Here is a 57,671-nt window from a genome sequence, read left to right as displayed (position 1 = left end):
AGGCACCTATCCCAATCGTCTAATATATCAGCCAGAAAATTTACGTCAAAAAGTTATTGATACTTTTGGATTTGAGCGTTTCCAAATAACTCTGGATAAGCATTTAAATCATCATTTTAAATCCACAATCAACAACTAAATTTATATATGTGTGGAATTGGCGGCATTCTGACAACTAATCAGTATCATAATAGTTTAGAAAAGATAATTCAGAGAATACAAACTCATCTCAAGCATCGTGGGCCAGATGATAATGGTATTTATGTCTCTAATGACAGACAAGCTGCTTTCGCCCATACTCGTTTAGCAATTCTCGACCTTAGCCCTGCTGGACATCAACCGATGTCTACTGCCGATCAACGATATTGGATAACCTTCAACGGTGAAATTTATAACTTTCAAGAACTACGGCAGAATTTGATTGCTCAAGGTGAACAGTTTCATTCTCAAACAGATACAGAAGTTATTCTGAAACTTTATCAAAGAATGGGTTCTGATTGTGTCCAACATTTACGCGGAATGTTCGCCTTTGCTATTTGGGATGACTGGGAAAAAACTTGTTTTTTAGCTCGCGATCCTTTAGGAATTAAACCTCTTTACTATTGGCGCTCTGGTTCAACTTTAGTCTTTGCTTCAGAACTCAGAGCAGTTTTAGCATCTGGGTTACCTACTGTTCAAATGAGCATACAAGGGTTATATGGTTATCTTGTTAGTGGCTCAGTTCCAGAACCATATACCCTCATTGAAGATGTTCATTGTTTAGATGCTGGTAACTGGCTATATTGGCAAGGTCAAAAAATTACCAAAAAGCAGTACTGGCAAATCAACTTTACACCCCAAATAATTTCGGCTACAGATGCTCAAGAAATAGTTCGTGCTGCTTTAGTTGATTCTATTCAACATCATTTTATTAGTGATGTGCCTGTAGGTATTTTTCTCAGTGGTGGTATTGATTCAACAACAGTTCTAGCACTAGCAACCCAGACCCAAGATCAACAATTATCTACATACTCAATAGCTTTTGAAGAAGGTCAATGGAATGAAGGAGGTATTTCTCAAGAAGTTGCAAAATTCTTTGGTGCTAAACATACAGAATATAAAATTACAGCATCATCTGCTAAAACTTTATTGCCTAATTTCTTAGCAGCTATTGATCAACCTAGTGTTGATGGATTTAATACTTTTTGTATATCTAAAATTGCCCATGAAAATGGGATGAAAGTAGTACTATCTGGACTGGGTGGAGATGAAGTTTTTGGTGGATATCATTCATTCCAAAAAATTCCACGCATGGTGAACTGGGGTAAGCAAATAAGATTATTACCTCTTGTTGGAGCTAGCATAGGTATGAGTTTAGCAAATTGGGGCAGTTCACCCAAAATGAAACGATTAGGTGATTTTCTAGAGCAAGAACCGACATTATCAGATGCTTATCGCACGTTTCGAGGCATTTTTTCCAATAAAGAAGCTTGTGCAATTATTCAACAATATGTAGGTGACAAGATTTTTGTGAAAGATAGCCCCTCCACGATCAGTTTTCCAGCAAAAGTGTCTACACCAGAAGATGAAGTCAGCTTGCTAGAATTAAGTTGCTATATGCGGAATCAATTACTCCGAGACAGTGATGTTATGAGTATGAGATGGGGATTAGAATTGCGGGTACCTTTAGTAGATACAGCTTTGCTAGAGGCAGTAGCACCTATACCTAGTAATATCCGTTTAGCTTATGGTAAACAACTCTTAGTTCAAGCTGTACCAGAATTACCTGACTGGGTGACTAAGCGTCGTAAACAAGGATTTTCTTTTCCCTTTGAACAATGGATGTTAGGTGAATTTGGTGAATATTTCGCTAACTTAAATATTCTCAAAAATATCCCTCTTGAACCTTGGTATCGTCGCTGGAGTTTAGTAATACTTAAGTTGTGGTGGGAAAAGTTTCAGCATGAAGTCAATTAAAGTATATTAAGCATTCTGATCCTAGATTTTTTTGTAACCTGATACTAATATTTATTTTTCAAAAAAACTAATAATGTCAACAAATGCAACATTGGTTGATCAGATTTCTGTTTGCCAAGTAGTAGCTAGTATTAATGAAAATGTTGGTGGGCCTGCTTATTCAGTTACTAATTTAGCTCAAGTATTATATCAATATAATATTAATTCCCATTTATTCACGCTTGATTATCAATGTCACGGTAAACAAATTGTAACTACTGAAGTTCAAGTTCATAGTCAAAAAGCTTCTAAAGTCGCAAAATATTTTAGAGGGTTTCAACCTCAAGCTAGCAATTACTTATTCAATTTAGCCGCAAAAGATTTAGATATAATTCATAATCATGGTTTATGGATGTTTCCTAATCTTTATGCAAGACAAGCAGCAGTTATTAACAAGATTAATTTAGTTATTTCTCCTAGAGGAATGCTAGAATCTTGGTCATTAAATAATAGCTGGTATAAAAAATGGTTAGCATGGATTTTATACGAAAAAGAAAATTTAAACTGTGCTACAGCTTTCCATGCCACTTCTGCGGAAGAGGTAAATTCTATTCGTAAATTAGGATATCGACAACCCATTGCTCTCATTCCTAATGGGATTAACATTCCTAGTTTAGAAGAGCAATATAGCCGACAAATATTAATTGATATATTCCCGAAATTAGCTGATAAAAAATGGTTACTTTTTTTATCAAGGGTACACCCTAAAAAAGGTTTAAATCATTTAATAGATGTTTGGCAATCTCTTGTTAATCAATTTCCTGATTGGCATCTAATTATTGCTGGGCCAGACTTAATTGGCTACCAAGAAAAGTTAGAATTACAAGTAGAACAGTTAAATTTGAAAAAAAAAGTCACCTTTACTGGGATGCTATCAGGACAACATAAATTCTCTGCACTCAGTAATGCTGACGTATTCGTTTTACCAACGCATTCAGAAAATTTTGGGATTGCAGTCGCAGAGTCTTTAGCTTATGGTGTGCCTGTTATTACTACTAAAGGTGCCCCTTGGGAGGATTTACAGCACTACGGATGTGGTTGGTGGATCGAAGATAATCAGCAAGCACTAAAGCAAGCTTTAGTTGATGCAATGCAGATGTCTGAACAACAACGGCAAGTGATGGGTTTGAAAGGGCGAGATTTAGTACAAGCTAAATACTCTTGGAATTCAATTGCTCAAGAAATGGCAAATGTATACCAATGGATTCTTGATGGTGGTCAACCCCCCACTTGCGTTCAACTTTACAATTCTTAGGAATACAAAACTGTGATTATTAATATTGCAACAGGCCCGTGGTTACCTGTTCCGGCAGTGCAAGGAGGCGCTATTCCTCGCCTGTGGCAAGGTCTAGCAGAAGAATTTGCTGCTAGAGGCCATCAAGTAAGTATTCTCTGCCGTTCTTATCCAAGTCAGCCTCACACGGAGGTAATTAATGGTGTGCAATACATTCGACATGGAGGATTTCCACAAAGCACTAATATTACCCTAGACTTACTTAAAGACTTCTTTTATAGCTTGTTGACATTTCCTAGATTACCTCATGCTGATATTTTAGTTATCAACGACTTTTGGCTACCTATATTTGCATGTTTACGTCCTAAAGCAGGTAAGGTTGTAATTAATGCTAACCGCTTTCCTAAAGGACAGTATTGGTTATATGCAGGAACCAGTTTTTTTGCAGTTGCATCACAAGCTATTCAGGAAGCTATTGCTAAAGAATATCCTGCGGCTATATCTCGGATGGAAATTATCCCTAATCCTATTGATACTCGCATATTTTCACCAAGTACTCAGCCAAAATTAGCTCGAAAAGAAAAGCTCATTTTATATGTAGGTAGAATTCATCCAGAGAAGGGAGTACATCTTCTATTAGATGCGTTTTCAATTTTATCACAGAAAATTTCCACAGTGAAATTAAGAATTATTGGCCCTATAAAAGAAAATCAAGGTGGTGGTGGTGATACATATTTACGCAAACTTGATGCACAATCTGTCGGCTTAAGTGTAGAATTTTTAGAACCTATTTTTAATATATATAAGTTAGCAGAAGCTTATCGAGAAGCTGATATTTTTTGCTATCCTTCATTGGCAGAAAAAGGCGAATCTTTTGGAGTTGCGCCACTAGAAGCAATGGCATCGGGTCTGGTTCCCGTCGTATCAGACTTAGCTTGCTTTAAGGACTTTATTGAAGATGGTAAAACTGGTTACTTTTTTAATCATCGGACTGTTGATGCCGCTAAAAATCTATCAGATAAATTATTTTCAGCAATAATTGATTCTGATAATAATAACACTATGAGTATACAAGCTACTCAAAAAGCTCAAGAATTTAATTATGAGCAAGTTACCCAAAGATATCTTGCTGATTTTGAAAAAATATTACTATTCAAAAATAGCAGCTTCTAATATGCAAAATAAAACTATACAAGATTTTTATGGTGCTGAACGTAGGCAACCATTTGAAGCTTTAAGTAGATATTTTCCTTCAATTATGGGTTCTGTTATGGTTGTTAAAGTTCGTAAATAGTAGATATGCTAAATGAAGTAACACCTCTTATTCTTACTTATAATGAAGCTCCTAATATTTCTCGTACGCTTCAAAGCTTGACTTGGGCAAAGACTATTGTTGTTATCGATAGTTACAGCACAGATGCTACTTTGGAAATTTTATCTTCTCACCATCAAGTAAAAGTTTTTCAAAGAAAGTTTGATTCTTTTGCTGCTCAGTGTAATTTTGGAATAGAAAAAGTTACATCTGAATGGATACTATCATTAGATGCTGATTATATAATAAGTGATGAGTTAATTAATGAAATTCATTCATTATCAGCAGAGCCTAATATAGATAGTTATAAAGTCAGATTCAAGTATTGTATCTTTGGTAAGCCCTTGCATGGTACATTACTGCCACCAAGAGCAGTTTTATATAAAAAAGCAAAAGCAATTTATCAAGATGACGGTCACGCTCATCGTGTCAGCATAGAGGGAAATTCTTCACTACTTTCGGGCTACATATATCATGACGATCGCAAACCTCTAAGTCGTTGGCTATGGGCGCAGGATCGCTACATGGTAATAGAGGCGAAGAAGTTGCTACAGACACCAAGTAGCGAACTCAGTTTGGGCGATCGCATTCGTAAACAGAAGATACTCGCCCCCATCATCATATTTTTCTACTGCCTGATTATCAAAGGTGGGATTCTGGATGGCTGGCGAGGTTTTTACTATGCGTTTCAGCGTGTGTTAGCAGAATTACTATTGGCTATTAATATTATTGAAGCTGAAAAAGGAAAAATTAATGATTCTGCACCTAGTCATACATCGGTAATAGATAGGGCTGATGGTGGTACTAGTCAATATCAATCTCTGAGTAATAGCGATCGCCTCTACCTTATCTCAACTAAGCAATCTATGCATCTAGATAACTATACTCTGGGCAGTTATACCCCAGGCGCACCCTACTGGAAGCAAGTTTTGTGGCATTTCCTGGGGTCACCTATAGTTGAAAGCAATTGGCTACCATTTTCCAATCTGAAGGTTTGGGTACTTCGCAGTTTTGGCGCTAGGATTGGACAAAAAGTCCGCTTTAAATCAGGAGTGCGGGTAAAGTTTCCTTGGCGTTTAACCATTGGTGATTTCGTTTGGATTGGAGAAGATACTTGGATTGATAACCTTGCATCTGTGGTGATTGAAAATCATGTATGTTTATCGCAAGGTGTTTATCTCTGCACTGGCAATCATGATTGGTACCATCCAGATTTTAAACTAATTCCTGAACAAATCTATATTCAAGAAAGTAGTTGGATTGCAGCTAAGTCGGTAATTGGCCCAGGAGTGACAGTAGGAAAGGGAGCAGTTCTAGCATTAGGAGGAGTGACAGGACGCTCTTTAGAAGCAATGACAATTTATGCAGGTAACCCAGCGCAACCTGTCAAGAGCAGAGTTCAGGAAAAAGTAGAAGATGTACTTCAGATCTCCCCAGCAGATGAATTCATTCATACCCGTCACATTCTTGATGAGGATTTGCTTGGGGAATGGGAACTAGAGACTAGTGAAGAATAAATGTGGAAGCGATCGCCCTGCAATTCACGATGGCTGAAACCCTGTTTATTGAATCAATTGCCAAAAGCTTTTGATCTACGTGAGAGTATATGCCAGTTGCGTAAGTTCTGAATAATTAAGCTGTTAATCACCTAGATAAAATATTTTTGCGTTAGGGCTGTCTGCCTAGGGTCAAGAGGAGCAAGTCACATGTGGAGGTTCCCGACGCTCGTTCGCGTAGCGTCTCCCCTTCTCCCAAAGGGAGAGGCTGCGCCAAGGGAGATGACTCGCTACTGCTTCGCTATCGGTTGAGTGAACTGACGTTCAAAAGTCCGAGCTATCCTTTGACCCTGGACTCTTGAGAGTTGACAACCTGAGTGAGAAATATACAAGTTTATTCGCCTAATAGCTTATTCAATTAGTTAAATATTATACAGCTTGATTAAGTGACTATGAAGCACGCTTATACTGATACAAACTATTTGAATGTAAAAATGCGGACTCAAGCAAAACTAACTGCTACGGCTAAATTTTTCACTCATACTCAATCTAGTTGTATTGTATTCATGAGTTCTTGTTATGAACCTTGGGGCGGCAGCGAAGAGCTTTGGTCAGCAACAGCAAAGTATTTACAGCGACAAGGAAATCAGACATACGTTTTTAAGATCAATGTTGACAAGACTCATTCCCGAGTTGCTGAATTAGAACAAGCTGGAATTGTAATTATTGACACCCTTGTTTTACAACGCAATTCTCGTCGGATTGTGAATCGAATTCTTGGGCGTTTAGGTCGCGTGCAGATTGTGAAGCAAGTTCGTCAACGTTTAGGTCATTTGCATCTGTTCCTCAATCCCTGCTTACCAGGACAGTGGCGCTCTACTAATACCTCTCGACTCTCCCCATTAGCAAGGCAATTGGGGCAATTGCAACCTACTTTGGTAGTCATTTCTCAGGGAGAGAATTTTGATGGCTTGGCATTTGCTGAACTTTGCCAGCAGATGAAACTACCTTACGTGATTCTCTCTGAAAAAGCAGGGGAAGATCGCTGGCCTGGTGATCACTTACGTCCCCTAATGCGAAAGGCTTTTCAGGAAGCGAAGAAATGCTTTTTTGTGTCTCAGCACAACCTATGTTTGACCCAAATGCAAGTAAGTCAAAAGTTATCTCATGCTGAGGTAATCAGAAATCCATATCTAACACCCGTAGCAAGTGCTTTGCCTTGGAAGCATCCAGAGGATGGTTGCTTTAAACTCGCATGTGTTGCTCGTCTGTGGTTGTTTGATAAAGGGCAAGACATCTTATTACAGGTGTTGGCGCAAAAAAAGTGGAGACAGCGCAACCTACATATTACATTCTTTGGGGAGGGAGCTAATCGAGAAGGGTTGATAGAGATGGCAGATTTCCTAGGGGTGAAAAACGTGAGCTTCCCTGGCTTTGTGGAAAATATTGTGGAAGTTTGGCGGAATTTTCATGGCTTAATTCTACCCTCCCGCGCTGAAGGATTACCCATAGCATTGGTCGAAGCTATGATGTGTGGCAGATTAGGGATTGTAACTAATGTTGGGGGTGTCTCAGAAGTAGTTACCAATAATATTACAGGGTTTGTGGCTCAAGAACCCTCCTGCCAAGCAATTGATGAAGTGCTAGAGCGGGCATGGCAACGTCGATATGAATGGGAGCAAATTGGTCACAAAGCTGCTCAATCGATTCGAGAAATTATTCCACCTGATCCAGATGGCGTATTTGCACATAAACTCTTGCAACTTTGTCAGACATCTGAAAATGTCAGCGAAATCGATGCCGTCAGCCTCTCAAAATTTTCCTCTATGTCATTATGACTGCACCTGATCCCTTAAATCGTCAGAGATCGTTATCAACAGATGACCATGTTCCCCTAACTCCCCTGAAAATTCTTAGCAGTGGCAGCCAGTTACAATACCGTCAGCGATTTCTCAGAGAAGCACTTTGTGATCTGCTTTCTTCCACCGAAATCGCAAAGCGAATATTTCTTCAGGGCATTGCTCAACGCTATCGCTATTCTTCGCTTGGTCTCTTCTGGGCATTTATGCCCTCAGTGATGATTGCAGTCTTGCTAACTGTTGGGCAGCGGGCACAAATTCCTGGTTTAACTAGGGGTGCAATTCCACCTCAAGTTTATGGCATCTTTGGTTTGATCATGATGCAAACTTTTCTGGAAGCGATGCAGAGCCAGCGAATGTTCCTAAGCCGCTATAGCCATTTGCTGATTAGGCAAAAAATTCCAGTTGAAGGGCTAATTTTATCAGGTTTAGCTGAGGCTAACTTTGCTTTTATCGTCCGCTTGCCAGTGATCATCGCTATGTTTCTGTTTTTCAATATCTCACCTGCGGCTACAGTTCTACTGTCATTCTTGGGCTTTTTCACCATCATTGCTTTAGGTGCTGGATTAGGGCTATTTCTTGCTCCCTGGAATGTACTCAGTCGAGATCTGGAAAGTCTGATGTATTTCTTTCCTTGGTTGCTCTTCGGTGTCACCCCTGTTTTTGTAGCAGTGCAACCAAAAAGTTGGGCTTATCACCTCTATTGGTTGAATCCGCTTACCCATGTGTTAGAAGCAACCCGTTGGTTGGCTTATGGGGTGGGAGAAATTAGTGCGTTTGCCCTACTGTTATTCCCACTAGGAATACTGTGGTTAGTCAGTGGTTGGTTGTTTTGTCGGCTTTGTTTGCCCTATATTATTGAGCGATCGCTTATTTAGCTGATGGCACACATTCTTTTAGAAGCAGAGCATTTATCTAAACGCTTCTGTCGCCGTCCAGAGCTAGCATTGCGTTACACTGCCCAGGATATTTTGCGGGAGTTTCGCCGTTCTCCCTGGGGAGATGATCGTTTGCGTCCTGGTGAATTTTGGGCAACACGGGATGTAAATCTACAGTTGTATGCTGGCGAGGTTCTGGGGTTAGTTGGGCACAATGGTGCAGGTAAGAGTACATTACTGAATTTGCTCACCGGGATTCTGCGCCCAACATTGGGACAAGTCCGTTGGTACACCGATCAAATTGTCCTGATGGATGGTGATTCAGGACTGAATCCAATTCAGACAGGACGAGAGAATATCTACAACAAATTATCCCTACATGGAGTCAGCAATAGCCTAATTGACAAAGGTCTTGATGAGATTATCCATTACTCTGGTATCGGTAACTTTATTGATGCGCCAGTAGGTACTTATAGTACAGGTATGAGGTTACGACTGGCATTTTCGATTTACACACAATTACAACCAGATGTTTTTATTATCGATGAAGCCTTAGGAGGGGGAGATATTCGCTTTCGCCAAAAGTTTGAAAATTATTTGCGAGACTACATCACAAAAGGCGGGGCAATTTTACTGATTTCTCACGACTTGTTCATCATGCAGTCACTTTGTCACCGTTGCGTTCTCTTGAATGAAGGACAGGTAGTAAGTACAGGCCCAACAATGGAAATTCTTCACGCTTATTACGAACTAATGCAAGTGCGAGAAGAAGACTACCAGCAAGCGATAAATCTGCCTTTACCAACTCAGTCAGAAGTAGAAATACAGGAAATGCCTGTGTTAGGAAAGCAATTTGGTGCGGTTGAGATTCAGCAGTTTGAAATCTATGGATTAGATGGAGGGGAAATTCGACCAGGATGCAAAGTTCGGTTTCGCCTAGTCTGTCATTCTCAGATTACATATCCTCGGATTGTTTTGGGCTTCTCCCTAGGACAGGCTGATTTGTCTCCTTTAGCAGTGGTGTTGGGAGGCTACGGCGATCGCTCTTACAGTTTGCAAGTCGGGGAAAATGAATTTTGTGGCACTATCGATAATTTACCTCTGATGCCTGGTCGCTATCAACTGATTGCTTCGGTGCTTGAGTGCGAGACACAAGCCTTATTAGGACTTAAAGGTTATGAAGATGCTCCATTTATCTTTGAGGTCAAGAGCTATATTGACCCAGCCCTGCAACTTGCTCAAGGTCAAAAAGCGATCTTCTATCTCCCTATCAACTGGGAATAATACACAATTCAATCACCCAAAAAAAGAATTGTAATTATGACTAATCAAGCAGTGAATCGATTTCAGCAAGTGCTTAAAATTGTCCGAGCTAATGACTGGTGGGCATACAAAATAGCACCTGTTCTGGGAACCGCCTACGGTACTGCTGCAATTTTAGACACACCTTTGATAACGCTCTGGCATTCTCTGATATTTGTCCTGATTGCTCTGGTTATAGGTGCAAGCTACACTAGCGTAATTAATAATGTGTGTGATCGAGAAGAAGATCGGATCAGTAGTAAATCCAACTATATGATTGGGCGATCAAACCTTTTTATCGCACTAGTTCTCATAGCTTCTATTGTGCCGGGAATCATAGTATCAATACTACTTATCTCAAATCATCTGGCTCTCGGCATTTATTTAACTAACTGGTTAATCTTTACTGTTTATTCCTTACCCCCCATGCGCCTAAAACAGCACGGATTTTTAGGAACTCTGGCGGATGCAATGGGTGCAAATGTCTTACCGCAAATGTTTGCTGTATTTGTGGTGGTTTATGATGCTAATAAGACTTTACCAGCTATCTGGTTACTTTTTATTGTTATTTGGTCGTTGACTTCTGGATTGAGAGGCATTTTCTGGCATCAAATCCTTGATTTCGATAATGATGTTCGTGCTGATGTATACACATTTGCACTACAAACTTCTCCTCAAACGTTAGAAAATTTGGGAAAATGGATCATTTTCCCAGCAGAAATTGTGGCACTTGTTGGAATATTTGTGCTTTATAATAATATTTTAGTTTGGGCTTTTTTAGGATTATATTTAGTCACAGAATGGCTTCGCTACTATTTCTGGCAAATAGCTCCTGTTGTTGTTGCTCCTCAAGACAACCACCGAATTCTATTATTTGAATACTATGACGTGTTTTATCCCTTAGGGTTTCTATGTATAGCTATTGGCAATCATTCAGTAAATTTAATTATTATAGGTGTTCATCTGCTACTCTATTTTCAGCGTATATGGTGGTGGTTCAGAGACATTTGGGGTTTGTTAAGATGGGAAATTCCTAACAAAATCAAACAGTATTTTCTAGAGAAAAAAGTTGATTTTAATTAGTATGAACTAATATTATTTATTTTCGCGTGTCACAAAAATTCTGTAGGATAAAAGTAACATGAAGACTGAACAAGTGCTAGAAACTTATGATGAAGCTTATGCAAAAGCATATGACGAGACATTTTTAATAGATATTCATTCACAAATCAAAACAGCTTGTGAACTTAAAATATTAATGAATATCTTAAGTGAAAAAGGTAAAGCAGTACAATGGTTAGATGTTGCTTGTGGTACAGGTTATGTTCTCAGCCAGTTTCCAGAAGTAGAGCGAACAGGTTTTGATCTTTCACCAGCAATGCTCAAAATTGCCAGAAGTAAAAATCCAGATATTAAACTGATTGAAGGCGACTTTAGAAATAAATCACTGATTGACAAAGGGCAATGGGATGTTATTTCTTCAATGTGGTGGGCATATAGCTTTGTAGAATCGATATCAGAAATCGAGCAGCTAATTGAAAATATCTCAGATTGGCTTACTGATGATGGTGTTTGTTTTATGCCAATCTGCGAGCCTGCAAAAAATCTTTACAACGGGGAAATCAAAATTCCTTATGTTGCAGTTGAAAATGCTCCTGTATATGGTGGAAAAATTTTAGTTACGGCAGTCCTTTGGTCATGGATTGAAGCTAGTGGCAAACGTCACGATAATATGCTAGTTCCTCAAATAGAATACATGGTTGATATCTTTGCAACCTATTTTGAATTTGTAGAGGTTCTTGAATATGCAGATGGTTATTATAGGGCAATTTTGGCAAGAAAGAAAAAATATAAATTTGATTGATGTATAAAAAATTCTCACTTCTGGATTGTCTTAGTACGTAGTGGAGCTAGCCTCAATCCTAATATTCGGTAATCGACATTTATGCATTTAGATAACTATACTCTTGGTCGTTATACTTCCGAACTAGCATACTGGAAACAACTTTTGTGGCAAACATTATTGTGCCCCTGTGGTTTATTTACCTGAGGCTGTAAATCCTGGCTTCGTTGCTATGGAGTTTGGGGATGGAATTCCTTAGCTCATAGCTAAGATGTACTTTCGTAAACTAATCTGCATATTTCAGCCCACTTGAGTGGACTTATGCTATTAGCTCGGAACTTCCGTTAAGGGCGGGATAATTATGATAGTGCGATCGCTAAAACATACAATTAATTTTGCAATTTAACTATTCTTATATAAACTTAATTATTGTATTAACAATTTAATTAACCAAACTCAACAACTGTTATCTTTTCTGTCACAAGTCGCTATTTGTTTGTAAAGGATAATTGATAACTGTTGTCAAAATTATGTCTAGAGAGGGAAACTAAGAATACAACACAGCAATTATTCTTATGCATACTCTTTCTAACTCTCACTTTAAGCAGTCCTTTTGGCGGCCTGCTGTCTTATTGACTCTGGGCTTTTGGCTAAGTGCTAGCTTACTTTTAGATTGGGTAATTATGCCTAGCCTTTATATTTCTGGCATGATGACCCAGGCAAGTTTTTCTACAGTTGGCTATGCGATTTTTTGGAATTTTAATCGCGTGGAATTATTGTCAGCGGCTGTAGTATTAACTGGTGTACTAACTTTGAGCAAAACCCAAGCTAACTGGCGGCGTAATGGTATTGTTTTGTCTGTCATCCTGTTAGCTGTAGCTTTGCTAGATACCTATTTTTTGACTCCACAGATGAGTGCGATCGCAATTCATCTTAATGCGTTTGATGCTGAGACTACTATTCCCACATCCATGAATTTTCTTCACGGCAGTTATTGGGTATTGGAATTAGTGAAGTTAATCGCAGGCGGTGCGCTATTAAACTGTTGCTGGAAACAAGAGCCTTAAATAGGCAGGGTTTAGGGATCTGATATCACAGGTGTAAGTTATTCACTGTTCAATAGGTTAAGTTATCTCCCTAAAAACCACTTGATTTATTTTGTACAGTGCAAAGATTTTTGAATATTAATGAAGTGATTTTTTTTCTTTTGGTAGACGGGCACAATTCCGCTCTACCATTTTTTTGACATATTGACATATTGACATATAAGTTTATCGTTGCAAGTAAGCTTATACTTCTATTTCCTCTTTGAAGATGGAAAATATCGGATTCTATCCATCCATAAGTCAGTTATGGATGGATAAAATTTAAGTATTTTTGAGATTTTGGTATTAAAAATGTGGCTCTTGAGAAATTGGTATGCTAAAACTACATTATGAAAAGCTAGAACCGCTGACTCTATAAAAAAGTATCAGTTATTGACTCAAATTTTAGATCTTTGTAAGATTTAAAAGCTTTTTTATAATTTGATATTATATTTGGATTCTGAATTAAGAGTTTGACCTAACACATACTGAAAACCACAAGTTTTTCGGCTTGAGAGACATAGGTAGTCAGAATGTAGTTTTGTATTGGCAAGCTTTTGATTTTGAAAATAACTCACGGCAACATTATTAGTCAAATAACTATTTTTGACGCGATAGATATACCAAGTAATTAATATTCCTAGAGCGATCGCAGCAATGTTATGGCTGCAATTACGGAAAAATATCGGTAAATTTATAGTTTTACCGCTTAATTTTTTGTAAGTAATTTTGTTTAAATTCTTATGGAATGAGCATAGAGCAATGAAAATAGTTTTAGTCACAGGATCAGCCGGGTTAATTGGCTCCGAGTCAGTCAGATTTTTTTGCGATCGCGGCTTTACAGTTGTTGGAATTGACAACAACATGCGGCAAGTTTTTTTTGGCAAAGATGCATCAACAGAATGGAATCGCGATTGCCTTTTACAAGATTATGGCGACCGATATATTCACCATAATATTGACATTCGCAATCATGAGGCAATCTCTCAAATATTTCACACCTATGGTCAAGATATAAGTTTGATTATTCATACTGCGGCTCAACCTTCCCATGATTGGGCAGCTAATGATCCTTACACCGATTTTACAGTCAATGCCAATGGTACTTTGGTGTTACTAGAAAATACTCGTCAACACTGTCCAGAAGCCGTCTTTATCTTTTGCTCTACCAATAAAGTGTATGGAGATAGTCCTAATTTATTACCACTAGTTGAGAAAGACCTGCGCTGGGAAATTGAACAGACCCATCCCTACTACCAGGGTATTAATGAAAAAATGAGTATTGATAACTGCAAACATTCGCTGTTTGGAGCTTCTAAGGTAGCAGCAGATGTTTTAGTGCAAGAATACGGCCGTTATTTCAATATGAAAACAGCTTGTTTTCGTGGGGGATGTTTGACTGGCCCCAGCCACTCTGGGACTAAACTGCATGGCTTTTTATCCTATTTGATGAAATGTACAATCACTGGACAGCCCTACCAAGTGTATGGCTATAAAGGTAAGCAGGTTCGTGATAATATCCACAGTTACGATTTAGTCAATGCTTTCTACCATTTTTATCAGGCTCCACGTGTAGCTGAAGTTTATAACATCGGAGGTAGTCGCTTCAGTAATTGCTCGATGTTAGAAGCAATTGGCCATTGTGAAGCCATAACTGATAAAAAGCTGACTTGGAACTATGTGGAATCGAATCGGATTGGAGATCATATCTGGTGGATTAGTGATGTCCAAAAATTCAAAAGCCAATATCCGAATTGGGAACTAACTTATACAATAACTGACATTCTTCAAGAGATTTTCAATGAAAATATTGCTCGCTGGCCATCAATAAAAAATTTGATTTTTAGATAATTAAAGTCATTTTTATTTATTGTAAGTCTATCTGGATATACCCTTGCTATGGTATTTTCTTGGAGGAAAAATTTTTGTCAAATCATCGCGCCCGTGAATCATTAATGTTTATTTTTATAGCAAGATAGAGAATTATTCAATATGTTGAAAAAGTTATTCCAAGCAAAAATCTCCAAGTTTATTATGGGTGGCGGCATAGCAGCAACCATCAATTTATTCTTGATATTTGCTTTAATAGAGTGGCTAGGATTTAACACATCTACTTTACGCAATGTTGCTAATGCCGTGTCAATTGAACTGTCGCTGTTAGCAAGTTTTTTAATCTACAGGATATGGGTTTGGCCGGGAGGTGCTTGGACTTTTAGAGAAGTACTATGGCGACAAATACCCCTTTATCATGTATCGGCTGGTGCTGCTGTAATTGTAAGAATATTCATTTTATTTCCTTTATTAGATTGGTTGAAGGTAGATTATAAAATTAACACTTTAGTAGGTGTATTGTTGAGTGCAGCACTCAATTATATAATTAGCGATCGCTTGGTCTTTAAAACATCTGTTAAATCTTCTCAGCGAGCAACAAAATTTTCTTCAGAAATTTATTATCCAGAAGGATTGGCTCCTGCATTGGAAAATCGCTCTCCTTTACCAAGACCCCTACAATCAGAAAATTCGAGAAAAATTAAGGTTTTCTCGATTGTAATTCCTGCTCATAATGAAGAAGGTTGTATCGTCACAACTATTCAATCTATCAGCCAAATTTTGGAAGCAGAAAAAATTGTTTACGAAATTCTGGTTGTCAATGATAACAGCCGCGATCGCACTGAAGAATTACTGCAACAACTCAATGCTGAAAACAGCAAAGTGCGTTATATCAATAATTATTATCCTAACGGTTTCGGGTTTGCTGTGCGTTGCGGCTTAGAAAACTTTCAAGGGGATGCGGTAGCTATTGTCATGGCAGACAGTTCCGATTCTCCAGAAAATATCATTGATTATTATTACAACCTGCAAGAAGGATATGATTGTGTATTTGGCTCTAGATTTATTAGGGGTGGCAAAGTAATTGACTACCCCACTCATAAATTAATTGTTAATCGTTTAGCTAATTTATTTATTCAAATTTTATTTGGCTTATCATTTAATGACACAACAAATGCTTTTAAAATTTACCGCCGTGAAGTAGTTGAAGGGGTTTCTCCTCTCTTATCTCATCACTTTAATTTAACAGTTGAGATACCTCTTAAGGCAATTATTAGAGGATATTCTTATAAAGTTATTCCTATTAAATGGAGTAATCGTAAAGCCGGAATCTCAAAACTCAAAATTAAGGAAATGGGAAGTAGATATTTATTTATTGTACTCAGTATTTTGCTAGAGAAGTATCTTTCCCGTGGAGATTACATTCGCCAGCAGACTGAAACATTAATCCCCCAAAAAAATAATCCCTAATTTATGTATAAACCACTGGATATTTTTCAGAAAAAACTTGAACAACAACCATTATTAATATTTTTAGCTTTCACGGTAATTGTTTCTCTATCAGTAAGTGTTTTTTTCTTCTCGCCACGATTCATTCTTTGGGATTTAAATCAAATAGGCACTTTTGAAACCGATCGTGCTAATTCTTTTCTTCATCAAATTGAAAATCCTTGGGCTGCGGATGTTGAAAGCGCACTAAGATGGCGATTGTTAATTCCAGTTTTTTGTCATTTTTTCAATATTAGGGGTTGGTTTGCTCTATCTTTGTCTTGGCTAGGAGTTATCGTTTTATTAGCGCAAACAGCTTGGATAATTTTACGCACTACCAACAATCGGTGGTTCAGCTTTACTGGTTGTATTTTGGTTTCAACCACTTCTGCGGTAGTAGTGTCTACTGGGTGGTTGGGTATGAATGATGCGTGGTATTTAAGCGGACTGATGACAGTTGCGTTTGCTCAAAATCCTCTTTTGCTCATTGTTGCTATCTTATCTGGTTCGTGGCTGGATGAAAAATTTTTGCTCGCTTTACCCTTGGCTTTGGTTACTCGCTGGCATCAAACATTTCAGGAAAAAAGTCAGCAATCTCTCCTTAAATTGATGTTATTTACTGGGATTGCTTTAGTCCCATACATCAGTATTCGGATGTTTACTACCTTGATTCAAGGTGATGCGGTTTCTAGTACATTCTTAAAAACTACCTTTGGTGGTTTTTTTACCTGGCTGCCTTGGTTCCCAATGGGCTGGTGGATGGCATTTCGTTTGGGATGGATTTTGCTCATCATTGCATTTATTTTATTGTTCCGAACAGGTGGTATCCGTTACTTTTTAGCTGTTTTCTGCTTATTTTGGACTTCAGCTATATTAATCACGATCTTAGCCGCGGATATGAGCCGTTCTGCTGCTATGGTTTTGCCTTTAATGGTTTGGGGTTGGATAGCAGTTCCAAAAGATATAATTTGGGGGCAAACACAGATGAGAAACTTGATTGTTCTTGGCAATCTGCTTATTCCTGCTCTACATATTACTTACACTAAAGCTTCTCTAATCAGCCCTTTACCTTTAGAGATTTTTAGATTAATCAGACCATAAAATAAAAATTTTAATTTGACAGTCAAGTAAATGACTAGAAATATTTTGATAACTGGTGGTGCAGGATTTGTAGGCAGTGCATTGGGTATAGGACTTGCTCAACGCTATCCTGACTGGAAAATAACTGCGTTAGACAACTTAAAAAGACGTGGTTCAGAATTAAATTTACCTCGACTTAAACAAGCCAGAATTGAATTTATTCATGGTGATGTGAGAAGTTCAGAGGATTTAGATCCTTTAAGTCTTAAGCCAGATTTGATTTTAGAATGTTCGGCTGAACCCTCAGTATTAGCTGGATATACATCTCCTGGGTATGTACTGCAAACGAACTTAGTCGGAACAATTAATTGCTTGGAATTAGCTCGTCAAACGCAAGCAGATTTTATTTTTCTGTCTACTAGTCGGATATATCCGATTGATTACCTCAATTCCTTGAAATTTACAGAAGAAAAAACCCGCTTTCAACTACTAGAACAACAGCCTTTGCCAGGTGTATCTAGCCACGGTATTTCTGAGGATTTTCCTTTAGATAAAGCACGCTCTCTTTATGGAACGACAAAGCTAGCTTCAGAATTACTGATTGCGGAATATGGTGAGGCTTATGGGCTAAGAACTTTAATTAATAGGTGTGGAGTTTTAACTGGGCCTTGGCAAATGGGTAAAGTCGATCAAGGAGTTTTTGCCTTGTGGATGGCATTTCACTACTTTCAAAAACCTTTAAAATACATCGGTTATGGAGGAACAGGTAAACAAGTCAGAGACTTTTTACATGTGTCAGATTTACTAGACTTGATTGACTTACAGATTCACAATTTAGAGAAATTAAAAGGACAAACTTTTAATGTGGGTGGTGGAGTCAATAATACACTTTCACTATATGAAACAACTCAGATTTGCCAAGAAATTACTGGCAATAAAGTTCCAATTACCTCCATTCCAGAAACCCGAATAGGTGATGTTCCTATCTTTATTACAGACTCACATAAAGTGATGAATGCTACTGGTTGGCAACCTAAAAAAGATGCCAAAATGACTCTCACGGAAATTTATGAGTGGATTGCTAAATTTGAGCAACAAGTCAGTGATATTTTTAATTAAACCTTGCGAAAGAAAAAATATTTTGAATTCCTCTACACTCATGCTTTCAATTGCATTGATGTATGTTCAAATTTAAAATGCCTCTTTTCCTTCACTAAGAATTATGCAAGGTGGTATTAGTTCTTAGTCATATGTCATTACTATAAACAAAGGACAAATGACTAAGGACAAGTGACAAATAATGATCAAAATCCTTCATCTTTCCGATATCCACATGGGGAGTGGTTTCTCCCACGGACGCATTAATCCAGCGACAGGATTAAATACGCGGCTGGAGGATTTTGTCAATACATTATCTATTTGTATTGACCGAGCATTAACAGATAATGTTGATCTAGTGATTTTTGGCGGTGATGCTTTTCCTGATGCTACGCCACCCCCGTATGTGCAAGAAGCTTTTGCTAGTCAATTCCGCCGTTTGGTGGATGGTAATATTCCGACAGTGCTGTTAGTGGGAAACCATGACCAGCATTCCCAAGGGCTTGGCGGGGCAAGTTTGTGTATTTACCGCACGTTGGGAGTGCGGGGGTTTGTGGTGGGAGATACGGTGACAACTCATCGCATCCAAACCCGCAGTGGTAAAGTCCAAGTTATTACCCTCCCTTGGCTGACGCGTTCGACGTTGATGACTCGCCAAGAGACTGAAAGTTTATCACTTGCAGAAGTTAATCAGCTGTTAACTGAACGTCTGCAACTGGTTTTAGAATCGGAAATTCGCCGTCTCGATCCACAAGTGCCTACTGTGCTTTTAGCACATTTAATGGCTGATAATGCTTCTTTGGGAGCCGAAAGGTTTTTGGCTGTAGGTAAAGGCTTTACTTTACCGCTATCTTTATTGACGCGTCCATGTTTCGATTATGTGGCTTTGGGACATGTCCACCGTCACCAAAATTTAAATAAATCTAATGACCCGCCAGTAATCTATCCAGGAAGCATTGAGCGGGTAGATTTTAGTGAAGAAAAAGAAGATAAAGGTTATGTGCTCATAGAATTAGAGAAAGGTCAGGCAAATTGGGAATTTTGTCCCTTATCTGTGAGGACTTTCCGCACAATTGAAGTGGATATCTCGAAAGCAGACGATCCACAAGCAGCTATCTTAAAAGCGATCGCAAAACATGATATCCAAGATGCTGTCATCCGCTTAATCTATAAACTGCGTTCCGAACAGCTAGATTTAATTGATAACTCCTCGCTCCATGATGCGTTAAGTTCGGCTCATACCTACACAATTCATCCAGAATTACTCAGTCAGTTAGCTAGACCCCGCATCCCCGAACTGACTGCCAGTAGTAGCATCGATCCAATGGAAGCATTAAAAACTTACTTGAGTAATCGCGAAGACCTCAAAGATATAGCAGCCTCAATGGTAGAAGCTGCACAGAAGTTACTCGCGGATGATGTAGAAGTATGGTTGGAAGGGGCTGGGAGGGATTAGGGACAAATCAATTCAAAATTCAAAATTCAAAATTCAAAATTCAATAACTACTGGGGACTGGGGATTGGAGATGAGGGAGATGAGGGAGATGAGGCAGCAGGGGAGAATAGCCATTACTCATTACTCATTACCAATGCCCAATGCCCCATGCCCCATGCCCCATGCCCATGATCATCCTTTAGATACTGACTCATTGGTTGCGAAAGTTAGTTAAATTTAAGAAGCGCCAAGACTTGAGCAATAGAGTTAATGACTACAATCGAGTACCAAAATTTAACTAATCTAGAGGATTTACACAAGGTTTCTCAGCCAGAGTTGGGACTAGTTTGCATTACTGTTGGTCAGCAAGTGCGCTTTCGGACAATCACGCGCACTCGCTATTTAAAGCTAGATTTAGAACAGAAAGCTAGCGTTTTGCGAGAATTGTATTTGCATAACTTGCAACGCTTAAATGATGCGCTATCTTTTTGTCAGCAGCACCAGATTCGGCTATATCGGATATCCTCGGCTTTGTTTCCCCTCAGTGATATGGAAGATGAGATTGGGGCAAATATCCTAGAGGAAATGAGTGCTGATTTAGCGAAAATTGGTGAGAAATCCCAGTCTTTAGGGATCAGAATGGTGTTGCATCCCGATCAATTTGTGGTGCTGAGTTCTGATTCTCCTGAAGTATTACAAACCAGCATCAAAATTTTAGAACGACACGCCCGCACTTTTGACTTGTTGGGTCTACCGCGATCGCCTTGGTCTTTAATGAATATTCATGGCGGTAAATCTCAACGGACTGCACAACTAGTAAAGGTAATTGCGGATTTACCGGAAGCGATTAAAAGCCGCTTGACTTTTGAAAATGACGAATACGCCTATAGTGGTAGTGAAATTTTAGCAGTCTGTCAGCAAGCTGGTGTGCCGATGGTGTTTGATGCCCATCACCATATTTGCCATGAAAATTTAGATAGCTACGACGATGCGAGTGTAGCTGAGATGTTTTACGCTGCTAGGGAAACTTGGAAACATCCCGATTGGCAATTAGTGCATATTTCTAATGGTGACACGGCTTTCCGCGATCGCAAACACAGTGATATGATTACCGCCATGCCGAGCGTTTATTATCAAGCACCGTGGATTGAAGTGGAAGCCAAACGCAAAGAAGAAGCGATCGCACATTTGCGCTCGTGGTGGTTAATAGAGAATAATCTCAAATAAGTAGTTTGTTGGGCATTTTCTGGAAGTAGGGAACCTCAGAATTAGTTGCGGTGAAGGGGAAAGGGAAAAGGGCAAAGGATGAATTAATACCTTTCACCTTTTACCCTTACCCTTTCCCCAACTGTCTAGAAACACCTCTGCTAGTAAATGCCCTAACTTTGGCGCGAGATAATAAATTAAAATATGGCGATCGCAATCGATTTTGGTACTAGTAACACAGTCATTGCTCGTTGGAACCCTGTTACCCAACAGCCAGAAACCCTCAATCTCCCTGGTTTATCAATTCAACAAAGTCTGAATCCGCCACTGATTCCCAGTTTGGTTTATGTTGAAGACGCAACACAAGGTAAAGTTTTAGTAGGGCAACAAGTGCGCGATCGCGGTTTCGATCTCAAGGGCGAGGCGCGATTTTTCCGCAGCTTCAAGCGGGGAATTGGTGCGGATATTCAAGGTTTCTTACCCGAACTTGATGGGCAAATTGTCACCTTTGAGCAAGTAGGTAAATGGTTTCTGACTCAGGTGATTGCACAGTTAGCACCGCAAGAAGGTGGTTTAGATTCTCTGGTGTTAACTGTACCTGTGGATAGTTTTGAAACTTATCGCCACTGGTTAGGACAAGTTTGTCAAGCGCTGCCTGTGGAACAAGTGCGGATGTTGGATGAACCGACAGCCGCCGCTTTGGGTTATGGCTTGGCTAATGAAGAGATTCTCTTGGTGATTGACTTTGGCGGCGGAACTTTAGATTTATCCCTGGTGCGCTTGGATCAAAGCGTGCAAGCAAATACTAAACCTGTGGGTTTTCTGCTGAAGTGGGGGAATAAATCCTTAGCGGAAAACTCCAAGCAGAAAGTTAAAACTGCGCGCGTGTTGGCGAAAGCTGGGCAAAATTTAGGCGGTACTGATATTGATACTTGGATAGTCGATCACTTTGCCAAAATTCAAGGATTGGCGGTAAGTCCCCTGACAACGCGCCTCGCAGAACGAGTCAAAATTCAACTCTCCACGCAGAACCAAGCCAGCGAAGTTTATTTTGACGATGAATCATTTGAAAGCTACGAACTTGAACTCAACCGCGAAACTTTAGAGAATATCCTCAAAGAACACGCATTTTTTGAGCGTCTGGATGATTCCATGACGAGTTTGCTACAGCAAGCAAGACGACAGGGGATAGAACTTGCAGATATTAATGCTGTGTTGTTAGTTGGTGGTACAGTACAACTACCAGCAGTGCAGACATGGGTAAAACAGTATTTTGACTCAGACAAAATCCGTTGCGAACGTCCCTTTGAAGCGATCGCCCAAGGTGCACTGCAAATTACTCAAGGGATAGAAATCAAAGACTTTCTCTACCATAGTTACGGTGTCCGCTATTGGGATCGGCGTAATCAGCGCCACAGTTGGCATCCGATTATTAAGGCTGGGCAAGCTTACCCGATGAATCAGCCAGTAGAATTAGTTTTAGGCGCATCCTTAGAAAATCAGCCCAGCATTGAGTTAATTATGGGTGAATTAGGCGCAGAGTCAGGCGGAACCGAAGTGTATTTCGATGGCGATCGCTTAATTACCCGTCGTTTAGATAGTGGCGCAACCACCGTCAAACCCCTCAACGATAAAGAAGGGGCTAGAACCATAGCCCAACTAACACCACCAGGATTTCCCGGAAGCGATCGCATCAAAATTCAATTTCAAGTTGACGATCAGCGCTTTTTACGGATCACAGTTGAGGATTTATTAACTAATGACACGGTATTAGAAAATCAACTCGTGGCACAGTTAAGTTAGATATTAGAATTTCTGTTTGGTTTTGGAAAGATATTGAGTGCGTTGTCGCGCAGCACAACGCACCCTCAATTTCAAGCATTACAGTTACATTATCTGGCATAATACACCATACCTCTACTAAACTTTGCACTTCAGTAGGATAGAAAATGCTAACGGGAAACGTAGTATTATTTGAGATTGCTGGAATAGTGTTTTGATTGAGACTCTCAATCCAAAATCCAAAATCTAAAATTGGTATGAGGTAATTGCTCATGTCCCGTTCTGCCCCCTATCAGCCTTTGTTATTAAAGATACTTCATGGTGTCAGTGGAATTTTAGCGATCGCCGCCATGATTACAGGCTTTTTAGTTTACAATAGCTTCGATGGCAGATTTGGGAAAATACTGATCCCTCGGATTGAGGGAATTATCGATATTCACGGCACATTTGCAGTTTTTTTCTTTGTTCTTTTCCCGGTGTTTGCCTTCTATAGTTTTCATGCTGGTAACAAAAGGCTATTGCAAAAAGATTCATTGCCAAATTTAGCTCAGGTTGGTAAACCAATTTGGTGGGTAAGTTTGCAAAGAATTGCTAATACGCTGATGCTAATTGCGGCGCTTTTAGCTGTGTTGTCTGGCAGAATGATGCAAGAAGGATGGTTGCCCACAGGAGAGTTAAATCATAGTTGGTACTACTTACATCTGATTGCTTGGGTAATTATAGTTTGTTGTTTAGCAATTCACGTTTTAATGTCTGCTAAAGTTGGTGGTGTGCCGTTGTTACTTTCCATATTTTCGGCTCAGATCCGCCCAGAAGATAATCCGAAAAAATGGTCTAAACGTTTGCAGAATTGGTTAAGTAATTTATCAGAACATCTGGGAGGAATTAAGCATTTAATAAAAAATAATTTACCTCTAGCAATCATAGAGATAATTGTCATATTGGGCATTTTAGCAGCGCTAATATTGCCTCTAATTTTATCTGCTGGAGAGTCAACATAATTTAGAATTAATCATGAGCAAGCACACATGAAAAAATGGAAGATAATTGGCTAAATCTGCAAAGAGAAGCTGAGAAAAGAGCAAAATATTTAAGTATCAATTTGCTTTCAGGGCGGAAATATCAAGTTCTACCTAACAATCCTATTGATATTAAAGTCGGGGTGCGAAATAGTAATCCAAAACCTGTTGAGGTAATACTACGTTTTGTTGGATTAGATGCATCTTGGCTCAAAGGAAGTAGAGAAAGAAAGTTGGTGGTACCTGCTAGCGCGCAAGCAGAAATAATTTTTCAATGTCAACCTCCACCTGTAAAAGACGCACCCAGTGAAGAATATCCCTTTACTATAGAAGCGATTACTCCGGAGGGCTACTCTCTTAGCGCTCAAGGTTATATAGAAGTTTTGCCCGTAGGTTTTGTCAAATTTGCTGTAACTCCACAAAAATTGCAAATTCCTCACACGGGAAAATGGTTACCTAATTGGAAATCTCATACTGGCAGTTTTGAACTAATCTTTAATAATCTCAGCAATTTACAGCAATCAGTATATATTCAAGTTCAAGGACAAAACACTCGCAGATTTAGCTTTCAACTATTGCCAGAAACTTTAGCTCTAACAATCCAGCAAATCACCACAGCGTTATTAGAAATTAAAGCGAAACGCCCTTGGATAGGATGGTCAAAAAGATTAAAATTTACAGTTAGAAGCCGCTTATTAAATCAGCGCTTGCAGGATATAGAACCTACTAGCCAGGATTTAGAGTTGCTGATTTTACCTATCATTCCTATATGGTTACAACTAGTTTCGCTGGCTGTAATATTAGGATTGTTATCTGCACTTTTATCATTAATATTAAATACAGAAACACCTGCACATACAGAAATGGTGAATGCAGTGCGTTTAAACAATAATGCTGACTTAGTTGTTAGTGGTGCTGAGGATGGCACAATTAAATTTTGGCGGGTTGATGGTGAGAGTTTACATCAACTCAATCAGCCAGAATCAGAAGATAATAGCGAACCTGTATTAGCGTTAGAATTCGCTTCTCCAGAAAATCAGTTAGTTGCGGCTGGATTAGATAACGGAGTAACTCAACTGTGGAATATCAAACAGCGTCAAAAAATCAATGAATTGTCAATTCAGGAAATAGTTGACAATAAAGATAGAGTTTTTACTTTAGCATTTACGAAGGATAATCATTATTTAATAGCTGGGCATGGCAGTGGTAATATAGTTATCTGGGTAAACAACTCTGCAAAAGACACATGGCAACTACAACCAGAAAGAGTTATTAGCTTAGGTGGCGATTATGAAGCTTGGTCAATGGCCTTAAGTGAGGATGAAAATACTCTGGCTATTACTGGGAATAAAAAGTTATTGACTTTACTGGATTTCAAGAAAATTAATCGTCAGCCGCAAAGTCGGACATCTTTAACTAAAGAATATTTAACTCAATTAGATATTATTAAAGCGGAATTTTCTATCCAAGCTACAAACAGCGTATTAAGAAATAATGACCGAATTTTGAACCTCAATTTTTTACCAGGTTCTTCGCAACTGTTAGCAACGGCTGATTCTGATGGCTTTGTAACTATATTAGATTATCAATGTCAAAGCCAAACTGCTGCAAATAAATCAGAACAGTCAATTAATCAAAACTGTATAATAGACCAATGGGCAGCAACAGCAAAAAGACCGATACGTGGTTTATTATTTCGTGAAGGTGGTACTCTTGCAGGGCCATTAGGCACTCGCCAACTGGTAATTAGCGATGACGAACGAGTCACAGTTTGGCAACTCACACCATCAGGAAAGCGAGAGAACACCACGCTTCCAGGTAAAGAAATTTTCACTAGTCACAACGCGATTAACAGCATTGATATTAATAGTCAGGGAACAAAAATTGTCAGTGGCGGAGAAGAATGTCACCAACAAGGCTATGACATGAAACATTGTTGGGGTTGGGTAACTTTGCGCCGCTTGCAAGGAAAATAGGAAATAAGGGCAATCTTTGTCAATCATGGGGGAAGTAAAAATGGCCAGCATACCCACTGAAATTAATATTGATGCCTATTTTCAGCGGATTGGCTATGAAGGCGATCGCACTCCCACATTTAAGACTTTACAGGCAATTCACTTACATCATACAAAAGCGATCGCCTTTGAAAACCTCAATTCGTTTCTCAAACAGCCTGTACTTCTGGATATAGCATCCCTACAGCAAAAGCTAATCCACGAAAATCGCGGTGGCTATTGTTTCGAGCAAAATTTATTACTGCGCTCAGTTTTAATATCTCTCGGCTTTCAGGTAAAGAATTTAGCAGCAAGAGTGATTTGGAACCTTCCAGAAGGGACTATCACACCTCGCAGTCATATGTTGCTTTTAGTAACTATTGATACTGAGCAATATATTGTAGATGTGGGATTTGGAGGGTTAACGCTCACTGTACCGCTGTCTTTTACACCAGATATTGAGCAGAGTACAACACATGAACCGTTTCGATTACTCATGGTTGACCAAACTTATACCATGCAAGCATACATCAATCAGGAGTGGACATCACTGTACCGTTTCGATTTGCAAGAGCAACACCTACCCGATTATCAGGTAAGTAATTGGTATGTTTCCACACACCCCAATTCCATCTTTGTTACAGGACTAATTGCAGCTAGGCCTGATGTAGATTGTCGTTATGCACTGCGAAACCACCAACTAACAATACATTATTTAGATGGTCGCAAAAAACAGCGTCTACTGACTACTGTAAAAGACTTGCGTACTGTTCTGGAAGATATATTTCTTTTACAGTTACCTGCGATCGCAGGTATTGACGATGCTTTACAACGACTAACAGAGCAACCCAATTGATGCCTGTTATTCACCTCGTAAATTAACAAAACGCTGATGCTGTCTTCATGTTGAATTTGTAGCAGAGGTACTAGTCCTTAGTTGAAACGTTGCTTTTAATTAAACGATGAAGCAGACGGCAAGGCCAAATGCAGGCCCCACAAAGACTGATTGAGGCAATGGCAGCAAAGATACGCCATTTCTCCTGAAGGGGATTAGTAGACTCTGATAGTTGCTGTTCCCTATCTTTGGTTAGTTCCGCCAAAGAATCAGATAGCTCGCCAGCAGTACTTACCCCTTCAATTACCGCTCCCATTAGATAAGCTACAAGGGCAATACTTAGCCAGTGATTTATCATATTGTCTGGGTGAACTTTTGTATTATTGATTGTCTTGTCCTAAAGATATCCTGCCTTCAGCAGTGTCTCGAATTAAAGGCAGTTTAGATTTTATGTAATTATCCAGGCTATTATCTGCCTGTTCATCAATTTCCTGTTTAGCTTTTAATTGTTGAAGCAGCAATTGTACTAGAGCCACATCATCAAACTGCAGTAAGGTGTTGACATTAGTAGACTCAATTACAGCCCAAAGTTGTCGCATCATTTTGGCAGTGATCATGAGTCTCTAACCTCTTAAGCTTTTCTTTATATTTACACAGTTTTCTTGTTTGTGCCTAATTTTTGTGGAAGAATTAATCAATCAACAAAATTACAACTAAATAAAGCAATTCAGTAGCTGGAAAATATTTACAGTCCTTGCGAATGAAGCGTACTCCTATGGGTTATCCGTACTCCTGTGGAGAAGCAAGCTACCCGTAGCGTTCCTTAGGGAAAAAGTACACTTTGCTCGTAATGAAATACTGTAATTAATTCTGTCCAAGTACTTATACCAGTCTGAAAAAACAATGCCACAAATACATGAGCTATGGACGCAAAGCTTTGCACCCATACACATGATTGATATGTAGCAAGATTTTTTCAATTGGTATTACCAGTCAGAGCCATATCCAAAACATAAAAGTTGGTTATAACTCTGGCTGCTTGGGTGAGTTAGAAGCGACGCTGCTGAAATGCTAATCAACTTTCACATCTAACAAACCCAAACAAGATGGTTAAAAATTTTTCTAGTAATTCACAATTTTTTACCGATAAATCTAGTCTGAGCAGCCGGATCGTAGAACCAAATTCTAAGTTTTACTCTATCTTCTCTAAACAAGAAGTTTTAGAGTTAATTCAGGCATTAGAGATTAGAAGAGAAATCCCTTTAAAGTATTCCTATAAAGGTAGAGGTGCAAAAATTTGGAATAATTATTATCAAAAATATATTACTCCTCAATGGTATCGCACCTCCAATGTAGAAATTGATTTATTAAATAAAAACTTTGAGTATGTTAATGGTAGTTATCAACATTGTACTCAAGTCAATATTATAGATGTTGGCGCAGGTAATTCTTACCCTGCCAAAAAATTAATTTCTCGGCTTGCTAAATTAAATAAAATTAATCAATATATTGCTTTGGATATTAGTAGTGAACTTTTAGAAGTATCAAAAGCCAACTTTACTAAATGGTTTCCTTTCATCAAATTTGACAGTGCCACAGTTGATATAGAAACTAGTGCCATTCCTCTAGAACTTTGCCAAAGCTCAACTTCTCAGGAAGATATAGCCAATATATTTTTACATCTAGGTGTGACTATCGGCAATCATCAAGATAGGATTAGGGCACTACAAAACTTCAGAAAGAGCATGAGTAAAAATGATTTACTTGTGTTCACTAACGAAATTGGCTCTAACTCGCAATGGGATGGTAAAGCTCGAGGAGGGTGTAAATATCATGTGGAAGAGCTATATGCATGGATTAAAAACAAGGTAGGAATTAAGGCAGAAGATTGCGAACTTGTCAGAAAATATGATGTAAAAACAGATAGTGTAACTGCCAATATAAAATTTAATCGCAATTACACTGTAACTTTTAACGAATTGGGCATAGATAAAAATTTTGCAGTTTTCAAAGATGAAGAAATTACAATTTGGCGACATCACAAGTATGAAATGCCTGAACTTATTCAAGAACTAGAAGAGGCTGGATTACAACTAGTTCACTCTAGCTGTAATAAATATTTTTCACATATTATGGTGATTTGTCAGGTTGCTAAGAATTAGAATCTGCATAAATACACGACTTACTCAACTGGCACAGTGATCCTCTGGCATAAGAGTTGCAACAGACGCGATTAATCGCGTCTGTACAAATGTCAAGGGACAAAAATTTAGGTTTTTTGGACTCTTGACATTTGAACGCCAGTTCACTCAACGGAGGGAACCTCCGCACGTGACTGGCTCCCCTAGACAAACCTAAACGAAAAAAAATATGACACTTGGTTAAAGGTTAAAGGTTTGTTATTCCCCTTTTCCCATTCCCTATTACCCTTTTTCCCCTTAACACCAAGTATTGGAGTGTGGATTACCCTACTTTAACTATCGGTACACACACCAAGCTTAATATTGCAAGTTTTGTAACGAAAAAGTTATCTTTATTTATATAAAGTTACTTTACTACCAACAGAGGTTTGAGATGACTATCTTAATTGCATTATTGGTTGTGGGTTGGGTAGCAGCTTCGGTTGTAGGCTCTCTAGCTTATTTCTTGGGAGAACAAAGCAAGCCTATCCACGAGCGTAACTGGCGTTCTGATGCCTTTGAAAGATTGTCAAAGTCGATCACAGGTAAAGAAATAGACTATAGTGAACGCACTCCTGCCTATGCAATGGATGCCTATGCTAGCCGCAATCTGCCTTTATAAAAATTAAGGTGGCTCGCCAGAATGTTAAAAAACACAAGCCCCAGTACCTATAAGCGGGGCTTTGCTTTACAAAAACTTCAATTAATTGACGTTATATGAAGAATATGTTAAATATATTAATATAAGCTTACAAAGCTAAGAAATCTAAATATTTGAACAACGACAACTAGGAAGAAAATCTGACATTTGGGTAATTTTAGGTTTTTCTTCATCAACCTCGGCACGTGCAGCCGAGGTTTTATTTTGGCTGTTGGGGATTGGGGATTAGGGATTGGGGATTGGGGATTGGGTAATGGGGAAAGGGGAAGGGGAAAAGGGAGATGAGAGAGAAATCTTTTAACTCAGCATTCAGCACTAAAAAAACTATCTGCCTGTTAGGTCAATGCTAGTAAAGGGCAATATAAACCCATAACCAGTAATTTGACTTGTATTGCTCTATGAGGAGTTTCTTTGATGATTCTGCAATTGATTCGTCAATTCAGCCATCTAAACGACATATTTTTATCAAAAACTCACGCAATGTGATGGAAGTGCTAGTGGTAGCAGAGGTTGAGACTCAAATTCAAGCTTTACCTGCTAAAACTGCTAGATATATCAACCCATCTGAGGTGACAGCTTATGCATTAAATCGTTTGCCTGCATTTTATGCCACTAGCAAGAGAGGTTGGCAAAGGCAATTACATCGCGGCAAAACAGAATTTCATCAGAAGATTTCCACGGCTGTACGTCAGGGAATTATCGCTGTACAACAAGATCCTCTACGTGCAGAGGATTTTCTGGATTTTCAAGAAGAAAATCCAGCACAGGCTACTTTACAAGCACTGCAAGTTTTGCTTCAAGAACCAGATTTATCTTGGGATAACTTAGCTGATGTAGTTGAAAAAACATTAATGAATACATTGCGAGGTAAGATTACCTGGCGTAAACCTGCTGGTTTAGATAATGAAATCTTTGATTGGGAAAAACATCCGCATAATCAAAGAGGATAATAAAAATCAAAGAATGCGGTAAATAGATGAGTAGGGGTGCAAAACTTTGCACCCTTAAATATCAGTAATATCTAGCTAAGAGGTTGTGAATTTGGATTACAGCAATTTTGATAATTAAGCTCTTCTACATTTAAATGGCATAATTTTGGCTGGCTAGATGTCCAATACCACAAACTGAAAAGACATCTTAAATATGCAAAATAGAAGTGGTTTCAATACTGCTCGTTTAAGGATTTTAAACTCTTAATTTGGTTTGGGTAAAAGGCTTCCCTGCGGGACGCTGTTCGCGAACGCCGTGAGCGTCAGCCAAACGGTTAAAGGTTTTTATTGCCCCTTTTGACCTTAACCGACAAGGATTGGCAGTGGTTTAGCTGATTAACCCAAAAATGTGCTTATTAAAGGCTAAAATCATCAGGGGAAATTTATGCACATTAATATATATTTATTGCTTGGTCATAAATATTGGAAAAAATTACATAATCGTGTAATTGTCATCATCCTTGGTATATTGTTAGGGCTATTGTTAACTCTATTACCTGTTGCTGCTCATAATTATTCACAGCCATTGATAGGGCAAAGATTATCAAATGTAGTACAACAAGAACAACAAGGTAGACAATATTACGAAGCTGGGCAGTTTGGGGAAGCCATCAAAATTTGGCAGCAAGTTTTACAAATCTACCAGGCGCAAAAAGATGAACTAAACCAAGCTAGAGTTCTCAATAACCTCTCATTGAGTTATCAACAATTAGGGCAGTGGTTGGAAGCTAAACAAGCAATTTCTAGTAGCCTGAAATTGTTAGATGTAAAAAGCGATCGCACTAAAGAAAATTTAAATGTCCTCGCTCAAGCTTTAAATACTCAAGGAAGTTTAGAGTTAGCAATTGGCAAGTCCGAAACGGCGCTAGCAACTTGGCAACAAGCAACTGCTACCTATACCAAGGCAGATAATGAGATAGGAGTAATTCGGAGTTTAATTAACCAATCTCAAGCTTTGAAGAATTTAGGCTTATATCGTCGCGCCTTATCAATCCTGACTCAAGTAAACGACATCCTCCAGAAGCAACCTGATTCTGCAATCAAAACGGCTGGATTACGTAGCTTGGGTTCTAGCCTACGTTTAGTCGGGAATTTGACACAAGCACAGCAGGTTTTACAACAAAGCCTAGCGATCGCAAAAAAATTACAGTCTCCTTTAGATATTAGTGCGGCGTTAATCGATTTGGGAAATGTTGCCCGGGCAAACCAAGATGCCGACTCAGCTTTGGGTTTCTATCAACAGGCGAGTGCGATCGCACCCTCGCCAATTCTCAAAATGCGATCGCAGTTGAATCAACTGAGCATTTTAATTGAGCAGAAAAAATGGACTTTGGCTCAAACTCTCTGGAGTCAAATTCAACCACAACTAGCTAATTTACCTCCCAGTCGTGCGTCGATTTATGCTCAACTGAACTTAGCCCAGAGTTTAATTCGCCTCCAACAGGCAGATCTTCCAGATGCTCCCACAATGGAAAGCATTGGTAAATTGCTGGCAAATAATCTGCAACAAGCAAAAACTTTGGGAGATAAACAAGCAGAAGCTTACGTATTAGGTAAACTGGGTAGACTTTACGAACAAACTCAGCAATGGCAAATTGCTCAAGAACTTACCCAACAAGCACTTGTACTCGCCCAAGCTATTAATACACCAGAAATTGCCTACCGTTGGCAATGGCAATTAGGGCGACTTTTGAAAAAACAAGGAGATGAAACTGGAGCGATCGCAGCCTACACTGAGGCTGTAAATACTCTCCACTCTTTACGAACCGATTTGGTGGCGATTGATCCAGATGTGCAATTTAGTTTTCGGGAAAGTGTAGAGCCAGTCTACCGAGAACTAGTCAGCTTACTTCTCAAACCAGGAAACTCTCAATCTAGTCAAAACACTCTCATTCCAGCTCGTCAATTGATTGAGTCTTTACACTCTCAACCTAGTCAAAAAGATATCATTCAAGCGCGTCAAGTGATTGAGTCTTTACAGTTGGCAGAACTCGATGACTTTCTGCGCGAAGCTTGTTTAGATAAAAAATACGCTCAAATCGATCAGTTAGATCCCCAAGCTGCAATCATCTATCCGATTATTTTGGCAGATAGATTAGAAGTGATTCTCAGCTTGCCAAAACAGCCACTACAAAACTATGCCACTGTTTTGCCGGAGGAGGAGCTGGAAACTATTGTAGAAAAATTCCGGAAAAAATTAGTTATTCGTTCTAAGCAAGACTTTCTACCATTATCTAAACAACTATATGATTGGTTGATTCGTCCAGTAGAAGCCGAACTAGTCAAAAGCGGCATTAAAACTTTAGTTTTTGTTCCAGATGGTGTTTTCCGAAATGTACCCTTAGCTGCTTTGCATGACGGGAAGCAATTTGTTATTGAAAAATATAGTGTTGCTTTAACACCAAGTTTACAATTACTACCTCCCAAGCGGTTGCAAAAGCGCAACTTTAAAGTACTGGGTGCTGGATTAACTGAGGCTAGACAAGGCTTTTCTCCCTTAGAGTATGTGGAAGAAGAATTAAAGAAAATCAAATCCGAAGTACCCAGCACAGTGCTGTTAAATGAGGAGTTCACTAGCAAAAATCTCAAAACCTATTTAAAATCCACTTTCTTTCCCATTGTTCATATTGCCACCCACGGTAAATTTAGCTCAAAGGCAATAGAAACCTTTATTTTGGCTTGGGATGAACAAATCAAAATTAATGAATTAGATAATTTACTCCAGATACCCGAACAGCAAAAGCAAGAATCTGTAGAACTGTTGGTTCTCAGTGCTTGCGAAACCGCAACAGGCGATAAGCGTGCAGCATTAGGTTTAGCAGGAATAGCAGTTAGAGCCGGAGCTAACAGCACTTTAGCAACATTATGGGCTGTTAACGATGAAGCCACAGCCAATTTAATGCGTTATTTCTACAAGTATCTGAGCAACACCCAAGAAGGGAAAGCCGAAGCCTTACGTCGTTCTCAGCTAGCCCTTTTAAAAGATCCGCAATATGAGCATCCAGTCTATTGGGCACCGTATATTTTAGTAGGTAACTGGCTTTAGGGTTGAGGGGGAAGGGGGAAGGGGAAAAGGGGGAAAGGGGAAAAAATAACAAACACCAATTACCAATTACCAATTACCAATTACCCATTACCATTCCCCATTCCCCATTCCCCAATGCCCCATGCCCCATGCCCAATGCCCTAAAATAATAAACAGCATTTAGTTTGGCATCTATCTGCCGTTTTTATACCAATGACTGAGCAACGTGATGCTGATTCATTGTCAGCAGATTCTCAGCAGTTAAGTGAAAGCAATAGCACAGAGTCGCAAAATCTACCTACGGCGCAACCTGCTGATGATTCGTGGAAAAACCGGATTACTGATGTTTGGCGCAAAGCAACACCGCGCCTAGATAAGCTATTACCTGTAGATGATTTAGCACAGAAAGTTGTGCAATGGTTTAGTGTTAGCGAAACCCAAATTGCTGAAATTTTGGAGACAGTTCGCGCTGAACTGCCAACTACGGAAGCTTTGTTAATTGGTAAACCCCAAGCTGGTAAAAGTTCGATAGTGCGGGGTTTGACAGGGGTTTCTGCGGAAATCGTTGGGCAAGGATTTCGCCCCCACACCCAACATACAGAGCGTTACGCCTATCCTTCCGATGATTTACCATTGCTAGTTTTCACGGATACGGTAGGGCTGGGAGATGTCACACAAGATACTCAAGCAATTATTCGCGAATTGATTGGCGATTTAGAACAATCCAGCCGCAGCGCCAGAGTTTTGATTCTGACGGTGAAAATTAACGATTTTGCTACGGATACATTACGTCAAATTGCCCAAGATTTGCGTCAGCAGTATCCAGATATTCCTTGTTTGTTAGCGGTTACCTGCTTACATGAGGTTTATCCGCCGGAAATCGCCGATCATCCAGATTACCCGCCAAACTATGAGGAAATTAATCGCGCCTTTGCAGCCATTCAAGAGGATTTTGCGAAAGTCTGTGACAGATCTGTCCTTATAGACTTTACTTTAGAAGAAGACGGTTACAACCCTGTATTCTATGGCTTAGAAGCTTTGCGAGATAACTTAGCCGAACTACTTCCCGAAGCCGAAGCCAAAGCAATTTATCAATTATTGGATCGAGAAGAGGCTGGTAAGCAACTAGGAAATCTTTACCGTGATACAGGACGACGTTACATTTTACCCTTTGCAATTATGGCAGCAACACTTGCAGCCGTACCACTACCATTTGCAACTATGCCCGTGCTGACTGCGTTACAAGTATCTATGGTAACTGCTTTAGGTAACTTATACGGGCAAACTTTAACCCCATCTCAAGCAGGGGGAGTTGTAAGTGCGATCGCAGGAGGTTTTCTCGCCCAAGCCATAGCCAGAGAACTGATCAAATTTATTCCCGGTTTCGGTAGCGTGATTGCTGCATCCTGGGCTGCTGCATACACTTGGTCACTTGGCGAAACAGCCTGTGTATACTTTGGTGACTTAATGGGTGGTAAAAAACCCGATCCAAAGAAGATTCAATCTGTAATGCAAGAAGCTTTCAAAGCAGCACAAGAAAGGTTTAAGGGTATTAAGCGTTAGGGTAGTTGAACAATTTCTCCCTTGAAAATCATTTGCCTAACTCATTTTTTTCTGTTTGGAATTACCAAACTGAGGAAATAAACTATAAATCCCACAAATCCTAACTCATTCCACAACCACTGCCTTAGTTGTTTACGATTACGAATGTGCTGGAAGTCCTTTAAATAATTCTCCAGACCTCGCACAGCAATCATTTGTTGTCGTGCAGATAGTAATCGCTGTTCTGAATTATTCATTTCTAATCGAGTATTTCGTATATCTTGAATAAATTTTTTAATTTCCTCCACACCACCAATTGTTTCTATTACTAGGTTTAATTCCTGAATTAAACTTTGAGTATATTGATTTTTTTGATCATATACATCTATGATATTTTTAACCTCAATCAATTTATTATCTATATTTTTATGAGATTCTTCGATTATTTGTTTTATTTTATTAACTTCTTGAAGTATATTCTGTGATTCTTGAAGATATTTTTTAACCTGTAATAATATATAGTTAGACTCTTCAGTAAAAGATTGAATTTCTTGTTTATTATTATTAATTTTATGAATTATTAGTTGTAAATCTCGTATAACATCTTCATTTATACCAAGTTCATGCAGATGATTTGGTATGTCTTGTAAAATTTGTAATTTCTCTTGTAGTTTTCTAGCTTCGTCTAAATGACTTAATGCACGATTTTCATGTTGATTTAAATCATCCTTCGCTTCTAATAGTTGTTCACGACTTAGATGAATTTCCTGAATAAGTTCTCGAACTTCATCAATTTCCTTAACTTTTTCGAGAATATTTTTGGCTTTATCTATAGATTTATTAATAACTATACATAAAGCTTCAAGTTCTTGGGAAACTTGTAAATCTGTCGGGAATTTATCATTCATAATTCACCTGTATTAGCAATCTTTTCTATAGCCGCATTGCAAAGTAGAGATATTAAATATCCTTCATCGCTTGATATTTCTTGCCTAAAAGGAAAATTTTCGGGGATATGCATTCCAATCTTTGTCAGGACTCTAGCAGCCTCATATACAAGTCCTTTTCTCTGAAGCTTATTGGCAATTCTTAATATTAAGTCTTCATATTCTTGGCTATTGATGCTTTGCAACTCAGATGCTACTTTAACTGCTTCCCAAGAACTATCTAAAGCCATTAAAAGTAAGCATTGCAGGGGAATGCGATCGCTATGACTATCAATTTGCTTAATTTGCCGTAATTCTTCCTCTAAACTTTCTTTAGAATGAGTCGCAAGGATTTTAATTGCTTGCTCCTCAATTTGTGTAACTGTGTCATTATCAATTCTTGCTAGCCTGAATGCAGCATAAGTATCCCAATAAATTTGTACAGGCTGATTATTTAAACCATCGTAAATGATGTTACATAATCCTGTGATATCTTTAAATAAGTGTTCTCCATTTGCCCACTCTGTAATCCAATCAAGAACATCTGCATTTGAAGTATTAAAAAATTGGCATTCTTGAAAATGCGATCTTTCAAATCTATTGATTTCATCAGTAGTTGCAATCACAAGTAATCGGTAACGCGGTCTGGTAAAAATCGTGTACCAATTATTTGCTTCTTCAAATGATGGTTGTCCCTGTCCTTTAAATACACAGAAAGCAACACAAGCATCAAACTCTCTACCTTTAGCTTGATGGAATTTTATATAGTCTAATCCTGGAAGATTACTGTATTGTTCGGGAATATCTTGATAAATTAGCTTGACTTGGCTAGAAAGAAGTCTCAATATAGAACGCTGTTCTAAAGCGCATGTATATCTTACTTTATCACTTAGGTCATTAAGAATTTTCAGCGCTTCTTCCTGTGATGTGCATTCTAGTATCCTCACAGGTTCACCTTGTTCAAAAGCATCTTCAGGTTGACTGACTTCAGGTAGTTTTTTACCTCCTGAACTTGCTCTCTGTGCAAATAGATGGAAACTATTAGCGAATTTTAGAATATATTTTGTATTGCGATAATTATATTTAAGGCTGTGTCTTCTATTCAGCTCTAAATGTCCCCAATTAAAATCTATGGGTGTAATTCTTTGATTCATATCACCCAATAGAAAAAGTATAGAAGCGTGATTATTACACTTTTGCCATCGCTCCAGCATTTTAACGATCGCTTTAATTTCATCTATCAGATAATCTTGAGCTTCATCAAATATGAACAGTGTCGTATTACTCTCCTTTAAAGGACGAGTATTTTCTGTAATTTCAGTTACTCCATCTATCCAGCTTATTCTATTTCCTAATCTATGCCTCCACCTAGGCAGATTAATTCTTTGCAGTTTTCCAATCCAATGCTCATTTTCTCGATAAATGGGATGGTCAAATTCAGGATGTTGATGTCTTTGGTCAATAAATGCTCTGAATAACATTAAATCGTGTATATGAAGAAATTCATGAGAAGAAATCACATGGATTCTTCGCGCTTCATCTTGTAAAGCTTGTAATTCTTCTGATGTTGTGGCTAATGTTTCATATATATCTGGTGCTGCTTGATATAACCATTCTGTAAAAGTTCCTACAAAAAAATTAGGTTTTCCAAGCTGTAATTTTTTTTTAATTTCACTAAATTCTTTAATTTCAGCACATAGATTTTCAGGCAGAATTAAAGCAATATTCCAATAATTTTGTGTATATAATTCACAAGCCATTAAAGCCGCACATACTGTTTTACCTGTACCTGGCGCACTTTGTACTAAAAGGCTATTAATATTACTATTACTATGGTTTGCTCCAAACTGTGGAGAGGAATTTCTTACTTCCTCAAAAATTGCTTTTTGTTCTTGAGTCAAAACAGGTGAATATAAATAACCACCATAAACAAATTGATGCCAAGAGTTAGTTTGAATAGGATTCCATATATATGTAGGAACATCTTCTACTGTTTTTTGTCCAAGTTCAAATACATCAGCTATATCTATTTCTGGGTTTCTATTTATATCCTCAATAATTTTTTTATAAATATCTTTACGTTGTCCTGCCATTAATATTAAAATCTGTCCTTTATTTTTCGTCCAAATCACTCTCACATCATGTTTTTTAGTTCTCCATAAATCTTTGTATCCCTCTAATTTTCGATGCTCACCCAGGTTACCTTCACTAATATTTTTAATTATTTCTGCTACCAGCTTAAAATATTCATGTGGTAATTTTTGAATTTCTCTGACAGCAGCGCGCACAATTCTAACGATATAAATAGGCATGAATATACCTCATATAAAATAATCTCATTAAGTTGATTATTTAAACAATGTCATTTAGATAATCATGAAGTTCAACTATTTAATTACATGAGCATTGTGCATAAAAATGTTTATCTATAGTTACTCTATTTGATTGGGAGAAATTAGTTACGTATGGAGCTAACTAGAAGCAGAAGAATAATTTTTTGAGTTGTACTGAGTGAGTATTTTGCACAAATCGAATGTGGCTGCTTTAAAAAAGAGTCAGCCGAAAATAATAGTATATTTATATACTATACAAATGTTGTCTTCCAGAAAATATTCAATACTGGAAGAGTTTGTAGCTATTTTTTATACTTTGCTTACAATATAATAGCCTAATAAAAAGCCAATTGCCTAGTAAGCAAATGATATTAGAATTAAGCCTTACTCACGCTAGGCTAAAACCCTATTTCTCGTGATTTTACTTAGTTTGAAAAATATTCTGTACCATTTTTTTATCTACACTGGCAGCAACTTGATCGAGTGCGGCTATCTCACCAGAATCTAACAGCCAACCTAAAGCACCAAGATTATCTTGTGCTTGTTGGAGATTCTTTGCGCCGGGAATGGGGATAGTTCCTTTGCTAATGCACCAGTTAATTGCTATTTGTGACATAGTTTTATTTCTTGATTCTGCCACCTCTTTTAAACAAGCTAAAAGTGGGTCAATTCCTGGTAGTAATTGTCTGAATAATAAACCACGAATCCCTTTAGGGAAGGGGCCTGTTTTGGAATATTTTCCTGTTAATAATCCTAATCCTAAAGGACTATAGGCAATTAATTTGATGCCCAAATCATCGCAAACTTGCTTCAGTTGCAGTTGGGTTACTGGATATGTGGAGAGTAGCGAGTATTGAACTTGCAGAGTTGCGATCGCAATTCCTCGTTCGGTAAATTTTTGATGCACGCGTTGCAGACGCTTTGGCCCGTAATTCGATAATCCTACAGCTTTGACTAATCCTTGCTCATAAAGGTCAGCTAGTCCATCTAAAAGCCTTTCTTCTTGCCAAGGTGCATAGTTGGCGGTAGGCCAATGCATTTGAACTAAGTCTACATTTCTTCCTAGCCTTTGGGCTGAAGCTTTGCCAGCTTGTACCATTGACTGACGCGTCCATCTCCAAGGATAAGCAGCCAGCTTGGTAGCAATGCAAATCTTTTGGGCGTTGATACCCTGATATTCTCGAGCAAATTTGCCTAGCAGTATCTCACTGCGTCCCTTGAGTTTTCCTGTTCCGTAAGAATCACCTGTATCAAATAAGGTTACACCGTTACTCACACAAAGGTTAAAAACGGCTTGCAACTGCTCATCCATACTTTGATCGTATCCCCAGAGCAGCTGGTTTCCCCATGCCCAAGTTCCACAACCCATTATTGGGAGTGATAATTCCTGGTTAATGTGCATATTGACTCACTGTAGATTTCCTGATTCCCTGCCAACAAGGTTGCTCAAAGTTCATTATCAGATAATTTCGCAACGCAATACCTTAGTTAAGGAACTTGCAATTAAAAAAATCATCCATCGCTTTAGCAAGCAGGGAGAGCAGAGAAAGTCGACGCAATTAAAAGAATTTCATCACCATAAATGCAAGTCTTTCTTTCCCATGACCTATGCCCATTTTAAAGTTAGTCCCTCACACCTGGATAATTTATGATTCTTTATAATATTTTTCAGTAGAATTACTATTGAATTTTGACATCTTTAAAACATATTTTTTCTGCATGAAGTTTCTAAAAATACTTTAAAGAGTACTTTCCAATCTTCCTTAGTAAGAGTTAATTTTATAACTACATTATTTGTAAATTAAGGAGAAATCCGGAAAATGAAAACCAAAAAACATAACTCTAGCAAGCATCAAAAAGATCACAAAATTATGCAGATATCACAGTTTACTGAATTAAGCGATTCAGAACTGGAAATAGTAGTAGGTGGCTGGGGAACTCCTTTACAACCACCACCACCTGGCGGTACTGGCGGTGGTTGTACTGGTTTTATAGTCCTGGGTAGCATTTAATGCCTTACTAACCCTTAATAAATAAGGTGTTCTGTTACCTAAAAACAACTTGATTCTTAGCTAAATAAGGATTTATTCAAGGTGCAATTATCAAACATAAACCCCCGTCCACACAATGGTTTCGGGGGTTTTAGTTTGTGCAAAAATAGTCACGAATGGGGAAAGGTAAGGGTGAAAAGTTCTGTTAACCTTTGAATAGAGACGCGATGAATCACGTCTCTACAGGTTTTGACTTCCTTGTAGCAGTGCTAGTATCATCCTCCAAAGGTAATTTGGTGCATGACAATGCGGAAGTTAAATAAACAAGCACTAATTTGGCTGTGTGCAGGAATTATTATTTTAGGTTTGATGGGATGCGATCGCCTTTTCCCTGCTTCTGGGGATGCTGTTGAGCGTATCAGTGATGGTGATACCCTAACTGTGAAAGACCCTAATGGTAACAAATTCAGCGTCCGCTTTGCCTGCATGGATGCGCCAGAAGTACCACATACCAACAAGGAAAAGCAAAGTAAACGCGCTAGCGATCGCAATCAATTTACCTGGGGTGCGAAAGCACAGGAACGCTTACAGCAGTTGGTTAAGCAAGGAGGCGATCGCGTAACTTTGAATATTACCGATAGCGATCGCTATGGCAGAAAAGTGGCGGAAGTACGCTTAAAAGATGGTACGTTTGTGCAACAAGTTTTACTGCGGGAAGGATTGGCGAAGGTTTATCGTCCTTATTTAAATAAGTGTCCCAGTAAAGATTTAGTGCAGCAAGCCGAAGCGGAAGCGCAGCAACAAAAGCGTGGGATTTGGGGTGATGCTAAGTTTGTTAATCCTTGGGAATATCGGAGTTTAAGTAAGCTGTAATTCGTAATTAAGAAACAATACTGATCTGTTAAGGATTTTTAACTCTTAATTTGGTTTTGGGAAAAGGTGAAAGGGTAAGGGGAAAAGGGGCAAGAAAAAACTTTTTTCCTTTACCCTTTTGCCTTTAACCGACAAGTATTGAATTAAGAAATTAATATACAGGGGTTTGTTGTCGTGCAGTGCACCATTAAGGATTTAAAAAAGTGCGTTAGCCTCCGGCATCATACACTTTATTGAACCAGGAATTACGCAAGCAAAATTTGTCATTGCGACCGGAATGAAGTTTAGGGAAGCAATCCCAGAATCTCAGGCGATTACGTCGCTGCGCTCGTAATGACGTAATTACGTAACTTTTGCGTAATACCAATTCAAATTATGTTTGCGACAGATAAATTCTTTGTAGGGGCACGGCACCAATAAGATATTTGATATGCCAAAAGATTGTGGATGCCGTGCCCCTACCTACCCATCTGTTGCGTTCTTTTTTCAAAATAGTATAAGTCCTATGAACTAAATTATATATGACAATTATTTTTGTAATTAATATCATAATTAGCACAATTATTCGTAAGGGCATGGCAGTGCCATGCCCTGACAATTATCTGTACCTCAGCAACTTGCAATCTGCTGTATTTACCGATATTCTAGAGATGCAAAATAGATGTGGTTTAGCTGATAAATTACCTGTAGCTAGATTAGGCAGTTACTACATTATCATTTGCGTTTTTTTCTGCACTATTTTTTAAGCGGGTTAATCGGCTTTTGCGGATACGATCGCTTTCTTTAACCCCACCTGCAAATTCATATTCACTACTGTCTTTGCCGTATTTAAAACCAACTCCCACCAGCATTTTATCTGAAATCAGGCTTAAGCTTTTTTCTATCTCGTCTAGCTTGGTTCTAGAAGAGTCAATTAAAGCTATCGCATCGTTATATTCATTCAGCATCGTTTGAAATTGCTGCATTAATTGAGTTAGGTTTTGCAAGTTGCAGTTATCATCAAAAGTTATATTGGGATCAATAGCTTTCATCCTGGTGACTCTAAATTGAGCTTTTTCTAAAATCCGGGATGTACGTTGCTTACGAGCCATATTTTACTCCTTCACTAGCTCTCAAAAGCTAGTTTGGCTCAATTAAGCTATGTTCCGGTTCAGCAAAAATCGCAAATTTTTCAGATAATTTTTGATTTATACCAGTGATTATTCTGAATTTAATCACACAGGGCTGATTTTCAGAGAAATAATCTGTTTAGGTTTCAGGAATATGTGATGATGACAGCTTAGGTGATGCCTACCACAGGCTCAACCTCTGCACTTTCATGTAGAGTTAAGTGCGATCGCTTCAACAATAAGCCTTAATGGTCGAGGTTTAAGGGTTAATGTTGTAACTTTAAGGCTTAATGGTCGAGGTTTAAGGGTTAATGTTGTAACTTTAAGGCTTAATGGTCAAGGTTTAAGGGTTAATGTTGTAACCTTAAGGCTTAATGGTCAAGGTTGATGACTAAAGTTGATTGGCGATCGCATTTCGTTCAAGCTGGGGCGATCGCACTTTACAATAGTTGTCGCATATTTGAACCACATCTATCGTAGGGGCACGGCATCCACAGACTTTCGGAGATACACATATCTTATCGGTGCCGTGCCCTACCAAGTAATTCATCTTCGCTGAAGATACTGAGGTGCATAAGGTAGCAAAAATATTTATTCAGGCGAACTTTTATACCCCCACAGTGCCAGGTAACGAATTTATGAAATGTCGATTTTATCGTGTATTAGGGACTTTTAATAAATATTTAGAAATTTCTCAAAGCCTTAGGTGTTAAACTTTACAAGCCTCGATACGCGTGAAGAGAACTACAAACGACCACGACACATTTCCAAAAATGGCAACGAACGAACGCCTACATAAAATAGGGAGATATCCCTCTGGTACTGAGGTATCAAAAATAACTTTATCGTAATCAATCCAGTTGCTTTCCACTCTCCATCCTACGCGATCGCCAAATTGTTTCCAGGCTTCCTCGTCATATTTACCATCTGGCTTACCACCAACACTCAAGTAAATTTCTTTCTGAACGCTAAAGCCAAATCGTCCATTGCTATATTTTGTCCATAGGCGATCAATCGTGCGGAGGTCAGTACAAGGAAAGTTTAATAATTCTTCTGTATTAAAGTAATGACCATTATTCTGACCTATAGCCTGAACCATTACTAAATATGTTTCCATATCAGCATCTTTCCAGTTCTCTGCTGCTAGCAAGTCGCGCAGCCTGGTATAGTCTACGCCTTTTTCTGTACTAAGATCATCGTCTTGTTTCGCTGTCGGTTCTTTAGTATCAATTGTTGAAATTGGTTGCGGGGAAATAATTTTACTTGCCGAAATTGACTGCTGAGGAATCAAGCGATTATGTATAGCTGCAATATCCTCATCTCGAAGTTTAAGAATTTGCTGTAATCGCCGTAAATCATCAAGAGTTCCATCACTAAGAATCGGTTCTTCTTCTAAAGCCTCAGTCAGGCTTTGTTCGTATTCCTGCAAGCTTTCTTCTAACTCACGGAATGGTTTGAGAACTTCTTCTTCTATCGCTGCTGCTACTTCCGAATTTAACCCCAACTCAGTTTGTCTACGAACTAAAACTTTGCGTCCTACAACCGAAACGCGACCATTTCTAATACGTTGCTCAACTTCTTTGCGATACTCTAATTGCGAATCGCCTACTGGTGCTTTAGCTAGGCGAATTGTATAACCTTCTTTGACTGCAAATATTTCTGGTTTCATCGCTGGCTTGGCTTCCAGCACCTTGCGCTTGGCATATTCATGCAGTTCAGCTACAGTCACAAAACCATCGTTATCATTATCAGCTGCGCCTGTTTCAATTCCCTCAATTAAATAGCGGGTGTAAACTGCGCCTCCCGAATCTTCAAAGGATTTTTGTGTAGCTGTGGAAGAGGTTAACACAGCTCTACCTTCACCACCTAATTGCTCAACAATTTCATTTTTAATGCTGAGATTGGAAATTTCTTTTGCACTCATCCCCTCAGCAAAAGCACCGCTAAAACAACAGTCAAGAATTAATACTTGTCGCTTCGATTTGCTGCGACTCATGTAATTTTGATGGATGAACTTAGCATCTACTGCTGTACCAATTCTAACTAAACCCTGGGGATTAATTTGAGTATTGCGGCTGACAAAAAATAAATTTCCGTCTTCATGTCTGTAGCCATGTCCAGAAAAATAGAGCAGTACTACGTCATCTTTTTGGCATTTTTCCATGAATAACTGCTCAATTTCTGAGCGCATAGTATCAGAATCAGGATTAGGCAAAACTTTGACTTCCTTAAAGCCGCCTATCTCTAAATTCTCCAAAACACGCTGCATTGCTTCAATATCTTTGACTACTCCAGATAAATTATTTATCTTCGGAGACTCATATTCACTAGCACCAATTAGCAATGCATATTTCGCCATTTTGCTTGCTTAGTTCCGTTGAAATACAGAATTTTCCCTAATTCTATATTTTATACAGGATAAAGCTGAGGGATTCCGTGCATTAAACCTCTTGCAAGAGGTGGGGAAAGGGAAAAGGTTAAAGGGGAAGGGTAAAAGAGAAAACCTTTCCCCTTTTCCGCCTTTTCGCAACTTCTGAATTGTTGGTGGTGCGTTGCGCTGCGCGACAACACACCCTACGCCAGCACTTACTGCTGCACAGATCCCCGACTTTTTCAAAAAGTCGGGGATCTAAATCCTGCTAAAGAGTAAGTGACATTTTGCCCCACGCTGTTTAAATTAAAGGGGCGATCGCTCTTGCAATTTAGCTTTTAAACGGAGAGGGAGGGATTCGAACCCTCGTATACGTTGCCGCATAACAGCATTTCCAGTGCTGCGCCTTCAACCACTCGGCCACCTCTCCAGGTGCCACGATTTACAATTCTAAGGTGAAATCGCAAAAAATGCAAAGATAATTAAGAAGATATTTGAGAAAAAATCAAAAGTTCCCAATCATCATGTCCCAAACATACAAGATTAGAGTTCGCGATCGCAATACTGGCAAGGAATACACCATACAAGTGCCGGAAGACCGCTACATTTTGCACAGCGCTGAACAACAAGGAACAGAATTGCCGTTTTCTTGCCGCAATGGTGCTTGTACTACTTGTGCTGTGCGGGTACTTTCGGGAGAAATTTACCAGCCAGAGGCAATTGGACTATCGCCAGAGTTGCGGCGCAAGGGATATGCCTTATTATGTGTGAGTTATCCCCGTTCGGATATAGAAGTGGAAACCCAAGACGAAGATGAAGTTTATGAACTTCAGTTTGGACGCTTTTTTGCACGGGGTAAAGTGAGGGCGGGTTTACCGTTGGATGAAGATTAAACAATTGAAAATACACAATTCAAAATCACGAGATGCAATCTTGGCAATCCTGGCTATTGATTAGTAGCTGTCGGCAGGGTAGATATAACGGTGTGAAGGTACAAATTCAGGCTATGGCAGCGCATTTTGGCGTATTAGTGCGAAAAATATTAATTTTGGCTTGCCTATTACTGCTAGTGAGTTGTCAAGGCAAAAGCCAGCCTACCGCTAATCAAGCACAGGTAAAAGTGGCGCGGGTGGTGAGTGGGCAAAGTTTGGAAGTTTTAGGCATGGCTGAACAACCAAACTTAATTTCCCCGGTGCGATTAATTGGTATTGAAGCACCAGATCTCCGCCAGCGCCCTTGGGGTGATGATGCTAAAGACGAATTAGAGAAAATGATTGGAGGCGCAGAACAAATCGTCACCCTAGAGTTGGACATTGAAGACAAAGATAAAATTGGTCGGACTGTAGCCTATGTATGGAAAGATAAATTGTTGTTAAACGAAGAAATAGTCAAAAAAGGCTATGCATTATTTGTACCGCGATCGCCTAATCATAAATACGACCAGCGTTTAGAACGTGCCCAACAATGGGCAAGAATCATGGGGCAAGGCATTTGGCAACCAGAAAAACCCATGCGCCTGACTCCCGCAGAGTTTCGGCGGCAGTATCGGTGAGTGGGGGATTGGGGATTGGGGACTGGGGATTGGGGATTGGGGACTGGGGATTGGGGACTGGGGACTGGGGACTGGGGATGAGGGAGATGAGGGAGATGAGGGAGATGAGGGAGATGAGGGAGATGAGGGAGATGAGGGAGCAGGAGTGCAGGGGAGAATAGCCATTACTCATTACTCATTACCCCATGCCCAATGCCCCATGCCCAATGCCCAATGCCCAATGACAAATGACAAATGACTAATAACAAATGACAAACCTACAAATATTTCTAGATATAGCTACAGAAGCGGCTTTGGCTGCTGGTGAGGTTTTGCAAGGCTATTGGGGGAAGTTAGAAGATGCAATTACAGAAAAAGGCCGTCCTGGTGATTTAGTTACCGCCGCTGATAAGGCTTCGGAAGTGGTAGTTTTGGAGGTTTTGCGTCGCCATTTTCCCCAGCATTCGATTTTGGCTGAGGAATCTGGGAAATTAGGCAATCAAGATAGTGAATATCTTTGGGCAATTGATCCTTTAGATGGCACAACAAACTATGCTCACCAATATCCTTGTTTTGCTGTTTCTATTGGGTTGCTAATTAATGGCGTTCCCCAAGTAGGTGTAATTTATAATCCTGCTAGTAATGAGCTATTTCGGGCTGCTGCTGGTTTGGGTGCTACACGCAATCGCCGCCCGATCAAGGTTTCCGATAGTTCTGAATTGAGGAAAAGTTTGCTAGTCACTGGCTTTGCCTACGATCGCAGAGAAACCTCTGATAATAATTATGCAGAATTTTGTCACCTCACCCATTTAACTCAAGGTGTCAGGCGTAGCGGTTCCGCCGCAATGGATTTAGCTTATGTAGCCTGTGGGCGATTTGATGGCTACTGGGAAAGGGGACTTTCCCCTTGGGATATGGCTGCGGGTATTATCCTCCTTCTAGAAGCTGGCGGCAAAGTCACAGCCTACGATCGCACTGCTTTTAAAATCGAAACGGGAAGAATCCTCGCTACTAATGGCTACCTCCACGACACCCTCAGCCACGAATTAATGAACACCCCACCGTTATCAAGTTGGAAATGAGAATGGGGCATGGGGCATTGGGCATTGGGTATGGGGCATGGGGCATGGGGCATTGGGCATGGGGCATGGGGCATGGGGCATGGGGCATTGGGTAATGAGTAATGAGTAATGAGTAATGAGTAATGGCTATTCTCCCCTGCACTCCTGCTCCCTCTGCTCCCTCTGCTCCCTCTGCTCCCTCATCTCCCTCATCTCCCTCTGCTCCCTCTGCTCCCTCATCTCCCTCATCCCCAGTCCCCAATCCCCATTACCCCTTATCCCCAGAGGGGGCCCCGAGTTCCCCAATCCCCAATCCCCAATCTCCAATGTATGACTTTTAACCCTTAACTACTGAACGATCTATAGGATAGCGAAGTAAACTAGAAGCATTATTTTGCTAACGTTGGTGCATATCTATTTATGTCATTAAGAATAGATCGTGGTCTTTTTAAATATGATTTCATCGATCATCATGCAGTTTTGTGTGTTCCTATTGATGCTGATGTGAAAGAGATCCGCAAGCGCTATCTCTCGATTGCTCGGCGTTTGCATCCTGATGCTAATAATAATGTGAGTCCTACGGATAAGCATTTATCCAGTGAATTTTTATCTAAGTTGGTTAACCCAGCTTACGAAAAAATTACGGTAGAAAGAAGTCGCTCAGAATACATGATTATCCTGTCTCACATGGGTAAGCGATTAGTACAAGAGTTTACTTCGGTAGAATTACATACTGAGATAGGGAAAAAGTTAGCAACTGCGCCCGAATCAACCATAGATTCACTGTACAAAAGCGCGATCGCCAAAATTGCCGAAACTCAATATGAGAACTTACAGCATGTACCGCAAGTAATTGCCCAAATTAGCGAGCTGAATTTAGTTTACTTAATGCGGACTGCGGGTAAATCATTGGCAACGCCTACCCCGCAGATGCAATCCACAATGAACTCAGCTCCACCTCCGCCCAATCCTGCTACGAATACAACAGCACCTCCGCCAGCACCAGCACCAGCACCAGAATCTTCAGTGGTGGAACATTATTTGCGTCGCGCACAATCTTTAATTGACAAAAACCAATTTTCGCAAGCTCAGGTGGAGTTGCAAGATGCGCTGAAATTAGAACCGAAGAATAGTAGATGCCATAGCCTGATAGGATTGGTGTATTTGAAGCAAAATCGGCTCAAAATGGCAAAGATTCATTTTGATAATACTTTAAAATTAGACCCCAATGACCAAACAGCTTTGTCTTGGAAACCAAAAATAGAGAAGGCTTTAAGTCAACAATCTGGTGGTGGTAAAGTAACTACACCTCCTAATTCGACTGGTAAACAACCAGATAAGTCGGGAGGTGGCGGTTTGTTTGGTGGTTTGTTTGGTGGGAAGAAAAAGTAATGGTGTATCAACCAGCAGCGGGAGCTAGAGATTTATTACCTTTAGATGTGGCGCAAAAACGCTGGATTGAAGATAGGTTACAGCAAGTATTTCATCGTTGGGGATATCACAGGATTATTACCTCAACTTTGGAACGGATGGATACCCTAATGGCGGGGGAAGCAATTCAGCGCCAAACGGTAATTCAACTGCAAAATTCGGAAGATGAAGAATTAGGGCTGCGTCCAGAATTGACAGCTTCGATCGCGCGCACTGTTGTCACGCGCATGGCAGGTGTAACTTATCCGCAAAGGCTGTATTACAATGCCAATGTCTTCCGCCGCATCTGGGAAAATCGGCATAATCGTCAGCAAGAGTTTTATCAAGCTGGGGTTGAGTTGCTCGGTGCTGGTGGATTGCTAGCAAATGCGGAAGTATTGTTGTTAGTTGCAGATTGTTTAGCAGCGCTTTCGGTGCAGCGATGGTATTTAATTTTAGGTGAAGCGGGAATTACCCGATCGCTGTTGAGTGTATTCCCGTCTCACCTACAGGGTAAAGTTCGTAGTGCGATCGCTAATTTAGATCGCATTGCCATCGAGAATTTACCCCTAAGTGAAGCACTCCGCGATCGCGCCAAACTCATCTTAGATCTGCGCGGTAAAAGTTCCGAAGTTTTGCGAAAAGTCCAGACTTTAGATTTAGATCAGGCTCAACAAGAAGCGGTGAATAACCTCGCGTCTTTAGTAGATTTGCTGGAATCGCAGGGAGATTATCCTTTAATTCTCGACCTCAGCTTGATTGAAACCATCGACTATTACACCGGTATCGTCTTTGAAGTAGTCAGCGATACTGCTGGACAAGTCCAGGTATTAGGGCGGGGTGGTCGCTACGACAAGCTTTTAGGGCTATATCATCCCCAAGGTGAAGATATTCCGGGGGTAGGCTTTGCCCTCAATATCGAAGATTTATACCAAATAATCCAATCTACTCAGCAATTACCGCAAGCACCCCCAACTAGCGATTGGTTAATCGTACCAGAGACAGCTAATGCTGATGCTGCTGCCTTTGCCTACGCCCAAAAGCTCCGGGATTCTAGCGAGATAGTGCGAGTAGAAATTGATTTAGGGGGCAGAGATAGCGAAGCCATCAGAAAATACGCACGCGATCGCGGAATTGCTCAAATCGCCTGGATTAAAGCTGATGGTTCACCAACCATAGAATCATTGTCTTAGCTAGGAAATATATCTAATTGCTAGGCTAGAAAAGCTGACTTTCAAGAGAGGGAATCAAGAAAATGCCACACACAATTGTTACCGATGTCTGTGAGGGCATCGCTGACTGCGTAGATGCTTGTCCAGTAGCTTGCATTCATGACGGCCCAGGAAAAAACGTCAAAGGCACCGATTGGTACTGGATAGACTTCGCCACCTGCATTGATTGTGGCATCTGTCTCCAAGTATGCCCAGTAGAAGGTGCGATCGTTCCCGAAGAACGCCCCGATTTGCAGAAGACTCCAGAATAAGAGGCAGGGGGGCAGGGAGCAGGGAGCAGGGGGAGATGAGGGGGATGAGGGAGATGAGGGGGATGAGGGAGATGAGGGAGATGAGGGAGATGAGGGAGATGAGGGAGATGAGGGAGATGAGGGAAATGAGGGAGATGAGGGAGATGAGGGAGATGAGGGAGAAATTACCAATTACCCATTACTCATTACTCATTACTCATTACTTATTACTCATGAGTCATGAGTCATTACTCATTACTTATTACTCATGACTCATTACTCATTACCCAATGCCCAATGCCCCATGCCCCATGCCAAATGACAAATGACAAATGACAAATGACAAATGCCAAATGACAAATGACAAATGACTATTTACTAGAAGTTCAAAATGTTCATGCTGGATATATTAAAGATGTAGATATCCTGCAAGGTGTGAATTTTCGAGTTGCAGCGGGGGAATTGGTAACAGTGATTGGCCCCAACGGTGCGGGTAAATCCACCTTGGCGAAAACAATTTTTGGACTCTTAACTCCCCATACAGGCACGATTACCTTTAAAGGTGAAAATATTGGCGGACTCAAGTCAAATCAAATAGTGCAACGGGGAATGTGCTATGTACCGCAAATCGCCAATGTTTTTCCGTCGTTGAGTATTGAAGAGAATTTAGAGATGGGGGCTTTTGTGCGGAATATTCCCCTCAAGCCCCTCAAAGATAAAATATTTACCATGTTTCCCAGATTAAGCGATCGCCGTCGTCAACGTGCAGGTACGCTTTCCGGTGGAGAACGGCAGATGTTGGCAATGGGTAAAGCTTTGATGCTGGAACCCAGCTTGCTGCTGTTAGATGAACCCTCTGCGGCTTTATCCCCCATCCTAGTTACACAAGTATTTGACCAAATCAAGGAAATTAACCAGAGTGGCACAGCCATTGTCCTAGTAGAACAAAACGCCCGTAAAGCCTTAGAAATGGCTGACCGTGGTTACGTACTAGAATCTGGACGTGATGCCATCTCCGGCCCCGGTCGAGATTTATTGAACGACCCGAAGGTGGCAGAACTGTATCTAGGTGCGGGGAAGGGGCATTAGGGGATGAGGGGATTAGGGACTGGGGACTGGGGACTGGGAAAGCAGAGGAAGCAGGGGTGCAGGGGAGAATAGCCATTACTCATTACTCATTACTCATTACTCATGCCCAATGCCCAATGCCCCATGCCCAATGCCCAATGCCCCATGCCCCATGCCCCATGCCCAAAAATTAAATAACTTTTAAACCGTGTAAGCGAGTACTCTTGCATCCCCTTAAAGTCTGATATCTTCCAGGCAACCACGAAACGGTTGTCAGGTAGAGGAATGGCTAGAATTAATGGATTTATTGGTCGTCGGAATTTTATACATTTAGCCGGTGTCGGTAGCATTGGCATTGGGGCTTTGATTGGCGCTGGTGGTATTCTGTGGAATAAAGAGCCTTCTTTAGCGGATCAAGCCTCAAATGATGTTGGTGAAAAACCGCAACCAGTTAATCCACAAGCAGCATTAAAAATTTTGCTTGAGGGAAATCAAAGATTTGTCGAAGAAAAGCGTCTAAATCCACATCAATCGAAATTGCGTTTACAAGAAACTGTTGCAGCTCAATATCCATTTGCAGCAATATTAGGTTGTGCTGATTCTCGAGTACCAGCAGAAATTGTTTTCGATCAAGGATTAGGTGATTTATTTGTAGTGCGTGTAGCTGGTAATGTAGCTTCGCCAGAGGCTATTGGTAGCTTGGAATATGCTACATCGATATTAGGCGCGCAATTAATTTTAGTTCTTGGTCATAGTAAATGTGGTGCGGTAAAAGCTGCGATTGAAGGTAAACCACTACCGGGAAGAATTGGTGTTTTTGTAGAAGAAATTAAACCTGCTGTAGAAATAGCAAAAAATAAATCTGGCAGTTTAGAAAAAAATACTATTGTTGCTAATATTCAATATCAAGCAGATAATTTAGCCAAGAAGTCAACAATTTTAGGCAATTTAATTAAAGAAGGTAAATTAAAAATTGTTGGCGGTCGTTACGATTTGGCTACAGGGGAAGTGAGCATCACGAAGGGCTAGTACTGCTAGCAGTCAAAATTAATCCCAAGTCAAATAATGTTTGCGACACGTCAATATATTTTAGAGGGCAAGGCAGTGCCATTGCCCCTACAAGACGTTGAAATTTTGTAGAGACGCGATTTATCGCGTCTCCACCAACCCAAAATCACGGCGAAAAATTATTAACCGCATCGTATTGACATCACCTCTAGCTCATCTTTGAGCATGACCGAATTAGAAGAAAAACTCGATAAAATCTTCTATTGGGTACAAAAGTAGAAATATTTCAGTTACTATTTTGGCTGTGTAGAGATGTTGCAATGCAACATCTCTTTATAATATATGGCTCAGAGCAATGATTGAGGATTGCTAAATGACAGAATTTAGAAATATTCCAGAGTGGGAAAAAGCTCATGAACTGATAGTTGCAGTTTATCAGGTGACTGGGGATTTCCCGGATGATGAATTATTGGGCTTAACGCAACAAATACGTTTAGCTGCTGCGGCTATTCCGATTAAAATTGCTCAAGGATGCGATCGCGATGATCGAGAAGCACAACTGGATTTTTTGCAATTGGCGAAGGATGCAGCAATTGAGGTGGAATATTACCTGTTGCTTTGCTATGAGTTGGAACTGCTGCAAAGTTCTAGTTACGATCGCGTGGTGAGTGATGTTGTGGAAGTGAAGGAATTACTGACAAATAAGATTGACAAACTGAGTCGGAATTTTTAATGGTTCTCCAACTCCTCCCCGAACATTTACAAATTATCCGCACCCATGCCCAAAGCACTTACCCAGATGAATGCTGCGGTATAATTTTGGGTCATGTCACCCTTGAGGGCAAAACTGTAGTCGAAATTATGCCTACAGAAAATGCTTGGAATACAGAAGCAGCAAATTTTTCAGATGATCGCACCACCGAAACCGAAAGGCGACGATATGCGATCGCACCCCAAGTTATGTTACAAGCACAAAGAGAAGCACGCGATCGCTCTCTCAATATTATCGGTATTTACCATTCCCACCCCGATGCACCAGCGATTCCTTCGGAGTGCGATCGCCTCTATGCTTGGCCTGAATACTCGTATATAATAGTTTCCGTTCAAAAAGGTAAAGCTGAAACACTCCAAAGCTGGAGTCTAGATGAAAGCCATCAATTCCAACCCGAAGCGATTAACAACATAATTTAAACAACCGATCAATACGGATATCATTTTTCGCTACGATAAATAATCCGCCCTCCACTTGAAATTGCTATGCTCAATCCCAATCTGGATGAAATCCAGTTGACTAAAGACGACTACGAACGCTACTCCCGCCACCTGATTTTGCCGGAGGTGGGACTAGAGGGACAAAAACGCCTGAAAGCCGCCAGTGTACTCTGTATCGGTACAGGTGGACTGGGTGCGCCACTGCTGTTATATTTGGCAGCTGCGGGTGTGGGACGCATCGGTATTGTTGATTTCGATGTTGTCGATACTTCTAACCTGCAACGCCAAGTTATTCACGGGACATCCTGGGTAGGTAAACCCAAAATTCAATCCGCTAAGGATAGAATTCTGGAGATTAACCCCTTCTGTCAGGTTGATTTGCATGAAGTGCGCCTCAGTTCCGAAAATGCGCTGAGTATTTTGGAACCCTATGATATTGTCGTCGATGGTACTGATAACTTCCCCACAAGATATCTTGTGAACGATGCTTGTGTGTTACTCAACAAGCCTAACGTTTACGGTTCGATTTTCCGCTTTGAAGGACAAGCCACAGTATTTAACTACGAAGGCGGGCCGAACTATCGTGACTTGTATCCCGAACCACCACCACCAGGAATGGTTCCCTCTTGTGCAGAAGGTGGGGTATTAGGAATATTGCCGGGAATTATCGGTGTGATCCAAGCCACTGAAACTGTGAAAATTATTCTGGGACAAGGTAACACTTTAAGCGGAAGGCTGCTGCTGTACAACGCCTTGGAAATGAAATTCCGCGAATTGAAGCTGCGTCCAAACCCCATCCGCCCAGTTATTGAAAAACTGATAGACTACGAAGAATTCTGCGGTATTCCCCAAGCTAAGGCTGAGGAAGCCAAACAGCAGCAAGAAATTCAAGAAATGACTGTTACCGAATTGAAACAGTTATTAGATAGCGGTGCAAAAGACTTTGTACTGTTAGATGTGCGTAACCCACATGAATATGAAATTGCCAAAATTCCTGGTTCCGTCTTAGTACCATTACCAGATATTGAAAATGGCGATGGCGTAAAACAAGTCAAAGAAATTCTCAACGGTCACCGCTTAATTGCTCATTGTAAAATGGGCGGGCGATCGGCAAAAGCCCTGAGCATTCTTAAAGAATCTGGGATTGTTGGTACAAACGTCAAAGGCGGAATCACCGCTTGGAGTCGAGAAGTAGATCCTTCCGTTCCCGAGTATTAAATTCTGGTTAGTTGACTGGCAAAAGAAAATCTTATCCCTGAGTTTGGGGATTTTTCTTTGATTGACTAATTTGTATAAAATATAAGCGATTCATAGGGTTACAGCATTGCTGTAGCCTTATTTTTTCGTAGGGTGTGTTGTCGCGCAGCGCAACGCACCATTAATTGTTTGATGATGCGTTAGCTACGGCATAACACAAGCTACCAATTCAATACTACAAGGGATAGCATTTTGAACTCAAAATTAATTTTGGGGAAAAGGTTAAAGGTTTTTTCTTTTCCTTTTCCCATTCCCCTTTTTACCCTTAACCGACAAGTATTGGCTACCAATTGATTTAACATTATGTTCTTTGAAGTAATACCAAATTAAATACACCAGATTCGATGTTTATGAGATACAGCAACTAATTGAAAAAAGTAATGAGTAATAAGTAAATTTCCTACTCATTACTCATTACTCATTACTCATTACTCATTACTCATGATGTACCTCAATTACCTCAAAAGTGCTGTAATGTTTGCGACATACCAATAATATTCTAGAGGGACGTGCCCCTACAATCTGTCGCATTCTTTTTTCAAATTGCTATAAACATGATTAAAAAATTTATCTTGAAAACTCAATTTTTCCTGTAAATAATTTTTACTACATACCTTTTTCTTTAAATAATCCCATTAATTTACGTTTGCGCCCATGCTCCTGCATTAACTTGGCTTTGTAGCTATCCCAATCTGCTTTTCTCCCACATTCCAAATAGGCGGCGCGGGCTTTTTTTAACCACTGAACTGCTTCAGCATAATAATCTGCTTTTCCTGCATCCATAATCATTTCTGCACGACGACGCGCATTAGCAATTACCCAGCTAGGCTTATGAGATATTGCGGCATCCATAACACGCTGAATTAAATTAGCATAGAAAGAACTGAGTTCATTCACAATCTGAATAGCATCATCAATCAAGCCTTCATATAAGAAAATATCTACCTTCTCTGATTCGCTTCCCCAACTACCAAAAGTGCGGAGAATTTGTAGTAAATCTACTTTCACAGTAGCCCAGTTTTCCCCTGCTAATTCTGCCATTTTTTGATAATCAACAAAGGATGCTCTAACTCGAAAAGCAGCCATGAGTGCAGATAAAGCCGCTTCTTGATCGTTTAATTCTTGAGCTAAATCACTTGTCCAAATCCCCAGTTCATACTGACAATTACCAGGCAAGTTTAAGCCGATTTGGGCAATATCTAGCGCTTCTGATAATGAATCCTGCTGTGCTAAGGTTTTCGCTAAAGCAAAAGCAGCTTCCATCGTATTCATTTGGGCTTGCGCTGCTGTCATGGCTTCATCTACTCTGCCCAAACGCCCTAACATTGTCAGATATTGTTCGGTTTGCCCTTCGGCGGCTGCCAAATACAGGTATTCTTGATATCGTTCCTGACGTTCGAGAATTTTCAGGCGAATTAACGCTAAATCATCAGCGTAGTCTGGAATTTGTTCTTCCCAAACACCCATTTCGGGGATATTACCTTGGAGAACTTGCACCAATGGCGAGTAATCCCAGCCTTGACGCAAAGCTTCCGAAGCTAAGTCAAAATCAGCGTCCCATTCTTCCTGCCATGCTTCCAAATTAACTTGAATATCAACCTTTTCTTCTGGGGTAAGTTCCGCTATGAGAATGGCTTCACACCAAGCCGCATTCAATTCTGGGAGAAACTCATAATTATCAGCACCATAGTCCGCAACATCGTCCCAATTTTCCACACAAGCCGAAGTAATCGCCTCTAAAATTGCGATCGCATTATTACCATCTCCTCGTTCGCACAAATCTACAGCAGTTTCGATCAGACTCAGTAATTCTTCGCTGATGGGGTCATCATCATAACCATCTTCCCAAGCACTCACTGCATTCCGGAGAATCTGGCGGACTTTCTGCCCAAAGGGTTTGGCATCGATTGTGCTGTGAATTACAGGTTTAATTCTTGGTGGTTTAGCAGAAGAATATGTAATCAAATTAACATGGCGGTCGATTGCCTCAATTAACTTTGGGTATTCCGCCACTAAGCTTTGCAGTAACCTGTGAGTTTGCTGATCATCCAGACGACTCAGCAATTGTTCTAAAGTCGGACGCTCATCAATACTTTCTGGCTGACGCACACAAACCAGCAAGGTAGCTACAATATGTTTACACCACCCATCGCGATCATAAGGACAGCTGCATTTAACAGAATTTAATCCGTCTGTATCAAAATTGAGGCGGACTTGATAAGGATGATTTTCATTGCCTTCAACTTCCGCCAACAGCAAATTACCACGTTGGGTAAGAGACATCACAGCATCAGCCTCATAATAAGCCTCACCTCGCTGGAAAGACTTAGCGTTAGCATGACGGCGGATTGTAAATTCACTGAGCTTAGGGATTAGCATGGAGGGAATGGGGATTGGGATTGGGGAACTCGGGGCCCCCTTTGGGGATAAGGGGTAATGGGGACTGGGGACTGGGGATGAGGGGGATGAGGGAGATGAGGGAGATGAGGGGAGAAATTCCCATTACCCATGCCCAATGCCCAATGCCCTATGCCCTATTCCCAATGCCAAATTTTGCGAATTTTAAGTATAAGATACAGCGAGTATATAAGTTAAATTATGATACTGAAGATATTCAGTCCCTTGGCCTGCTAGCGTAAATCATAAATTGGAATTAGTAAGACCCGAACATTAAAGGGGTTGCGCTGATTGCAGGTCAAGTCGAGAATATATAGGCGAAGCACACGGGGAAACTAACGTGAGTCAGGGATTCGATTACGATTTAGTGATTATAGGCGCTGGTGTAGGTGGACATGGAGCAGCCCTACACGCCGTTAGCTGTGGTCTGAAAACAGCGATTATTGAAGCAGCTGATATGGGGGGAACCTGTGTCAACCGGGGCTGTATTCCTT

Annotated in this window: 50 protein-coding genes, 1 tRNA gene and 2 pseudogenes (2 of these 53 running past the window's edge); 43 read left to right on the top strand and 10 right to left on the bottom strand. The window is 39.9% G+C overall.

Annotation, left to right across the window (positions count from 1 at the left end):
- The 12 genes and pseudogenes from HG267_RS21785 to HG267_RS21730 form a co-directional block, all read left to right on the top strand.
- Positions 1 to 139, top strand: the final stretch of a protein-coding gene (locus HG267_RS21785; protein WP_045867960.1) for a glycosyltransferase. The gene continues 1,028 nt to the left of window position 1, outside the view; the window shows 139 of its 1,167 coding nt (coding positions 1,029-1,167); the start codon falls outside the window, past its left edge; its stop codon occupies positions 137 to 139.
- A gap of 8 nt (positions 140 to 147) precedes the next feature.
- Positions 148 to 1,956 (top strand): asparagine synthase (glutamine-hydrolyzing), encoded by a 1,809-nt coding sequence (gene asnB / locus HG267_RS21780; protein WP_045867959.1) that lies wholly within the window; start codon positions 148 to 150, stop codon positions 1,954 to 1,956.
- Between the two features lie 73 nt (positions 1,957 to 2,029).
- Entirely contained in the window at positions 2,030 to 3,250 is a 1,221-nt protein-coding gene (locus tag HG267_RS21775) for a glycosyltransferase (protein WP_045867958.1), read from the top strand.
- A gap of 12 nt (positions 3,251 to 3,262) precedes the next feature.
- A complete protein-coding gene (locus HG267_RS21770) occupies positions 3,263 to 4,402 on the top strand; it encodes a glycosyltransferase family 4 protein (protein WP_045867957.1) in 1,140 nt (379 codons plus the stop codon).
- 126 nt (positions 4,403 to 4,528) lie between these two features.
- Positions 4,529 to 5,284: pseudogene (locus tag HG267_RS21765) on the top strand (glycosyltransferase family 2 protein); the annotation flags it as partial.
- A 123-nt stretch (positions 5,285 to 5,407) separates the two neighbouring features.
- Positions 5,408 to 5,938 (top strand): annotated as a pseudogene (locus HG267_RS21760) (WcaF family extracellular polysaccharide biosynthesis acetyltransferase); the annotation flags it as partial.
- A 593-nt stretch (positions 5,939 to 6,531) separates the two neighbouring features.
- Positions 6,532 to 7,875: a glycosyltransferase gene (locus HG267_RS21755; RefSeq protein ID WP_045868838.1), complete on the top strand. Its 1,344-nt coding sequence runs from the start codon at positions 6,532 to 6,534 to the stop codon at positions 7,873 to 7,875.
- Positions 7,872 to 8,774 carry an ABC transporter permease gene (locus HG267_RS21750; RefSeq protein WP_096621917.1) on the top strand — a complete coding sequence of 301 codons (903 nt, stop codon included), beginning with the start codon at positions 7,872 to 7,874 and terminating at the stop codon, positions 8,772 to 8,774. Before HG267_RS21755 ends, HG267_RS21750 begins: the two co-directional genes overlap by 4 nt.
- 3 nt (positions 8,775 to 8,777) lie before the next feature.
- Positions 8,778 to 10,058, top strand: coding sequence for an ABC transporter ATP-binding protein (locus HG267_RS21745; protein ID WP_052335048.1), 1,281 nt, complete (start codon positions 8,778 to 8,780; stop codon positions 10,056 to 10,058).
- Between the two features lie 36 nt (positions 10,059 to 10,094).
- On the top strand, positions 10,095 to 11,159 hold the full coding sequence (locus HG267_RS21740; RefSeq protein ID WP_045867955.1) for a UbiA family prenyltransferase: 1,065 nt from the start codon (positions 10,095 to 10,097) through the stop codon (positions 11,157 to 11,159).
- Positions 11,160 to 11,217: 58 nt separating this feature from the next.
- Positions 11,218 to 11,940 (top strand): class I SAM-dependent DNA methyltransferase, encoded by a 723-nt coding sequence (locus HG267_RS21735; RefSeq protein WP_052335047.1) that lies wholly within the window; start codon positions 11,218 to 11,220, stop codon positions 11,938 to 11,940.
- A gap of 554 nt (positions 11,941 to 12,494) precedes the next feature.
- The gene (locus tag HG267_RS21730; RefSeq protein WP_045867954.1) at positions 12,495 to 12,986 is read left to right on the top strand and encodes a DUF4149 domain-containing protein; all 492 of its coding nucleotides are present in this window, start codon (positions 12,495 to 12,497) and stop codon (positions 12,984 to 12,986) included.
- 452 nt (positions 12,987 to 13,438) lie between these two features.
- Here HG267_RS21730 and HG267_RS21725 read toward each other — a convergent pair whose 3' ends face one another.
- Positions 13,439 to 13,870, bottom strand: a complete 432-nt coding sequence (locus HG267_RS21725) for a hypothetical protein (RefSeq protein WP_263420085.1) — start codon at positions 13,868 to 13,870, stop codon at positions 13,439 to 13,441.
- Between HG267_RS21725 and HG267_RS21720 the strand changes: the two genes are divergently transcribed.
- The 11 genes from HG267_RS21720 (at position 13,767) to HG267_RS21670 (ending at position 26,792) form a co-directional block, all read left to right on the top strand.
- Complete coding sequence (locus HG267_RS21720; RefSeq protein ID WP_045867953.1) at positions 13,767 to 14,855, top strand: NAD-dependent epimerase/dehydratase family protein; 1,089 nt, start codon at positions 13,767 to 13,769, stop codon at positions 14,853 to 14,855. The two genes, HG267_RS21725 and HG267_RS21720, sit on opposite strands and share 104 nt — an antisense overlap.
- A gap of 141 nt (positions 14,856 to 14,996) precedes the next feature.
- On the top strand, positions 14,997 to 16,304 hold the full coding sequence (locus HG267_RS21715; protein WP_045867952.1) for a glycosyltransferase: 1,308 nt from the start codon (positions 14,997 to 14,999) through the stop codon (positions 16,302 to 16,304).
- Between the two features lie 3 nt (positions 16,305 to 16,307).
- Positions 16,308 to 17,423 carry a hypothetical protein gene (locus tag HG267_RS21710; RefSeq protein ID WP_045867951.1) on the top strand — a complete coding sequence of 372 codons (1,116 nt, stop codon included), beginning with the start codon at positions 16,308 to 16,310 and terminating at the stop codon, positions 17,421 to 17,423.
- 30 nt (positions 17,424 to 17,453) lie between these two features.
- Positions 17,454 to 18,521: an NAD-dependent epimerase/dehydratase family protein gene (locus HG267_RS21705; RefSeq protein WP_045867950.1), complete on the top strand. Its 1,068-nt coding sequence runs from the start codon at positions 17,454 to 17,456 to the stop codon at positions 18,519 to 18,521.
- Between the two features lie 181 nt (positions 18,522 to 18,702).
- Complete coding sequence (gene sbcD, locus HG267_RS21700; protein WP_045867949.1) at positions 18,703 to 19,956, top strand: exonuclease subunit SbcD; 1,254 nt, start codon at positions 18,703 to 18,705, stop codon at positions 19,954 to 19,956.
- Between the two features lie 88 nt (positions 19,957 to 20,044).
- A complete protein-coding gene (locus HG267_RS21695; protein ID WP_255525088.1) occupies positions 20,045 to 20,170 on the top strand; it encodes a hypothetical protein in 126 nt (41 codons plus the stop codon).
- A gap of 35 nt (positions 20,171 to 20,205) precedes the next feature.
- Positions 20,206 to 21,162 (top strand): UV DNA damage repair endonuclease UvsE, encoded by a 957-nt coding sequence (gene uvsE / locus HG267_RS21690; RefSeq protein WP_045867948.1) that lies wholly within the window; start codon positions 20,206 to 20,208, stop codon positions 21,160 to 21,162.
- A gap of 183 nt (positions 21,163 to 21,345) precedes the next feature.
- Positions 21,346 to 22,944: an Hsp70 family protein gene (locus HG267_RS21685; protein WP_045867947.1), complete on the top strand. Its 1,599-nt coding sequence runs from the start codon at positions 21,346 to 21,348 to the stop codon at positions 22,942 to 22,944.
- 251 nt (positions 22,945 to 23,195) lie between these two features.
- Positions 23,196 to 23,924, top strand: a complete 729-nt coding sequence (locus tag HG267_RS21680; protein ID WP_045867946.1) for a cytochrome b/b6 domain-containing protein — start codon at positions 23,196 to 23,198, stop codon at positions 23,922 to 23,924.
- Positions 23,925 to 23,959: 35 nt separating this feature from the next.
- Entirely contained in the window at positions 23,960 to 25,918 is a 1,959-nt protein-coding gene (locus HG267_RS21675; RefSeq protein ID WP_045867945.1) for a WD40 repeat domain-containing protein, read from the top strand.
- Between the two features lie 40 nt (positions 25,919 to 25,958).
- Positions 25,959 to 26,792: an arylamine N-acetyltransferase family protein gene (locus HG267_RS21670; protein WP_081583923.1), complete on the top strand. Its 834-nt coding sequence runs from the start codon at positions 25,959 to 25,961 to the stop codon at positions 26,790 to 26,792.
- A gap of 359 nt (positions 26,793 to 27,151) precedes the next feature.
- Here HG267_RS21670 and HG267_RS21660 read toward each other — a convergent pair whose 3' ends face one another.
- Positions 27,152 to 27,388, bottom strand: coding sequence for a hypothetical protein (locus tag HG267_RS21660; protein ID WP_045867943.1), 237 nt, complete (start codon positions 27,386 to 27,388; stop codon positions 27,152 to 27,154).
- Positions 27,389 to 27,877: 489 nt separating this feature from the next.
- On the opposite strand from HG267_RS21660, the gene HG267_RS21655 reads away from it, so the two are divergent.
- The 5 genes from HG267_RS21655 (at position 27,878) to HG267_RS21635 (ending at position 35,189) form a co-directional block, all read left to right on the top strand.
- Complete coding sequence (locus HG267_RS21655; protein ID WP_045867942.1) at positions 27,878 to 28,933, top strand: L-histidine N(alpha)-methyltransferase; 1,056 nt, start codon at positions 27,878 to 27,880, stop codon at positions 28,931 to 28,933.
- Between the two features lie 412 nt (positions 28,934 to 29,345).
- A complete protein-coding gene (locus HG267_RS21650) occupies positions 29,346 to 29,573 on the top strand; it encodes a photosystem II protein, Psb35-related (protein ID WP_045867941.1) in 228 nt (75 codons plus the stop codon).
- A 437-nt stretch (positions 29,574 to 30,010) separates the two neighbouring features.
- Positions 30,011 to 30,562 carry a late competence development ComFB family protein gene (locus tag HG267_RS21645; protein WP_045867940.1) on the top strand — a complete coding sequence of 184 codons (552 nt, stop codon included), beginning with the start codon at positions 30,011 to 30,013 and terminating at the stop codon, positions 30,560 to 30,562.
- Between the two features lie 424 nt (positions 30,563 to 30,986).
- Positions 30,987 to 33,647 carry a CHAT domain-containing protein gene (locus tag HG267_RS21640; RefSeq protein ID WP_045867939.1) on the top strand — a complete coding sequence of 887 codons (2,661 nt, stop codon included), beginning with the start codon at positions 30,987 to 30,989 and terminating at the stop codon, positions 33,645 to 33,647.
- Between the two features lie 192 nt (positions 33,648 to 33,839).
- On the top strand, positions 33,840 to 35,189 hold the full coding sequence (locus HG267_RS21635) for a GTPase family protein (protein WP_045867938.1): 1,350 nt from the start codon (positions 33,840 to 33,842) through the stop codon (positions 35,187 to 35,189).
- Positions 35,190 to 35,230: 41 nt separating this feature from the next.
- On the opposite strand, the gene HG267_RS21630 is transcribed toward HG267_RS21635, so the two are convergent.
- From HG267_RS21630 to HG267_RS21620, 3 genes are all read right to left on the bottom strand, one after another.
- A complete protein-coding gene (locus tag HG267_RS21630) occupies positions 35,231 to 36,076 on the bottom strand; it encodes a hypothetical protein (RefSeq protein WP_045867937.1) in 846 nt (281 codons plus the stop codon).
- Entirely contained in the window at positions 36,073 to 38,406 is a 2,334-nt protein-coding gene (locus HG267_RS21625) for a hypothetical protein (RefSeq protein WP_045867936.1), read from the bottom strand. Before HG267_RS21625 ends, HG267_RS21630 begins: the two co-directional genes overlap by 4 nt.
- A gap of 442 nt (positions 38,407 to 38,848) precedes the next feature.
- Positions 38,849 to 39,829 (bottom strand): aldo/keto reductase, encoded by a 981-nt coding sequence (locus HG267_RS21620; protein WP_045867935.1) that lies wholly within the window; start codon positions 39,827 to 39,829, stop codon positions 38,849 to 38,851.
- Positions 39,830 to 40,247: 418 nt separating this feature from the next.
- Here HG267_RS21620 and HG267_RS21615 point away from each other — a divergent pair, with 418 nt between their 5' ends.
- A complete protein-coding gene (locus HG267_RS21615) occupies positions 40,248 to 40,439 on the top strand; it encodes a hypothetical protein (RefSeq protein WP_045867934.1) in 192 nt (63 codons plus the stop codon).
- Between the two features lie 285 nt (positions 40,440 to 40,724).
- A complete protein-coding gene (locus tag HG267_RS21610) occupies positions 40,725 to 41,291 on the top strand; it encodes a thermonuclease family protein (RefSeq protein WP_081583922.1) in 567 nt (188 codons plus the stop codon).
- A 695-nt stretch (positions 41,292 to 41,986) separates the two neighbouring features.
- Here the strand turns inward: HG267_RS21610 and HG267_RS21605 are convergent.
- The 3 genes from HG267_RS21605 to HG267_RS21590 form a co-directional block, all read right to left on the bottom strand.
- Positions 41,987 to 42,382: a hypothetical protein gene (locus HG267_RS21605; protein WP_045867932.1), complete on the bottom strand. Its 396-nt coding sequence runs from the start codon at positions 42,380 to 42,382 to the stop codon at positions 41,987 to 41,989.
- Between the two features lie 727 nt (positions 42,383 to 43,109).
- Positions 43,110 to 44,759 carry a caspase, EACC1-associated type gene (locus HG267_RS41975; RefSeq protein WP_045867931.1) on the bottom strand — a complete coding sequence of 550 codons (1,650 nt, stop codon included), beginning with the start codon at positions 44,757 to 44,759 and terminating at the stop codon, positions 43,110 to 43,112.
- A 355-nt stretch (positions 44,760 to 45,114) separates the two neighbouring features.
- A tRNA-Ser gene (locus HG267_RS21590) sits at positions 45,115 to 45,201 on the bottom strand.
- 94 nt (positions 45,202 to 45,295) lie between these two features.
- On the opposite strand from HG267_RS21590, the gene HG267_RS21585 reads away from it, so the two are divergent.
- From HG267_RS21585 to HG267_RS21575, 3 genes are all read left to right on the top strand, one after another.
- Positions 45,296 to 45,664: a 2Fe-2S iron-sulfur cluster-binding protein gene (locus tag HG267_RS21585; protein WP_045867930.1), complete on the top strand. Its 369-nt coding sequence runs from the start codon at positions 45,296 to 45,298 to the stop codon at positions 45,662 to 45,664.
- Between the two features lie 113 nt (positions 45,665 to 45,777).
- Positions 45,778 to 46,323 carry a thermonuclease family protein gene (locus HG267_RS21580; protein ID WP_045868834.1) on the top strand — a complete coding sequence of 182 codons (546 nt, stop codon included), beginning with the start codon at positions 45,778 to 45,780 and terminating at the stop codon, positions 46,321 to 46,323.
- Positions 46,324 to 46,571: 248 nt separating this feature from the next.
- Complete coding sequence (locus tag HG267_RS21575; RefSeq protein WP_045867929.1) at positions 46,572 to 47,384, top strand: inositol monophosphatase family protein; 813 nt, start codon at positions 46,572 to 46,574, stop codon at positions 47,382 to 47,384.
- Here the strand turns inward: HG267_RS21575 and HG267_RS21570 are convergent.
- Positions 47,338 to 47,625, bottom strand: a complete 288-nt coding sequence (locus HG267_RS21570) for a hypothetical protein (RefSeq protein ID WP_263419962.1) — start codon at positions 47,623 to 47,625, stop codon at positions 47,338 to 47,340. The genes HG267_RS21575 and HG267_RS21570 overlap by 47 nt on opposite strands.
- A 158-nt stretch (positions 47,626 to 47,783) precedes the next feature.
- On the opposite strand from HG267_RS21570, the gene HG267_RS21565 reads away from it, so the two are divergent.
- The 9 genes from HG267_RS21565 (at position 47,784) to moeB (ending at position 54,741) form a co-directional block, all read left to right on the top strand.
- Positions 47,784 to 48,755 (top strand): J domain-containing protein, encoded by a 972-nt coding sequence (locus tag HG267_RS21565; protein ID WP_045867927.1) that lies wholly within the window; start codon positions 47,784 to 47,786, stop codon positions 48,753 to 48,755.
- Positions 48,755 to 49,966, top strand: a complete 1,212-nt coding sequence (locus HG267_RS21560) for an ATP phosphoribosyltransferase regulatory subunit (protein ID WP_045867926.1) — start codon at positions 48,755 to 48,757, stop codon at positions 49,964 to 49,966. Before HG267_RS21565 ends, HG267_RS21560 begins: the two co-directional genes overlap by 1 nt.
- A gap of 62 nt (positions 49,967 to 50,028) precedes the next feature.
- The gene (locus HG267_RS21555; protein WP_071989336.1) at positions 50,029 to 50,256 is read left to right on the top strand and encodes an indolepyruvate ferredoxin oxidoreductase subunit alpha; all 228 of its coding nucleotides are present in this window, start codon (positions 50,029 to 50,031) and stop codon (positions 50,254 to 50,256) included.
- Entirely contained in the window at positions 50,207 to 50,479 is a 273-nt protein-coding gene (locus HG267_RS21550) for a hypothetical protein (protein WP_052335046.1), read from the top strand. Before HG267_RS21555 ends, HG267_RS21550 begins: the two co-directional genes overlap by 50 nt.
- A gap of 116 nt (positions 50,480 to 50,595) precedes the next feature.
- Entirely contained in the window at positions 50,596 to 51,324 is a 729-nt protein-coding gene (locus HG267_RS21545) for an ABC transporter ATP-binding protein (RefSeq protein WP_045867925.1), read from the top strand.
- Between the two features lie 264 nt (positions 51,325 to 51,588).
- A complete protein-coding gene (locus tag HG267_RS21540) occupies positions 51,589 to 52,332 on the top strand; it encodes a carbonic anhydrase (protein WP_045867924.1) in 744 nt (247 codons plus the stop codon).
- Positions 52,333 to 52,684: 352 nt separating this feature from the next.
- A complete protein-coding gene (locus HG267_RS21535; RefSeq protein WP_045867923.1) occupies positions 52,685 to 53,044 on the top strand; it encodes a four helix bundle protein in 360 nt (119 codons plus the stop codon).
- Positions 53,044 to 53,502: a Mov34/MPN/PAD-1 family protein gene (locus HG267_RS21530; RefSeq protein WP_045867922.1), complete on the top strand. Its 459-nt coding sequence runs from the start codon at positions 53,044 to 53,046 to the stop codon at positions 53,500 to 53,502. The genes HG267_RS21535 and HG267_RS21530 overlap by 1 nt, the downstream gene beginning before the upstream one ends.
- A gap of 66 nt (positions 53,503 to 53,568) precedes the next feature.
- Positions 53,569 to 54,741, top strand: coding sequence for a molybdopterin-synthase adenylyltransferase MoeB (gene moeB, locus HG267_RS21525; protein ID WP_045867921.1), 1,173 nt, complete (start codon positions 53,569 to 53,571; stop codon positions 54,739 to 54,741).
- 645 nt (positions 54,742 to 55,386) lie between these two features.
- Here the strand turns inward: moeB and HG267_RS21520 are convergent.
- Positions 55,387 to 57,159 (bottom strand): SWIM zinc finger family protein, encoded by a 1,773-nt coding sequence (locus HG267_RS21520; protein WP_052335045.1) that lies wholly within the window; start codon positions 57,157 to 57,159, stop codon positions 55,387 to 55,389.
- Positions 57,160 to 57,517: 358 nt separating this feature from the next.
- On the opposite strand from HG267_RS21520, the gene lpdA reads away from it, so the two are divergent.
- On the top strand, positions 57,518 to 57,671 hold the start of the coding sequence (gene lpdA / locus HG267_RS21515) for a dihydrolipoyl dehydrogenase (protein WP_045867918.1). The gene runs 1,274 nt beyond the window's last position; 154 of the gene's 1,428 nt are visible here — the first part of the coding sequence; its start codon is at positions 57,518 to 57,520; the stop codon falls past the right edge of the window.

The sequence above is a fragment of the Tolypothrix sp. PCC 7601 genome (assembly GCF_025677855.1).
In the GTDB taxonomy this organism is placed as follows: Bacteria; Cyanobacteriota; Cyanobacteriia; order Cyanobacteriales; family Nostocaceae; genus Aulosira; species Aulosira diplosiphon.
Note: the sequence above shows the minus strand (reverse complement) of the source record. Positions and strands in the feature narration are given on the sequence as shown.

What these genes read in the sequence shown, in the direction of transcription:
- asnB (WP_045867959.1), top strand. Translation starts at nt 148, where the DNA reads ATGTGTGGAATTGGCGGCATTCTGACAACTAATCAGTATCATAATAGT.
- HG267_RS21775 (WP_045867958.1), top strand. Translation starts at nt 2,030, where the DNA reads ATGTCAACAAATGCAACATTGGTTGATCAGATTTCTGTTTGCCAAGTA.
- HG267_RS21755 (WP_045868838.1), top strand. Translation starts at nt 6,532, where the DNA reads ATGCGGACTCAAGCAAAACTAACTGCTACGGCTAAATTTTTCACTCAT.
- HG267_RS21750 (WP_096621917.1), top strand. Translation starts at nt 7,872, where the DNA reads ATGACTGCACCTGATCCCTTAAATCGTCAGAGATCGTTATCAACAGAT.
- HG267_RS21745 (WP_052335048.1), top strand. Translation starts at nt 8,778, where the DNA reads ATGGCACACATTCTTTTAGAAGCAGAGCATTTATCTAAACGCTTCTGT.
- HG267_RS21740 (WP_045867955.1), top strand. Translation starts at nt 10,095, where the DNA reads ATGACTAATCAAGCAGTGAATCGATTTCAGCAAGTGCTTAAAATTGTC.
- HG267_RS21735 (WP_052335047.1), top strand. Translation starts at nt 11,218, where the DNA reads ATGAAGACTGAACAAGTGCTAGAAACTTATGATGAAGCTTATGCAAAA.
- HG267_RS21730 (WP_045867954.1), top strand. Translation starts at nt 12,495, where the DNA reads ATGCATACTCTTTCTAACTCTCACTTTAAGCAGTCCTTTTGGCGGCCT.
- HG267_RS21720 (WP_045867953.1), top strand. Translation starts at nt 13,767, where the DNA reads ATGAAAATAGTTTTAGTCACAGGATCAGCCGGGTTAATTGGCTCCGAG.
- HG267_RS21725 (WP_263420085.1), bottom strand. Translation starts at nt 13,870, where the DNA reads ATGTTGTTGTCAATTCCAACAACTGTAAAGCCGCGATCGCAAAAAAAT.
- HG267_RS21715 (WP_045867952.1), top strand. Translation starts at nt 14,997, where the DNA reads ATGTTGAAAAAGTTATTCCAAGCAAAAATCTCCAAGTTTATTATGGGT.
- HG267_RS21710 (WP_045867951.1), top strand. Translation starts at nt 16,308, where the DNA reads ATGTATAAACCACTGGATATTTTTCAGAAAAAACTTGAACAACAACCA.
- HG267_RS21705 (WP_045867950.1), top strand. Translation starts at nt 17,454, where the DNA reads ATGACTAGAAATATTTTGATAACTGGTGGTGCAGGATTTGTAGGCAGT.
- sbcD (WP_045867949.1), top strand. Translation starts at nt 18,703, where the DNA reads ATGATCAAAATCCTTCATCTTTCCGATATCCACATGGGGAGTGGTTTC.
- HG267_RS21695 (WP_255525088.1), top strand. Translation starts at nt 20,045, where the DNA reads ATGAGGCAGCAGGGGAGAATAGCCATTACTCATTACTCATTACCAATG.
- uvsE (WP_045867948.1), top strand. Translation starts at nt 20,206, where the DNA reads ATGACTACAATCGAGTACCAAAATTTAACTAATCTAGAGGATTTACAC.
- HG267_RS21685 (WP_045867947.1), top strand. Translation starts at nt 21,346, where the DNA reads ATGGCGATCGCAATCGATTTTGGTACTAGTAACACAGTCATTGCTCGT.
- HG267_RS21680 (WP_045867946.1), top strand. Translation starts at nt 23,196, where the DNA reads ATGTCCCGTTCTGCCCCCTATCAGCCTTTGTTATTAAAGATACTTCAT.
- HG267_RS21675 (WP_045867945.1), top strand. Translation starts at nt 23,960, where the DNA reads ATGGAAGATAATTGGCTAAATCTGCAAAGAGAAGCTGAGAAAAGAGCA.
- HG267_RS21670 (WP_081583923.1), top strand. Translation starts at nt 25,959, where the DNA reads ATGGCCAGCATACCCACTGAAATTAATATTGATGCCTATTTTCAGCGG.
- HG267_RS21660 (WP_045867943.1), bottom strand. Translation starts at nt 27,388, where the DNA reads ATGATCACTGCCAAAATGATGCGACAACTTTGGGCTGTAATTGAGTCT.
- HG267_RS21655 (WP_045867942.1), top strand. Translation starts at nt 27,878, where the DNA reads ATGGTTAAAAATTTTTCTAGTAATTCACAATTTTTTACCGATAAATCT.
- HG267_RS21650 (WP_045867941.1), top strand. Translation starts at nt 29,346, where the DNA reads ATGACTATCTTAATTGCATTATTGGTTGTGGGTTGGGTAGCAGCTTCG.
- HG267_RS21645 (WP_045867940.1), top strand. Translation starts at nt 30,011, where the DNA reads ATGAGGAGTTTCTTTGATGATTCTGCAATTGATTCGTCAATTCAGCCA.
- HG267_RS21640 (WP_045867939.1), top strand. Translation starts at nt 30,987, where the DNA reads ATGCACATTAATATATATTTATTGCTTGGTCATAAATATTGGAAAAAA.
- HG267_RS21635 (WP_045867938.1), top strand. Translation starts at nt 33,840, where the DNA reads ATGACTGAGCAACGTGATGCTGATTCATTGTCAGCAGATTCTCAGCAG.
- HG267_RS21630 (WP_045867937.1), bottom strand. Translation starts at nt 36,076, where the DNA reads ATGAATGATAAATTCCCGACAGATTTACAAGTTTCCCAAGAACTTGAA.
- HG267_RS21625 (WP_045867936.1), bottom strand. Translation starts at nt 38,406, where the DNA reads ATGCCTATTTATATCGTTAGAATTGTGCGCGCTGCTGTCAGAGAAATT.
- HG267_RS21620 (WP_045867935.1), bottom strand. Translation starts at nt 39,829, where the DNA reads ATGCACATTAACCAGGAATTATCACTCCCAATAATGGGTTGTGGAACT.
- HG267_RS21615 (WP_045867934.1), top strand. Translation starts at nt 40,248, where the DNA reads ATGAAAACCAAAAAACATAACTCTAGCAAGCATCAAAAAGATCACAAA.
- HG267_RS21610 (WP_081583922.1), top strand. Translation starts at nt 40,725, where the DNA reads ATGCGGAAGTTAAATAAACAAGCACTAATTTGGCTGTGTGCAGGAATT.
- HG267_RS21605 (WP_045867932.1), bottom strand. Translation starts at nt 42,382, where the DNA reads ATGGCTCGTAAGCAACGTACATCCCGGATTTTAGAAAAAGCTCAATTT.
- HG267_RS41975 (WP_045867931.1), bottom strand. Translation starts at nt 44,759, where the DNA reads ATGGCGAAATATGCATTGCTAATTGGTGCTAGTGAATATGAGTCTCCG.
- HG267_RS21585 (WP_045867930.1), top strand. Translation starts at nt 45,296, where the DNA reads ATGTCCCAAACATACAAGATTAGAGTTCGCGATCGCAATACTGGCAAG.
- HG267_RS21580 (WP_045868834.1), top strand. Translation starts at nt 45,778, where the DNA reads ATGGCAGCGCATTTTGGCGTATTAGTGCGAAAAATATTAATTTTGGCT.
- HG267_RS21575 (WP_045867929.1), top strand. Translation starts at nt 46,572, where the DNA reads ATGACAAACCTACAAATATTTCTAGATATAGCTACAGAAGCGGCTTTG.
- HG267_RS21565 (WP_045867927.1), top strand. Translation starts at nt 47,784, where the DNA reads ATGTCATTAAGAATAGATCGTGGTCTTTTTAAATATGATTTCATCGAT.
- HG267_RS21560 (WP_045867926.1), top strand. Translation starts at nt 48,755, where the DNA reads ATGGTGTATCAACCAGCAGCGGGAGCTAGAGATTTATTACCTTTAGAT.
- HG267_RS21555 (WP_071989336.1), top strand. Translation starts at nt 50,029, where the DNA reads ATGCCACACACAATTGTTACCGATGTCTGTGAGGGCATCGCTGACTGC.
- HG267_RS21545 (WP_045867925.1), top strand. Translation starts at nt 50,596, where the DNA reads ATGACAAATGACTATTTACTAGAAGTTCAAAATGTTCATGCTGGATAT.
- HG267_RS21540 (WP_045867924.1), top strand. Translation starts at nt 51,589, where the DNA reads ATGGCTAGAATTAATGGATTTATTGGTCGTCGGAATTTTATACATTTA.
- HG267_RS21535 (WP_045867923.1), top strand. Translation starts at nt 52,685, where the DNA reads ATGACAGAATTTAGAAATATTCCAGAGTGGGAAAAAGCTCATGAACTG.
- HG267_RS21530 (WP_045867922.1), top strand. Translation starts at nt 53,044, where the DNA reads ATGGTTCTCCAACTCCTCCCCGAACATTTACAAATTATCCGCACCCAT.
- moeB (WP_045867921.1), top strand. Translation starts at nt 53,569, where the DNA reads ATGCTCAATCCCAATCTGGATGAAATCCAGTTGACTAAAGACGACTAC.
- HG267_RS21520 (WP_052335045.1), bottom strand. Translation starts at nt 57,159, where the DNA reads ATGCTAATCCCTAAGCTCAGTGAATTTACAATCCGCCGTCATGCTAAC.